Origin of the sequence: Hansschlegelia zhihuaiae, from assembly GCF_004103825.1 — a bacterium.
Taxonomy (GTDB): Bacteria; Pseudomonadota; Alphaproteobacteria; order Rhizobiales; family Methylopilaceae; genus Methylopila; species Methylopila zhihuaiae.
This window is the reverse complement of sequence record NZ_RYFI01000002.1, coordinates 273,515-326,775: the sequence shown is the minus strand read 5'-3', so window position 1 is coordinate 326,775 and position 53,261 is coordinate 273,515. Positions and strand designations below refer to the sequence as shown.

At 68.1% G+C, this 53,261-nt stretch carries 41 protein-coding genes, 1 tRNA gene and 1 pseudogene; 17 read left to right on the top strand and 26 right to left on the bottom strand.

Translation table 11 applies throughout. The features are described from left to right. The 6 genes from EK403_RS03865 to EK403_RS03840 all read right to left on the bottom strand — a co-directional run. On the bottom strand, positions 1 to 169 hold a 169-nt coding region (locus EK403_RS03865; protein ID WP_342633766.1), incomplete at its 3' end, for an ATP-grasp domain-containing protein. 180 nt (positions 170 to 349) lie between these two features. Further along, complete coding sequence (locus EK403_RS03860; protein ID WP_128776177.1) at positions 350 to 2,530, bottom strand: acetate--CoA ligase family protein; 2,181 nt, start codon at positions 2,528 to 2,530, stop codon at positions 350 to 352. Positions 2,531 to 2,830: 300 nt separating this feature from the next. Continuing rightward, the gene (gene oxlT / locus EK403_RS03855) at positions 2,831 to 4,150 is read right to left on the bottom strand and encodes an oxalate/formate MFS antiporter (RefSeq protein ID WP_128776176.1); all 1,320 of its coding nucleotides are present in this window, start codon (positions 4,148 to 4,150) and stop codon (positions 2,831 to 2,833) included. Between the two features lie 84 nt (positions 4,151 to 4,234). Next, positions 4,235 to 4,762: a tripartite tricarboxylate transporter TctB family protein gene (locus EK403_RS03850; RefSeq protein WP_128776175.1), complete on the bottom strand. Its 528-nt coding sequence runs from the start codon at positions 4,760 to 4,762 to the stop codon at positions 4,235 to 4,237. A gap of 53 nt (positions 4,763 to 4,815) precedes the next feature. Beyond that, positions 4,816 to 5,838, bottom strand: coding sequence for a Bug family tripartite tricarboxylate transporter substrate binding protein (locus EK403_RS03845; protein WP_128776174.1), 1,023 nt, complete (start codon positions 5,836 to 5,838; stop codon positions 4,816 to 4,818). Positions 5,839 to 5,916: 78 nt separating this feature from the next. Next, complete coding sequence (locus EK403_RS03840; protein ID WP_128776173.1) at positions 5,917 to 7,431, bottom strand: tripartite tricarboxylate transporter permease; 1,515 nt, start codon at positions 7,429 to 7,431, stop codon at positions 5,917 to 5,919. Positions 7,432 to 7,668: 237 nt separating this feature from the next. On the opposite strand from EK403_RS03840, the gene EK403_RS03835 reads away from it, so the two are divergent. From EK403_RS03835 to EK403_RS03820, 4 genes are all read left to right on the top strand, one after another. Continuing rightward, complete coding sequence (locus EK403_RS03835; protein ID WP_128776172.1) at positions 7,669 to 8,355, top strand: GntR family transcriptional regulator; 687 nt, start codon at positions 7,669 to 7,671, stop codon at positions 8,353 to 8,355. 39 nt (positions 8,356 to 8,394) lie between these two features. Then, positions 8,395 to 10,140, top strand: coding sequence for a thiamine pyrophosphate-binding protein (locus EK403_RS03830; protein ID WP_128776171.1), 1,746 nt, complete (start codon positions 8,395 to 8,397; stop codon positions 10,138 to 10,140). A 108-nt stretch (positions 10,141 to 10,248) separates the two neighbouring features. After that, a complete protein-coding gene (frc, locus tag EK403_RS03825) occupies positions 10,249 to 11,529 on the top strand; it encodes a formyl-CoA transferase (RefSeq protein WP_128776170.1) in 1,281 nt (426 codons plus the stop codon). 91 nt (positions 11,530 to 11,620) lie between these two features. Beyond that, positions 11,621 to 12,550, top strand: coding sequence for a methionyl-tRNA formyltransferase (locus EK403_RS03820; protein ID WP_128776169.1), 930 nt, complete (start codon positions 11,621 to 11,623; stop codon positions 12,548 to 12,550). 32 nt (positions 12,551 to 12,582) lie between these two features. Here the strand turns inward: EK403_RS03820 and EK403_RS03815 are convergent, their stop codons facing one another. The 5 genes from EK403_RS03815 to EK403_RS03795 all read right to left on the bottom strand — a co-directional run bounded on the left by EK403_RS03815 (position 12,583) and on the right by EK403_RS03795 (position 19,703). Next, entirely contained in the window at positions 12,583 to 13,377 is a 795-nt protein-coding gene (locus EK403_RS03815; protein ID WP_428979569.1) for an EAL domain-containing protein, read from the bottom strand. A 117-nt stretch (positions 13,378 to 13,494) separates the two neighbouring features. Continuing rightward, positions 13,495 to 15,531: a putative bifunctional diguanylate cyclase/phosphodiesterase gene (locus tag EK403_RS03810; protein WP_128776168.1), complete on the bottom strand. Its 2,037-nt coding sequence runs from the start codon at positions 15,529 to 15,531 to the stop codon at positions 13,495 to 13,497. A gap of 234 nt (positions 15,532 to 15,765) precedes the next feature. Then, the gene (gene aceK, locus EK403_RS03805; protein ID WP_128776167.1) at positions 15,766 to 17,637 is read right to left on the bottom strand and encodes a bifunctional isocitrate dehydrogenase kinase/phosphatase; all 1,872 of its coding nucleotides are present in this window, start codon (positions 17,635 to 17,637) and stop codon (positions 15,766 to 15,768) included. Positions 17,638 to 17,694: 57 nt separating this feature from the next. Next, positions 17,695 to 18,345, bottom strand: a complete 651-nt coding sequence (locus tag EK403_RS03800; RefSeq protein ID WP_128776166.1) for a hypothetical protein — start codon at positions 18,343 to 18,345, stop codon at positions 17,695 to 17,697. Positions 18,346 to 18,464: 119 nt separating this feature from the next. After that, positions 18,465 to 19,703, bottom strand: coding sequence for a cytochrome P450 (locus tag EK403_RS03795; protein ID WP_128776165.1), 1,239 nt, complete (start codon positions 19,701 to 19,703; stop codon positions 18,465 to 18,467). Between the two features lie 172 nt (positions 19,704 to 19,875). Between EK403_RS03795 and EK403_RS03790 the strand changes: the two genes are divergently transcribed. The 9 genes from EK403_RS03790 to EK403_RS03750 all read left to right on the top strand — a co-directional run bounded on the left by EK403_RS03790 (position 19,876) and on the right by EK403_RS03750 (position 33,093). Then, the gene (locus EK403_RS03790; protein WP_128776164.1) at positions 19,876 to 21,312 is read left to right on the top strand and encodes a sulfotransferase family protein; all 1,437 of its coding nucleotides are present in this window, start codon (positions 19,876 to 19,878) and stop codon (positions 21,310 to 21,312) included. Between the two features lie 223 nt (positions 21,313 to 21,535). Further along, on the top strand, positions 21,536 to 22,660 hold the full coding sequence (locus EK403_RS03785; protein ID WP_128776163.1) for an efflux RND transporter periplasmic adaptor subunit: 1,125 nt from the start codon (positions 21,536 to 21,538) through the stop codon (positions 22,658 to 22,660). Between the two features lie 3 nt (positions 22,661 to 22,663). Further along, on the top strand, positions 22,664 to 25,846 hold the full coding sequence (locus EK403_RS03780; protein WP_128776162.1) for an efflux RND transporter permease subunit: 3,183 nt from the start codon (positions 22,664 to 22,666) through the stop codon (positions 25,844 to 25,846). Positions 25,847 to 26,325: 479 nt separating this feature from the next. Next, positions 26,326 to 27,171 carry a nitrilase family protein gene (locus tag EK403_RS03775; RefSeq protein ID WP_128776161.1) on the top strand — a complete coding sequence of 282 codons (846 nt, stop codon included), beginning with the start codon at positions 26,326 to 26,328 and terminating at the stop codon, positions 27,169 to 27,171. 49 nt (positions 27,172 to 27,220) lie between these two features. Next, positions 27,221 to 28,375: a substrate-binding protein gene (locus tag EK403_RS03770; protein ID WP_128776160.1), complete on the top strand. Its 1,155-nt coding sequence runs from the start codon at positions 27,221 to 27,223 to the stop codon at positions 28,373 to 28,375. Between the two features lie 58 nt (positions 28,376 to 28,433). After that, a complete protein-coding gene (locus EK403_RS03765) occupies positions 28,434 to 29,267 on the top strand; it encodes a branched-chain amino acid ABC transporter permease (protein WP_128776159.1) in 834 nt (277 codons plus the stop codon). Continuing rightward, entirely contained in the window at positions 29,260 to 31,068 is a 1,809-nt protein-coding gene (locus tag EK403_RS03760; protein WP_128776158.1) for a branched-chain amino acid ABC transporter ATP-binding protein/permease, read from the top strand. Before EK403_RS03765 ends, EK403_RS03760 begins: the two co-directional genes overlap by 8 nt. A gap of 7 nt (positions 31,069 to 31,075) precedes the next feature. After that, the gene (locus EK403_RS03755; RefSeq protein WP_128776157.1) at positions 31,076 to 31,810 is read left to right on the top strand and encodes an ABC transporter ATP-binding protein; all 735 of its coding nucleotides are present in this window, start codon (positions 31,076 to 31,078) and stop codon (positions 31,808 to 31,810) included. A 20-nt stretch (positions 31,811 to 31,830) separates the two neighbouring features. Further along, the gene (locus EK403_RS03750; protein ID WP_128776156.1) at positions 31,831 to 33,093 is read left to right on the top strand and encodes an amidase; all 1,263 of its coding nucleotides are present in this window, start codon (positions 31,831 to 31,833) and stop codon (positions 33,091 to 33,093) included. A gap of 13 nt (positions 33,094 to 33,106) precedes the next feature. Here the strand turns inward: EK403_RS03750 and EK403_RS03745 are convergent, their stop codons facing one another. The 6 genes from EK403_RS03745 to EK403_RS03720 are packed head-to-tail and all read right to left on the bottom strand — an operon-like array spanning position 33,107 to position 39,450. Continuing rightward, positions 33,107 to 34,045: an acetamidase/formamidase family protein gene (locus EK403_RS03745; protein WP_128776155.1), complete on the bottom strand. Its 939-nt coding sequence runs from the start codon at positions 34,043 to 34,045 to the stop codon at positions 33,107 to 33,109. Between the two features lie 25 nt (positions 34,046 to 34,070). Next, complete coding sequence (gene urtE / locus EK403_RS03740; protein WP_128776154.1) at positions 34,071 to 34,763, bottom strand: urea ABC transporter ATP-binding subunit UrtE; 693 nt, start codon at positions 34,761 to 34,763, stop codon at positions 34,071 to 34,073. Between the two features lie 4 nt (positions 34,764 to 34,767). After that, positions 34,768 to 35,478: an ABC transporter ATP-binding protein gene (locus EK403_RS03735; protein WP_128776153.1), complete on the bottom strand. Its 711-nt coding sequence runs from the start codon at positions 35,476 to 35,478 to the stop codon at positions 34,768 to 34,770. Continuing rightward, entirely contained in the window at positions 35,475 to 36,578 is a 1,104-nt protein-coding gene (gene urtC / locus EK403_RS03730) for an urea ABC transporter permease subunit UrtC (protein ID WP_128776152.1), read from the bottom strand. The genes EK403_RS03735 and urtC overlap by 4 nt, the downstream gene beginning before the upstream one ends. Next, a complete protein-coding gene (gene urtB / locus EK403_RS03725) occupies positions 36,575 to 38,179 on the bottom strand; it encodes an urea ABC transporter permease subunit UrtB (protein WP_128776151.1) in 1,605 nt (534 codons plus the stop codon). Before urtB ends, urtC begins: the two co-directional genes overlap by 4 nt. Before the next feature lie 20 nt (positions 38,180 to 38,199). Continuing rightward, positions 38,200 to 39,450 carry a transporter substrate-binding protein gene (locus EK403_RS03720; protein WP_128776150.1) on the bottom strand — a complete coding sequence of 417 codons (1,251 nt, stop codon included), beginning with the start codon at positions 39,448 to 39,450 and terminating at the stop codon, positions 38,200 to 38,202. A gap of 332 nt (positions 39,451 to 39,782) precedes the next feature. Between EK403_RS03720 and EK403_RS03715 the strand changes: the two genes are divergently transcribed. After that, on the top strand, positions 39,783 to 40,133 hold the full coding sequence (locus EK403_RS03715) for a transposase (protein ID WP_128776149.1): 351 nt from the start codon (positions 39,783 to 39,785) through the stop codon (positions 40,131 to 40,133). Between the two features lie 21 nt (positions 40,134 to 40,154). On the opposite strand, the pseudogene EK403_RS03710 reads toward EK403_RS03715, so the two are convergent. The 7 genes and pseudogenes from EK403_RS03710 to EK403_RS03680 form a co-directional block, all read right to left on the bottom strand. Beyond that, positions 40,155 to 41,074 (bottom strand): annotated as a pseudogene (locus EK403_RS03710) (response regulator). 257 nt (positions 41,075 to 41,331) lie between these two features. Continuing rightward, positions 41,332 to 41,406: transfer RNA gene (locus tag EK403_RS03705), tRNA-Glu, on the bottom strand. 61 nt (positions 41,407 to 41,467) lie between these two features. Beyond that, a complete protein-coding gene (locus EK403_RS03700; protein WP_128776148.1) occupies positions 41,468 to 42,145 on the bottom strand; it encodes an exopolysaccharide biosynthesis protein in 678 nt (225 codons plus the stop codon). A 122-nt stretch (positions 42,146 to 42,267) separates the two neighbouring features. Beyond that, the gene (gene recJ, locus EK403_RS03695) at positions 42,268 to 44,097 is read right to left on the bottom strand and encodes a single-stranded-DNA-specific exonuclease RecJ (RefSeq protein WP_245479482.1); all 1,830 of its coding nucleotides are present in this window, start codon (positions 44,095 to 44,097) and stop codon (positions 42,268 to 42,270) included. Between the two features lie 112 nt (positions 44,098 to 44,209). Continuing rightward, positions 44,210 to 45,175, bottom strand: coding sequence for a class II fructose-bisphosphatase (glpX, locus tag EK403_RS03690; protein ID WP_245479488.1), 966 nt, complete (start codon positions 45,173 to 45,175; stop codon positions 44,210 to 44,212). Between the two features lie 117 nt (positions 45,176 to 45,292). Next, complete coding sequence (locus EK403_RS03685; RefSeq protein ID WP_128776145.1) at positions 45,293 to 46,603, bottom strand: homoserine dehydrogenase; 1,311 nt, start codon at positions 46,601 to 46,603, stop codon at positions 45,293 to 45,295. A gap of 232 nt (positions 46,604 to 46,835) precedes the next feature. After that, on the bottom strand, positions 46,836 to 48,053 hold the full coding sequence (locus tag EK403_RS03680) for an LL-diaminopimelate aminotransferase (protein ID WP_128776144.1): 1,218 nt from the start codon (positions 48,051 to 48,053) through the stop codon (positions 46,836 to 46,838). 238 nt (positions 48,054 to 48,291) lie between these two features. Between EK403_RS03680 and EK403_RS03675 the strand changes: the two genes are divergently transcribed. Then, positions 48,292 to 49,281: a calcium-binding protein gene (locus EK403_RS03675; RefSeq protein ID WP_164919487.1), complete on the top strand. Its 990-nt coding sequence runs from the start codon at positions 48,292 to 48,294 to the stop codon at positions 49,279 to 49,281. Positions 49,282 to 49,294: 13 nt separating this feature from the next. Here the strand turns inward: EK403_RS03675 and EK403_RS03670 are convergent, their stop codons facing one another. Continuing rightward, positions 49,295 to 49,528 carry a hypothetical protein gene (locus EK403_RS03670; RefSeq protein WP_128776142.1) on the bottom strand — a complete coding sequence of 78 codons (234 nt, stop codon included), beginning with the start codon at positions 49,526 to 49,528 and terminating at the stop codon, positions 49,295 to 49,297. 530 nt (positions 49,529 to 50,058) lie between these two features. Between EK403_RS03670 and phaC the strand changes: the two genes are divergently transcribed. Together phaC and EK403_RS22165 are read left to right on the top strand one after the other, a co-directional pair. Then, positions 50,059 to 51,891: a class I poly(R)-hydroxyalkanoic acid synthase gene (gene phaC, locus EK403_RS03665; protein WP_428979568.1), complete on the top strand. Its 1,833-nt coding sequence runs from the start codon at positions 50,059 to 50,061 to the stop codon at positions 51,889 to 51,891. Beyond that, positions 51,888 to 52,025: a hypothetical protein gene (locus EK403_RS22165; protein WP_164919486.1), complete on the top strand. Its 138-nt coding sequence runs from the start codon at positions 51,888 to 51,890 to the stop codon at positions 52,023 to 52,025. The genes phaC and EK403_RS22165 overlap by 4 nt, the downstream gene beginning before the upstream one ends. Positions 52,026 to 52,157: 132 nt before the next feature. Here EK403_RS22165 and argC read toward each other — a convergent pair whose 3' ends face one another. Beyond that, positions 52,158 to 53,210, bottom strand: a complete 1,053-nt coding sequence (gene argC / locus EK403_RS03660; protein ID WP_128776140.1) for an N-acetyl-gamma-glutamyl-phosphate reductase — start codon at positions 53,208 to 53,210, stop codon at positions 52,158 to 52,160. Between the last annotated feature and the right edge of the window lie 51 nt (positions 53,211 to 53,261).

Sequence of the window (53,261 nt, the reverse complement as noted above, 5' to 3'; positions counted from 1 at the left end):
CCTTGCCGCGGCCCCCCGCATGAATCTGTGACTTCACAACCCACACAGGGCCGCCAAGCGCGTTCGCCGCATTCTCGGCCTCCCCGGCCTCGAAGATCGGAAAACCGTTCGGCACCGGGGCGCCGTAGTCGCGAAGCAATGCCTTCGCCTGATATTCGTGGATGTTCATCGGCGGACGTTCCTCAAGACGTTTCTGTTCTTACAGCGAGCCGAAAAGACCCCTCGTCCGGCGCGGCGGCTGCCGCGCGTCCGCCCGGGAGAGCGGCGGACCCTCGCGGACGCCGCCCGATTGTCGGGAAGGCGGCGTCCGGGATCGGCGGACGAGGGGAAGCTCGGCGTCGGCCGGCGGTCAGCCCTTGATGAGGCCGGCCGCGCGGGCCCACTTGTACTTCGCGCCCAGCACCTCGACCGGCGTCTCGGTCGTGTAGGGGTAGGCCACGACGCCGTGGTCGTAGAGCTTCTCGCAGGCCGCCTCGACCTCGACGTCACCGACCAGCGACGCGACGATCGGCTTGTCGACGCCCTTGGCGCGCGCCTCGGTCACGACCTCGATCATCTTGTCGGCGAACACCAACGGCGGCGTCACGATCGTGTGCCAGTAGCCGAGGATCAGCGCGTGGATGCGGTCGTCCTCGAGCCCGAGCCGGACCGTGTTCTGATAGGTCACGGGCGGCTCGCCGCCGGTGATATCGACCGGATTGCCGGCTGCGCCGAAGGGCGGGATGAATTTGCGGAATGCCGCGTCCAGATCCTCGGGCATCTTCATCAGCGTCAGCCCGTTGTCGAAGCAGGCGTCGGACAGCAGCACGCCCGAACCGCCGGCGCCCGTGATGATCAGCACGTTCTCGCCCTTCGGCGCCGGCAGGACCTGCACGCCGCGGGCCATCTCCAGCATGCCGCGCAGCGACGGCGCGCGGATCACGCCCGAGGCCTTCAGCACGTCGTCATAGATCTTGTCGTTGCCCGCGAGCGCGCCGGTGTGGCTCGCCGCAGCCTTCGCGCCATAGGCCGTGCGGCCGGCCTTCAGCATGATGACGGGCTTTTTCTTCGAGACGCGGCTCGCGACCTCGGCGAAGGAGCGGCCGTCCTTCAGGTCCTCGCAATGCATCGCGATCAGGTCGGTGTTCGGGTCCTGCTCGAAAAAGGTGAGCAGATCGTCCTCGTCGATGTCGGATTTGTTGCCGAGGCCGACGATCGAGGAGACGCCCATCTTGGTCGAGCGGGCGAAGCCGATGATCGACATGCCGACGCCGCCGGACTGCGACGACAGCGCCGCCTTGCCCTTGACGTTGAACGCCGTGCAGAAGGTCGCGCAGAGGTTTTCCGGCGTGTAGTAGAAGCCGTAGATGTTCGGACCCATGATCCGGACGTCGTGCTTGCGGGCGGTCTCGAGCAGCTCGTCCTGCAGCGGCTGGTTGTCGGTCTCGGCGAAGCCCGACGGGATCATCACCGCGCCGGGAATGCCCTTGCGGCCGACCTCGTCCATCGCGCCGACGCAGAACTTCGCCGGCACCGCGAACACCGCGACGTCGACCTCGCCGTCATAGTCGAGCACGGACTTGTAGGCCTTGGTGCCCTCGATCTCTTCTGCCTTGGGGTGCACCGGGACAATGACGCCCTTGTAGCCGCCATTGATCAGGTTCTTCATCACCGAGTTGCCGATCTTGCCGGCCTCGTTGGAGGCGCCGATCACTGCGACCGCCTTCGGGTGGAAGATGCGGTTCATCGCCGTGACGATCGCGCCCTGGTCGGGGCGATAACGCTCCTTGCGCGCCTCGAAATTGCAGACGATCCGGGCGTCGACCGCGGTCGCGAATTTGTCGGTCGCGAACACCGGGTTGAGGTCGAGCTCCTCGATCTCGGGGAAATCCTCGAGCAGCGCCGAGACGTTGACCAGGATGTCGGCGAGCGCCTCGCGATTGACGGCCGCGGAGCCGCGCACGCCGTCCAGCATCTCCTGGGCCTTGATGGAGGAAAGCATGCCGAGCGCCTGTTCGTGGCTGACCGGCGCGAGGCGGAAGGTCAGGTCCTTCAGCACCTCGACCAGCACGCCGCCGAGGCCGAAGGCGATCAGCTTGCCGAAGGAGGGATCGGTGATCGCGCCGACCAGCGTCTCGATCGCGCCGGAGGGCAGCATCTGCTGGATCTGGACGCCCTCGATCTTGGCGTCGGCCTTGTAGCGCCTGGCGTTGGCGAGGATCGTGTCATAGGCCGAACGGGCGTCTCCGTCGGACTTGACGCCCACGATGACGCCGCCGGCGTCGGTCTTATGCAGGATGTCGGCGGAGACGATCTTCATCACCACCGGGTAGCCGATCGACGAGGCGAGGCGCGAGGCCTGCTCGGCCGAGGTCGCGAGGCCCTCCTTGGGCAGCGGAATGCCGTAGGCGTCGCAGACGATCTTGGCTTCGGGCGCGGTCAGCGCCGTGCGGCCGTCGGCGCGGACGCCGTCCAGCACCTTGCGGACGGCTGCGCTTTCATTGTCGGCGCGCCGGGAGGGCGCGGAAGCGGCGAATTGGGTCACGGTCATGGGCGGTCCCTCCTTGCGGGCGCTTTTCGTCGGACCTCCGGCAGGCGCAGCGCATGACGGCGGCGCGCCGGATCGTATCTCGGCCCTTGCATTGGCATTTGGCATACCAGTTCAGGGCGCTGTCAAGGCCGCTCGGCTGTTTCGGCAAGAAATCTTTCCGGATCTCGTCGACGCAGCCGTTGGACGCAGAAATGCTTCGGCCCGACCGGTATCGGCCCGTCGATTACTTGGAATGCGCGCCGGAGCGGATCCGGCGTCGGGAGCAGCGGGCCGGGACGAGGCGTCCCGGCCCGCGCGAGGTCACTCGGCGGGCGCGCCGACGGGCGCGCCGCGGTGTTCGATGCGGGCGTTGGCCACGACGCTGCGGCGCCAGGGCTTCAGCACGAAGATCGCGAGCAGCGAGGCCAGGATGTTGGCGCCGGCGGCGATCAGGAAGACGCCGTCCCAGGAGCCGCTCGACGACTGAAGCATGTTGGCGAACGGCACCAGCAGCGCGGCGGTGCCCTTGGCCGTGTAGAGCAGGCCGGCGTTGGCGCCGGCGAACTTGGCGCCGAAGGTGTCGGTGCAGGTCGAGGGGAACAGCGAGTAGATCTCGCCCCAGGCGAAGAACACGAGGCCCGACAGGATCACGAACCAGATCGGGTCGTGGCCCCAGAGATAGAGCATGTAGATGCCGACGCCCTCGATCCCGAAGGCGATGAACATCGTGTTCTCGCGGCCGATGCGGTCGGAGATCCATCCAAAGAAGGGTCGCGTCAGGCCGTTCAGGATGCGGTCGATCGTGGCCGCGAAGGTCACGGTGGTCATCGTCAGCCCGATCAGCGTGACCGAGACCTTGTCGATGTGGAGGTCGGCGGCGATCGGCTTCAGGTTCGCGGTGACCATCAGGCCGCCGGCGCCGACGATCACGAACATGAAGTACATCAGCCAGAAGATCGGATGCTTGAGCACCGCGCGCGGGCTGTAGTCCCGCCGGGTCTGCACGATTTTGGCCGAGACCGTCGGAGCCGGAGTCTGGCCGGCTTTCGGCGAAACCAGGAACAGCGACATCAGCATGATGATCGCCGCCTGCCCGACGCCGAAATAGATGAACGCCGATTGGTATCCGGCGCTTGCGATCGTGGCTTGGATCGGCGCGACGGTGAGCGCGGAGCCCGCGCCGAAGCCGGCCGCCGTGATGCCGGCCGCGAGGCCGCGCTTGTCAGGAAACCATTTGAGCGCGCTCGCGACGCATGTGCCGTAGACCGCGCCCGCGCCGACGCCGGCGATCACCTGGCCGGTGTAGAGCATCGGCAGCGAGCTTGCGATCCCGTTGATCACCCAGCCGACGCCGCACATCAGCCCGCCGAAGATCACCACGACCCGGGGGCCGTATTCGTCCACGGCCCAGCCCTCGATCGGCACCAGCCAGGTCTCGAACAGCACGAACAGCGTGAACGCCCATTGGATCGACGCGCGATCCCAGCCGAATTTCTCCTGGATGTCGGGGACGAAGAACGTCCAGCCATATTGCAGGTTCGCGATCATCACCATGCAGATCACGCCGATGGCGAGCTGCATCCAGCGATAGGTGTCGCTGACGCGCGCCTCCGGGCGCGCGCCGTCGCTGAGCGTTCCCATGAAACGCCTCCTGGCACTGTTTACGATGTCAGCGGTCGCCGGCTTGTCGTCGACGGCCCGGGGCGGCTCAGAAGAGCCGTCGGATCAGAAGCCGAAAGCGGCCTCGACCGGCCCCTTGGGGAGCGGAACGAGGAACCACACTTCGAACATCATGAAGCTCACGAAGGAGATCGTGAGCGCTACGGCGAGCGCCTTCCAGATGGCGAACTTGCCGAAGAAATACATGAAGGCCGCGATGTAGATCGCGGACGCGACATAGATCCCGATATAGCTTGTCGCGAGGACATAGATCACCGCCGGGACGAAGATCGCCGACATGCGGAACACGCCGGTCCTGGTGGTGAGCGTCTCGTCGGCCTCGGATTTCGAGATCACGGCGCGGGCGAGGTTGATCGCGCTGGCGATCGCCATCGCGACTGCGATGTAGAACGGGAAATAGCCCGGCGCGGGGCCTTCGTTCGGCTTCCAGTGGAAGCCGAGACGGATGCTGTCGGAGATCACGATCGCGGAGGCGACGAGGAACAGGCAGGCGACCACGATGTCGGCCGTCCTCATGCTCACGAGCGCCGGCTCATCACGTTCTTCGGGGGTCGGTTCGGTGATGTCGCTCATGACGTTCTTGTCGCCTCCGCGGATCGCTTGTTCAGCCCAAGGTCAGGCCGGGCTCACTGGCTCGCGGCCAGGAAGCCGGCGCCCTGCATGAGCTCCTTGTGCTTGGCCTCGGCGGCGGTCAGCCACTTCTCGAACTCGGGCCCGGACATCGTGGTCTGGTTGAAGGCGCCCTTCTTCATGAACTCCTTCCAGTCCTCGGTCTCGCGGACTTTCTTGAACAGATCGACATAGAACTGGACCTGCTCGTCGGTCGCGCCCGAGGTCGTGAAGATGCCGCGCAGCATCTGGTACTCGACCGGGAGACCAGACTCCATGCAGGTCGGGATGTCGCTCCACGCCATGTCGTCCGTCACCTTGTCGGTGTAGGTCGAGCGCTTCGAGTCAAAGATGCAGAGCGGCTTCAGTTGCTTGCCGCGCCACTGCGCGACCGCCTCGATCGGGTTGTTGACGCTCGAATCGACGTGGCCGCCGACCAGTTGGACCGCGACCTTGCCGCCGCCGTCATAGGGCACATAGGTGAAGTGCTTGCCGTCGAGCTGCTTCTCGATCGCGGCGGTGATGATCTGGTCTTCCTGCTTGGAGCCGGTGCCGCCCATCTTGAACTGCCGGTCCGGCGCGGCCTTCACCGCGTCGACATAGGCCTTGGCGTCGGGATAGTTCTTCTCGGCGTTGGTCCACAGGACGAATTGGTCGAGCGCGAGCATCGAAACCGGCTTCATGTCCTTCCAGTTGAAGGGCGCGCCAGTGCCGAGCGGGGTCGTGAACAGGTTCGAAAGCGTGATGATGATCTTGTGGGGATCGGCTTTCGACGCCTTCATCTCGATGAAGCCTTCGGCGCCTGCGCCGCCGCCCTTGTTGATGACGACGACGGGCTTGTCCATCAGGTTGTTCTTCTGGATCACGCCCTGGATGAAGCGCGCCATCTGGTCGGCGCCGCCGCCGGTGCCCGCCGGGATGATGAAAGTGACGGCCTTGGTCGGCTCCCAGGCGTTGGCGACGCCGGGAACCAGTCCGGCCATCAGAGCGCAGGCTGCGCCGAGCTTGAGCGCGGTTGACCTCAGTGTCTTAGCAAGCATGCGCAGTCCTCCCAGAATCGCCGCTGTTTTCGCGGCTTGTTGATTTCACCCGGAACGGCATCGGTTGCGATGCAGCACTTAGGCGGTGGTCGTGACCTTGTCGTCGCCTTCTTTCTTGCCCAGCAGCATGGAGACCAGCGGCCACAGGGCGAGGATCACGCCGAGCGTCATGATGCCGCCCGACAGCCAGTTGTGCCAGAACACCGTCACGTCGCCCTGCGACGTGAGCATGGCCTGACGGAACGAGCTTTCAGCCTGATCGCCGAGCACCAGCGCCAGCACCAGAGGCGGCAGCGGATAGCCGAGCTTCGTGAACAGGTAGCCCATCACGCCGAACACCAGCATCATCCACACGTCGAACATCGAGTTGTTCACGGTGTAGGCGCCGATCGCGCAGACCACGACAATGGCGGGCGCGATGATCGAGAACGGCACCCGCAGGATCGCGGCGAACAGCGGCACGCATGTCAGCACGATCACGAGGCCGACCACGTTGCCCATATACATTGAGGCGATCAGACCCCAGACGAACTCCTTCTGCTCGACGAAGAGCAGCGGTCCGGGCTGCAGGCCCCAGATCAGCAGGCCGCCGAGCAGCACCGCCGCGGTCGGCGACCCGGGAATGCCGAGCGTTAGCATCGGAAGCATCGCCGCGGTGCCGGCGGCGTGCGCGGCCGTCTCGGGCGCGACGACGCCCTCGAGCTCGCCCTTGCCGAAGTTCCGGCCGTTCCGCGAGAACCGCTTCGCGAGGCCGTAGCCCATGAACGAGGCCGGGGTGGCGCCGCCGGGCGTGATGCCCATCCAGGAGCCGACGATGCAGCTGCGCAAGAAGGTGACGGCCATCCGCGGCAACTGCCGCCAGGTCCGGATCACGGCGTCCATCTTGAGCTTCGCGGCGGCGCCGCGGAAGGCGAGCCCCTCCTCCATCGACGATAGAATCTCGCCGATGCCGAACAGCCCGATGACCGCGACGAGGAACTTGAAGCCGTTCAGCAGCTCGTCATAGCCGAAGGTCAGGCGCAGCGTCCCGGTGACGCCGTCGAGGCCGACGGAGGCGAGCGCGAAGCCCAGGCACATCGAGGCCAGCGTCTTCATCGCCGAGCCTCGACCCATGCCGAGGAAGCTCGCGAAAGTCAGGAACTGGACCGCGAAGAATTCCGCCGGGCCGAACCTCAGCGCGAATTTCGCGATCACCGGCGCCAGGAAGGTGATCAGGACGACGGCGAAGATCGCGCCGACGAAGGACGAAGTGAAGGCGCCGACCAGGGCCTCGTCGGCCTTGCCTTTCTGCGCCATCGGGTGGCCGTCAAAGGTGGTGGCCACCGACCACGGTTCGCCCGGGATGTTGAACAGGATTGAGGTGATCGCCCCGCCGAACAGCGCGCCCCAGTAGATGCTCGTCAGCATGATGATCGCGGAGGTCGGATCCATGCCGAAGGTGAGCGGGAGAAGAATCGCGACGCCGTTCGCGCCGCCGAGACCTGGCAGCACGCCGATGATGACGCCGAGCAGGATGCCGACGACCATCAGCAGGATGTTGTATCCCGAGATGGCGACGGCGAAGCCGCCCATAAGGGAGCTGAAGTCCTCCACGCGTTCCTCCACCCATTGTGACGGTCTTTCGGCCGGACATTCGAGTCCGATCCTGGCCGCTTTTGCCCGACAGGCTAAGCCGAGCGCAGCTGGTATGCAATATGCCTTTTTTATGTTGCACTGCAGCAACAAAAAGGGCCCAAAATCGCCTGTTGCGTCGGGTTATTGGCTGGATGTATGGTATGCCAAGAACCACGGAGGCCGAAAACGGCCCGCCAGTCTGGCGTAAGGCATATCATGGCGAACGCCGATTTAGACATTAGGCCGATCGACGAGGCGCCGAGCCTGAAGGCGCGCGCCTACGAGGCGCTGAAGAGCGCGATCGCGGGCATGAACATCTATGACGACGAGGCGCAGCTCCGACTTGACGAGCGCGCTTTGTCTCTGCGGTTCGGCGTCAGCCGCACGCCGCTCCGGGAGGCGCTGGCTCAGCTCGAGCAGGAAGGTCTCGTGCGGATCGTGCCGCGTCGGGGAATCTACATCGCCCGCAAGACCAAGGCCGAGATGCTGGAGATGATCGCGGTCTGGGCCGCGCTCGAGAGCATGGCGGCGCGGCTCGCGGTCGAGGTCGCCGCCGACGAGGAGATCGCCGCGCTCCACGAACTCGTCGACGGTTTCAGCGCCGGCGACGTCGGTTCGCACATGTTCGAATATTCCGACGTCAACATCCGTTTCCATCAGGCGATCATCGCGCTGTCGCGCTGCAAGATGATCGCCGACATGGCCAACGGATTGTTCACTCATGTCCGCGCGATCCGGCGGCGCACGATCTTCGAGCGCGACCGCGCCCGCAGGTCGATCGTCGATCACAAGGACATCGTCGAGGCGCTTGAGGCGAGAAACGGCGAAAGAGCCGAGCGTCTTGTGCGCGAACACACGCTCAAGCTTCGCGAGCATGTCGACCGCTTCGTCGCGATCGACTGACCGTAAAAAGCCGAAACGAGAACACTGGAGGAAATCGCCATGAACGTCGCGGTCAAGCCTGCCGTCTCAACTGCCGAAGACACCCTCGCCCGCAAGACCAAGGACGGCAGCGTCATCTCGGGCGGCCATCTGGTCGCCAAGGCGCTCAAGGCCGAGGGCGTCGACACGATCTTCACGCTGTGCGGCGGCCACATCATCGACATCTATGACGGCTGCATCGACGAGGGCATCCGCATCATCGACGTCCGCCACGAGCAGGTCGCGGCCCACGCCGCCGACGGCTACGCCCGCCAGACCGGCAAGCTCGGCTGCGTCGTCACGACCGCCGGTCCCGGCTGCACCAACGCGGTGACCGGCATCGCGACCGCGTTCCGCTCCGAGAGCCCGGTGCTGCACATCGGCGGCCAGTCGGCGCTCGTCCAGTGGAAGCAGCAGGGCCTGCAGGACCTGCCGCATGTCGACATGATGAAGCCGATCACCAAGTTCGCCTCGACCGTCATGTCGACCGAGCGCATCGCCGACATGGTCTCGATGGCGGCCCGCGAATCCTTCGCCGGCGCCTACGGCCCGTCCTATCTCGAGATCCCGCGCGACGTGCTCGACCGCGAGATCGCGCTCGACAAGGCGGTGCTGCCGAAGCCCGGCCACTACCGCGCCTCGGTCAAGTCGATCGGCGATCCGGCCGACATCGAGAAGCTCGCCGACATCCTGGTCAACGCCGAGCGCCCCGCTATCCTGCTCGGCCAGCAGGTCTGGTCGTCGCGCGGCCATGAGGACGCGATCGCCCTGCTCCGCGGCCTCGACGTCCCGGGCTACTTCAACGGCGCCTCGCGCGGCCTGCTGCCGCCCGGCGACCCGCACCACTTCGACCGCACCCGCTCGCTCGCCTTCGCGAAAGCGGATGTGGTGGTCATCGTCGGCACGCCGTTCGACTTCCGCATGGGCTACGGCAAGCGCATCAACGTGCCCTGCCTCGTGCAGATCGATCAGGGCTACAACATGGTCGGCAAGAACCGTGACGTGGATCTCGGCATCGCGGGCGATCCCGGCGCGGTGCTCAAGGCCGTGCTCGAGGCCGCGTCCGGCCGCCTCAAGAACGACAAGCGCCAGAAGCGCCAGGAGTGGATGAAGCAGCTCCAGGAGGCCGAGAAGGTCGCCTATGACAAGGTTCTGCCGCTGCTGAAGTCGGACCAGAGCCCGATCCACCCCTACCGCGTCGCCTACGAGCTCAACGAGTTCCTGGCCGACAACACGGTCTATATCGGCGACGGCGGCGACGTCGTGACGATCTCGGCCCAGGCGGTGCGTCCGCGCAATCCCGGCCAGTGGATGGATCCGGGCGCGCTCGGCTCTCTCGGCGTCGGCACCGGCTTCGCGCTCGCGGCCAAGGTCGCGAACCCGGAGAAGGAAGTGCTCTGCTACTACGGCGACGGCGCGTTCTCGATGACCGCCTTCGACATGGAGACCTGCGACCGGTTCAACGCGCCGTATCTCGCCGTCATCGGCAACAACTCGGCCATGAACCAGATCCGCTACGGCCAGCTCGCCAAGTATGGCGAGGAGCGCGGCGACATCGCCAACAAGCTCGGCGACGTCGAGTTCTCGAAGTTCGCCCACATGCTCGGCAACCATGGCGAGGAGGTGCGCGAGGCCTCCGAGATCCAGCCGGCTCTGCTGCGCGCCCGCGAGGCGATCGCCAAGACCGGCAAGTCGGCCGTGGTCAACATCTGGGTCGACCCGAACGAGTACGCGCCGGGCACCAAGAACCAGACGATGTACAAGTGATTTGAACGCGTCGGCGGCGCGCCCTTGCGGCGCGCCGCCATCGTCTTTTTTATCGGGTCGCGGACAGGAGCGGCGCGCCGCACCCCGACCTCAAGGGAGGAAACCCAAATGGCCGAGAAGGCTCTCGAAGGCGTCCGCATCCTGGACTTCACCCATGTCCAGTCGGGCCCGACCTGCACCCAGCTGCTCGCCTGGTTCGGCGCGGACGTCATCAAGGTCGAGCGCCCCGGCGCCGGCGACGCGACGCGCCAGCAGCTGCAGGACATCCCCGACGTGGACAGCCTCTATTTCACGATGCTGAACCACAACAAGCGCTCGATCACGATCGACACCAAGAACCCGAAGGGCAAGGAAGTGCTCTGGCGGCTGGTCAAGGAGTGCGACGTGCTGGTCGAGAACTTCGCGCCCGGCGCGCTCGCCCGCATGGGCTTCTCCTGGGAGAAGCTGCACGAGGCGAACCCGAAGCTGATCGTGGCCTCGGTGAAGGGCTTCGGCCCCGGCCGCTACCAGGACTGCAAGGTCTATGAGAACGTCGCGCAATGCGCCGGCGGCTCGGCCTCGACCACCGGCTGGCGCGACGATCTGCCGATGGTGACGGGCGCCCAGATCGGCGATTCGGGCACCGGCCTGCATCTCGCGCTCGGCATCGTCACGGCGCTCTACCACCGCACCCATTCGGGCGAAGGCCAGCGGGTCGACTGCGCCATGCAGGACGGCGTGCTGAACCTCTGCCGCGTCAAGCTGCGCGACCAGCAGCGCCTCGCCCACGGCCCGCTCAAGGAGTACAGCCAGTTCGGCGAGGGGATCGCGTTCGGCGACGCCACTCCGCGCGCCGGCAACGACTCGGGCGGCGGCCAGCCCGGCCGCATCCTGAAGTGCAAGGGCTGGGAGCACGATCCCAACGCCTACATCTACTTCATCACCCAGGCCGCGGTCTGGGAGCCGATCTGCGACATCATCGGCGAACCGGGCTGGAAGACCGATCCGGGCTACGCCACGCCGAAGGCGCGGCTGCCGCACCTGAACGAGATCTTCACGCGCATCGAGGCGTGGACCATGAAGCACGACAAGTTCGAGGCCATGGACATCCTCAACGAGTACGACATCCCCTGCGGTCCGATCCTGTCGATGAAAGAGATCGCCGAGGACGAGTCGCTGCGCGCGACCGGCACCGTCGTCGAGGTCGATCATCCGACCCGCGGCAAGTATCTGTCAGTCGGCAACCCGATCAAGCTGTCGAACTCGAAGACCGAGGTCACGCGTTCGCCGCTGCTGGGCGAGCACACGGCTGAGATCCTCAAGGACGTGCTCGGCTACAACGACAACGAAGTCGCCGAGATCGAGAATTCGGGCGCGGTCGGCCAGGTGAGCAAGCTCGCGGCCGAGTGATTCCAGCCTGCGGTTGACGCATCGGCCCCGCCGTCGCAGGACGGCGGGGCCATTTCATTAAAGAAGACTTCTAACGACAGGGAGACGCCTCATGCGCATCGTGGTCCATGGACAGCAGGCCTTCGGCAAGGCGGTGCTCGAGGCGCTGCTCGCCCGCGGCGAAGAAGTCGTCGCCGTCTATGTCGCGCCCGAGAAGGAGGGCCAGAAGGCCGATCCCCTGAAGGAGGCGGCGCTCGCCGCCGGCCTCGAGGTGCGCCAGCCGTCCTCCTACAAGGACGAGGCGGTCCATGAGGAATTCCGGGCGCTGAAGCCGGACCTGCAGGTCATGGCCTTCGTGACGCTGTTCGTGCCCTCGGCCTTCCTCAACATCCCGACCCACGGCTCGATCCAGTATCATCCGTCCCTGCTGCCCGCCTATCGCGGAGCCTCCGCGATCAACTGGCCGATCATCAAGGGCGAGACAGAGACCGGGCTGTCGATCTTCTGGCCCGACGACGGCCTCGACACCGGCGATGTGCTCCTCCAGAAGACCACTGAGATCGGTCCGAAAGACACGCTGGGCTCGGTGTATTTCGACCGGCTGTTTCCGATGGGCGTCGAGGCGATGCTGGAGTCCGTCGACCTCGTGAAGGCCGGCAAGGCTCCCAGGATCAAACAGGACGAGGACAAGGCCACCTATGAGGGCCTCTGCCGCGCTGGAAACGCCAAGATCGACTGGGGCAAGCCTTGGGAGCAGATCGACCGGCTGATCCGCGGCTGCAACCCCGCCCCCGGCGCCTGGACGACGCTGAACGGCCAGACGCTCAAGATCTTCGACGCGACCCCCCTCCCCGCCAAGACCCCGAAGGAGATTGGCGGCAAACTCGGCGAGATCGTCGTCGTCGAGGACGACGGCTTCCAGGTCGTCTGCGCCGACGGGAGGTTCAAGGTCACGCGCGTGCAGGCCGAGGGCGACAAAAAGGCGCCGGCCGGCGAGTACGCCAAGGCCGCGGGGCTGGAGAAGGGCGCGAAGTTCGCCTGAGGCGAAGTTTCAAGAACGGCTCCGGCGACGTCTCAGGCTGCAGCGCGCCGGCGCGTCTTGAGCGCGGCGGCGTCGATGGCGGGCAGGGCCTCGAACGCCGGCTTTGCGAGCAGGTAGCCCTGGATCAGCTTGATCCCGAGCCGGCGGAGGGCGGCGAGCTCGTCGCGGGTCTCCACCCCTTCGGCCACGACCGCGATGTCGAGGGCGTAAGCGAGCCGCGTCACGCAGTTGACGATGGCCTGCCTCGCCCGGCTCGTGTCGATGCCCCGGACGAGGTCCATATCGAGCTTCACGACGTCCGGCTGGAACTCGGCCAGTAGGTTGAGGCCCGAATGGCCGGCGCCGAAATCGTCGATCGCGGTGGTGAATCCCTGCCGCTTGTATTCGTTCAGGATGTTGACGAGGTGCGGCCGGTCCTCGACGCGCTCGCCCTCGGTGACCTCGAACATGATGCGGTCGATCGGGAAGTTCGAGCGGCGGGCGGCCGCAAGCGTCGTGCCGAGGCAGAGCTCCGGCTGATAGACCGCGTTCGGCATGAAGTTGATGCTGACGCGCGTGGTCATGCCCAGACGGGCGGCGAGTTCGACGGCGCGGCGGCGGCAGAGCTGGTCGAAGGCGAAGCGGTTGTCATGCGTGACCTTCGACATCACGGCGCCGGCCCCCGAACCGTCGACGCCCCGCACCAGCGCCTCATAGGCGAAGATCGATCCGTCGGTGACGTCGACGATCGGCTGGAACGCCATGGTGAGTTCGACGCCGAACGGGCCGCGGCACCCCGCGCATCCGGCCGAGGCGAGCAGATCGAGGGATTCGTCGCCGAGCGGCATTGCGGTCTCCCGTCGCGCTGAGAGAAAGCGCTGTCCCAGAGACTGCGGCCGCAAGCCTTGCTATCCGGTTACCCCTACCGGCGGCGATCAGGCCGGGTCGGACCTGCCTGCCGACGGTCAGGCCGCGGCCGCCCGCTTGCGGTTGGCGTCGAAGAAAGGCGCGACTTCGCTTGCGGGCCGTGGCGCGCTGAACAGGAAGCCCTGCACCTGCTGCGCGCCCTGCGCCCGCACGGCCGCGAGTTCGTCCTCGGTCTCGACGCCTTCGACCAGCGTCGTGATGCCGAGCGACGCCCCGAGCCCGACCAAGGCGCGGATGATCGCCGCCCCTTCGGCCGACTCGTCGGAGTTCCGCAGGAACGACTGGTCGATCTTGATCTTGTCGAAGGGGAAGCGGCGCAGATAGCTGAGCGACGAGTAGCCGGTGCCGAAATCGTCCATGGCGATGCGGATGCCCATGCTCCGCAGCAGGTGCAGCGTCTGGAGATTGGCTTCGGTGTCGTCGAGCAGCACGCTCTCGGTGATCTCGAGCTCGAGCCGCTCTGGCTTCAGCCCGCTGCCGGCGAGGGCGAGCAGCACGGTCTGGGCGAAGCCGCGGTGGCGGAGCTGGATGGCCGACACATTGACCGCGATGCTGACGTCGCTCGGCCAGCCGGCGGCCTCACGGCACGCCTGGTTCAGGATCCATTCGCCGAGCTGGATGATGATCCCGGTCTCCTCCGCGAGGGGGATGAACGTCGCCGGGCTGATCAGCCCCCTCTGCGGGTGCCGCCAGCGCACCAGCGCCTCGAATCCCTTCACCTCGTCGCCGTCGAGCTCGATGAGCGGCTGGTAGTGCAACTCGAAGGCGTCGGTCGCGAGCGCCTCGCGAAGATCGCGTTCGAGCGCCATCCTGGCCTGCGCGCTGTCGTCCATCGCCGGATCAAACACGCATGCCGCGCCGCGGCCGAGCGACTTGGCGTGGTAGAGGGCCATGTCGGCGTTCTTGAGCAGCCGTTCGACGTCGCACGCGCCGTCGGCGTCGAGCGCCACCCCGACGCTGGCGCCGATCTGGACCGCGATGCCGCCGAGATCGTAGGGCCCGCTCACGACGCCGATCAGTCGGTTGGCGAGCGCAAGCGCCGCCGCCTCGTCGTGGACGGCGTTGAGAACCGCGAATTCGTCGCCGCCGAGCCGGACCACGAGGTCGACGTCGCGGATGCTCGCCCTCAGGCGGTCGGCGATCGCGCGCAGCAGCTTGTCGCCGACCGAATGGCCGTGCGCGTCGTTCACCGCCTTGAATCGGTCGAGGTCGAGACAGAGCACCGCGAGTCGGCCCGCGCTCCCGGGCTGAGCTTCGCCGCCCGCCTCGCGCAGGGCGACCCGGTTCGGAAGGTCCGTCAGGGCGTCGTGGCGCGCCATATGGGCGATGCGCGCTTCGTTGCGGCGGCGCTCGGTGACGTCCTCGAAGGTCGCGACCCAGCCGCCTCCCTCCATCGGGCGATGGCTGACGGCGATCACGCGGCCGTCCGCGAGCTCGCGATGGACGGGCGTCGCGTGGTCGATCGCAAGCGAGGTGCGGGTTCCCTCGCACAGCTTGTCGACGGTCAGGCCCTGCTTGTAGCGCCCGAGGCTGACCAGTTCCTCGACGATCTCGCGCTGGGTCATGCCGACGCGCAGCACGTTGCGGTTGAGGCCGAACATGTCGCAATAGCGGTTGTTCACGACGACGAGCCGCGAATCCGCGTCGAACATGCACAGCCCCTGGCTCATGTTCTCGAGCGCGGCGTCGAAGCGGCGGAGCTGCTCGGCGAGCTCGGCGCGCGCCTCCTGCTGGGCGGTGACGTCGGAGCCGACGCCGCGATAGCCGACGAAGCCTCCCGCTGCGTCGAATACAGGGGCGCCGCTGAGCTCGAACCAGCGCCGGCGGCCGTCCGGGTGATCATAGGGAAACAGAAAGTCGCGGATCTCGCGCAGTTCGGCGATCGCGGCGTGGTACTCGGTCCAGTCGGCCGCGTCGCCCATCACTGCGGCGCGCTCGCGACCCAGCAAGTCCGAGGTCGTCCGGCCGGAGATCGCTCCGGCGTTTTCCGACAGAAAGACCAGTCTCCGCGCGGCGTCGATCTCCCAGAACCAGTCGGAGGTCAAACCGGCGAAATCCTTCAACCAACGTTCCATGGCGATCACTCTGAAACCCGAGGCGGCAGGTTATGCTGCAGCGCATAAATTCGGAGTAAAAAGTTCTCGCTTTCGCCGATTTATTTCAGGCGTGGAGGCAATCTCGCCTTCGTAGCGCTCAACATATTCGCATCTACTCTAAGAAAAATGCCCACGAAAGCGTCATTTGCCTAGCGTGCGGGCAGTATTCGGCGCGATCACTGAGACGGTTGGCTCCGCCGGAAGACGTTCGCGTCATTCGGCCGCGTCCTTCGTCCCCGCCCCGCCATAGACCTTGAGGACGTGGCGGTGGAGCCGGCGTTCGCTGGGATAGGAGCGCACCATCGGCACCTTGCCCTCGCAGAGCGCCCGCTGCATGCCCTCCCAGTAGTCGACGCTCATCAACTGGGGGTGAGCGGTCTTGAACAGCCGACGAAGCTCCGGATCGTTGATTCTGAGGCCCGTCATCATCTCCTCGGGCAGGAACACCGTGCCGTCCTCGAAGAACCAGTCCGGGACGTCCTCCTCGCCCTCCTCGCGGCCCACATTGGTGCGGATCTTCACCTCGGTCAGCGGTTCGACCGCGTCATAGTCGAACAAATAGACGCGGCCGATCGGCGAGACGCCGTAGTTCCGGCCGTCGAGATCCTTGTTGAAGATGTTCACGGCCGCATTGTTCTTGATGCAGTCGCCGAGGCTGAGCACGGCGCGCCGGCGGTCGTCAGGGCCGGCCTGATCGAGATAGATCGTCAGCGGGATCATCTTCATCTGCACGATGAGGTGTCGGAACAGCACCTCGTCGCCATGCGGGCTCACCGTCTTCGAGGCGTCCGCCAGCAGCTCCTCGAGAAGCGCGTCGGAGAACAGCTCGCGCCTCAGCGTGACGTTCGAATAGAGCACGTTGTCGAGCATCGAGCCGGCGCGGTCGGCGTCATGCACCAGCCGGTACTTGTCGAGCACCGCGTCGACGCCGGCGAAGGAGCCCCATTTGTAGCCCTCGGTCGGCCTGTCGCGGATGACTTTCAGCACATAGGCCGAGGACGGCGCCGAGAAGCCGATCGCGACAGTGCCGCGGAACCCCGCGGCGGTCGTGAAGCGTTCGCCGCTCCTGCCGTGCTCGGAGGCGATCTCATCCATGATCGCGCGCTTGCCGACATGGTTGAAGCCGATCGTCGAATAGTGCGTGCCGAGCGGACGCTTCGGCATCAGCTCGTGCAGGAAGGTCGCGAGCTCGTGGTAGCGCGGATTCGTGACGTGGAAATTCGCGAGCGTCGAGGAGAACACGTATTGGAGCTGGTCTGACTCCATCAGGACGGCGTCGACATAAAGGCCGTGCGGGTTGTTGAGCACGGCGATCAGCAACGGGATCGGCGCCCTGCCCTCGCTCAGTATCCGTCCGAGCAGATAGGCGCCGCGGTTTCGGTAGAAGCCGGCTTCCACCATCTCGACCGTGAGGCGCTCGCCGTCGTCGCAGCCGACGCGCAACAGGGTTCGGTTGATCTCCATGGCCGCGAGTCGCGCGTCCGTCGTCTTGTCGCGCCAGGGGGCGGAGAAGCCCGCGACGTCCAGGACCTCGGCGATCACCGCGCCGCGCATCGGCATCGTGGTCTCGAAGCGACGCAGGACGTTCGCGGGATGGACCAGTCCCTCGGCGGCCGTGGCGGCGTAGACCGCCGGCTTCCAGACGTCCTCGAACAGCTCGCGCCGGATCGAATAAAGGAACGCAAAGGCCAGATCGGCCTCGTAGCGGCCCTCGATCAACTTCAAATATCTGGCCTCGAGCGCCTTCCAGAAAGCTTCGTCGCGCTTCAGCTCCGGCGCGCCGGATTTGAGATCCTCGATGATCCGCTCGACGCCGACCGAATAGCGCGCGAGCCGGTTCTTCGAGAAAGCGACGATGTCGGGCCAGCGTCGCGTTTCGAACGCCGCCTTCACCTCGAGTGGAATGGCGCGGGACTCGCGATAGTATTCGTCGAACGCCGCATGGACGAGCCGCGCCACGACCGAGATGCGTTCCTCGCGATCGATAGCGCCATAGAGGTCGGAGAGATCGACCGTGACCTCCTCCTCCGTCCCGTCGCCACGCCGCGATAAGGCGTCGACCCAACCGTTCCTGGCGTCGCTCATCCTGCGAAGACTGCAGAAAGCGGCCTCGGGACGATAGCCTGACTTCCGTCGCGAGCCTCAGCCGTTGACCACGACGGCGGTCATCGACCCGCCTCTCACGTCGCAGAAGCCGTAGCCGGTCCGGATGTCGGCCGTGAGGTTCAGATGGTAGCTCTCCGAACTGGTCTTCCGCTTCACATAGGCGCGGGTCAGCGAGATAGGATAGTAGCGGAAGACCGAGTAATCCCCGTCGTCGACATCGTCGCGGCTCGGCCGCTCGCGCGAGCCGATGCGCGTCGATCCCTCTTCGCCGACGACGATCGTATTCGAGGTTCCGTCCTGGATGGCGAGATCGACCACGAACTCGATCTTCGACGGGTCGGTTCCCTTGCCTGCGGGCTCGTTCTTCATCTCGCAGTAGACTAGGCCGCTCCAGCTCACAAGCACGTCCGAACTCGTATCCGCCGTCACGCTGAGCGGCGTCCCGCGATAGGCGAGCGAACTCTCCTTCATCGCGCGGAACACCCGCCCGCAATAGAACTCGTCCGCCTTCGAGCCGCACGGCTTCTTTTTGTAGACCGCCACGGCGGGGGTTCCGGCCGGCGCCTGCGGGGAGGTCTGGCGCTCGCCGATGATCTCGATGATCCGGGTCGACGTCTCCCCAGCCAGCGCTGCGCCGCAGGCCAACGCGGCCGCCGCCGCGCCGAGCGCCAATTTTTTCAACGACATGGTCGGCCTCGCCGTGTTTCCGCGCGCGCGGCTTGCGGCGGGAGCCGCGAAAGTGATCGGGACCTGTGACCGTTGCAAGTCGCTCTGATCGCAAAGGCCGCAGTTCCTTCGCGACATCCCTATCCCCAGCGCAGCGGGAACGATTCCGGCACGCCGCCTTCAAAACGCACCGGTCCTTCGGCCCGAAGGTTCGGCAGCAGCAGGCACTGGCGCACGACCTCCGGGATCATCGCCTGGGCGATCACCCGGCCGAGGCATTCGTGCAGGCCCTGCCCGAAGGTGAAGGCGTCGGCCTGCGACCGGGCCTCGTCGAACCGATCCGGCTCCTCGAACGCCGCCTCGTCGAACATCGCGCTATGGGTCACGGCGAGCACGGTCGCGTTCGGCTCCACGGCGCGCGCCTCGGGCGTGCCGGCGCTCATCACCGTCCGGCGATGACAGGTGCGGAAGAAATAGGGGAAGGCCGGGTTGAAACGCAGCGCTTCGAACACGAAGCCGTCGAAGGCCTGCGCGTCCGGCGACGCGGCCGCGGCGCGGGCGCGGTCGAGGACGTCCGGCCGTTTCAGGAGTTCGGCGAGCGCGTTGTTGACGGCGTGCGATGTGGTCTCCACCGCGCCGATCAGCAGGCCGCCGGCGTTGAACAGCACCTTCTTGAGCGGGAAGTTCACGCCGCCGCTGAAGGACAGGTGGATCAGCCGCGAGATCGAGTCGTCGCCGCCGAAGCCGAGCTTCACCGCGACCGACCGTTTCGCCATCACCCGCGCCGTGAACAGCGCGAGCTCGGTGTTGGCGCGCTCGCGCTCGCGCACGATCTTCTGGGGGTCGGGCGTGACGATCGCGTCGAAGAACTGGTTGTGAAAGGCGTCCTGCTGGTTCCAGTAGGACCAGTCGAACAGCTGCTCGTCATCGGCGTCGTCGAAGCCGAAAAAGGTCTTCACCAGCGAGATCGGGACCGCGCGCGTCAGCCGCTTCGGCGCGTCGATCGCGCCGCCGGCCTCCCGTAGAATGTCGCGGGCCGTGTCGCCGACATGCGCGCGCATTCTTGGGACCTGCTCGAAATCGAGGATCGCCCGCATGATGGACTTGTCCCGCCAATGATCGGCGGTGTCGTCCTGCGCCATGAAATAGTCGCCCTGCTTCGGGCGGTAGAGGTCGACGCCGAAATCCTGGTGGCGCCGCAGCGTCAGCGCGCAGTCGGCGAAACGGGTGACGATGGTCAGGTCGGGCAGTTCGAGAACGGGGCGCTCGGCGCGCAGCTCCGCGAAGAAGGGCTGTGGTTCGCCATACATCAGTCCGCGAACCAGCCGCCAGCGCTCGCTCGCCGGCGCGGCGTCGATGCGGTCGAGATACGCGCCCATGCCAGCCCCCTCCCGTGCGCCCTCGGGCGCCCGCGGCCAAGCGCGTCCTCCCGGGACGCCGCGCCGGGATGCTAGAGGAGTTCCACAAGGCCCTCAATTGCGTCGACGGCGCGATCGGCGGAGCCGCTCCGATCCGCTTTACGCCGCATGCGCGAGACGTCTAAGAAAACTCATGCGCAAAGCCTTGCTGGTCCTCGGGATGCACCGCAGCGGAACGTCGGCGATGGCCGGCGCGCTCGACCGGATGGGCGCGACCGTCGGCACACAGCTGGTCGGCCCCGGACGCAACAACGCAGGCGGCTATTACGAATCCCGCCCGATCCTGAACGCCATGGAGGAGCTGCTCCAGGCTTGCGGATCATTCTGGCACGACTGGCGCCCGCTTGACCTTTCGGCCGCGCCGGACGACGAACTCGCCGCCATCCGCGAGAAGCTTCTTAAGCATCTCGATGACGAATTCGGCGCGGCGTCGCTGTTCACCGTCAAGGATCCACGCAATTGCCGCGCCGTGGGGTTCTGGCGCGACCTGCTGCAGTCCTTCGACAGCGAGGTTTTTGCGATTGTCGTGGTGCGTCGTCCGACGGCGGTCTGGCGCTCCCTGGAGATCCGGAACGGCATCGGCTTCGACAAGGCGGCCTTGCTATGGCTGAGGCACATGCTCGACGCCGAGGCGGCGACGCGGGACGTGCCGCGCGTATTCATCGATTACGACGCTCTTCTCACCGATCCCTATGCGACGCTCGTCAGGGTCGGCGAAGTTCTCGGAGAGAGCTGGACAGCCGACGCCGTCTCGGAGCGTCTGGCGGAGCACATCAAGCCCAGCCTCCGGCATCACGCCGGAGACGCAGACCGCAAGAGCGAGCTCGACGCCCTCGCGCCTTGGTTCAACGTCGTGTGGGAGACGCTCGCGCGATATGCGGCCGAGGGCCGGACAGACGGCGACGAAGCGACGCTCGACGCGGTCGCGGCCGACTTCGCGCGGTGCTCGGCGCCCTTCGCGCAGCATTTCGCCGCGATCGAGCAACTTGTCGCCGGGCTTGAACGCGACCTCGGCCGCATTCGCTCGGTCGCCGAGCAGGCGGCCGCGCGTCTCGCGCCCGCGCCGCCCGCAAAGCCCCGCCAGGCCGCGGCGCCCGCGACCGAACCGGCTGCGCCGAAACGCCCCGATCCCGTGGCGCAGGCCGCCTTCGCGCGGAGCCGCGAGGCGCTCGCAGGGGACCGCGCCGAGGAGGCGCTGGCCGCAGCCCGCGAGGCCGCCGAGAAGGCGCCCGACCATGCCGGCTTCGCCACCCATCTCGGCCATCTGCTGCTGCGCGCAGGGCTTCGCGACGAGGCGCGCGCCGCGCTCGTCTCGGCGGTCGAGCGCGCGCCGGACCTGGCGGCCGCGCAATTCCGGCTGGCTCAGCTCGAGCACGCCGACGGACGGCTGACCGAGGCGCTCGACCGCATCGGACGCGCCATGGCGTTGCGGCCGGGCGAGGCCTCCTATGTCGAGTTCGCCAGCCGCCTTTCCCGAAAGGCGCGCGCCGCCACGGCGCGCGCCAAGCCTGTCGAGAGCGCCGCCGCCGAGCCCGCCGAGCCGGCGCCGGAGACCACGCCTCCGGAATGAGGGGTCGTGTCGTCGGGCCGGCTCTCCCAGCATAGTCGCCGGGGGCGCATCCGTCTGCCTTGAGCGGGCGTTCTCCAACAGATCCGCGCCCCGGACAAATCCCGTTCGATCCGAGCGCTGACGCACGGCTTCGCGGTTACTGTTTCGGTTACAGTCTCGTGCGCCCGCGCCGCGGCGCGGCCGCTAGTCTCCCCGGGGACCCTCTTGGCGTAAGACAGGCTCAATGCGCGCGATCGACGCTCTTGCAGGGCTCTTGACGGCCGCGCTCGCTCTGAATGGCGGGATCGGATCAGCCCGAGGTCAAACAAGCGCTCCAGCGACTCCGTCGGTCGGGACCGTCGCGGCGGAGCGCAAGCCGATCAGCAAGTCGCTCGACTTCGTGGGGCGGATAGAGGGCGTCGAGAAGGTCGAGGTCCGGGCACGCGTCGTCGGCTTCCTTGAGGACGTCCTGTTCAAGGAGGGCGACGTCGTGGAGCCCGGCGCGCCGCTCTACAAGATCGAACAGGCCCAGTATCAGGCCGAGGTCCAGAAGGCCGAGGGCGCGATCGACATCAGCCAGGCGGCGAACGCGCTCGCGATCATCCAGCTTCAGCGGGCCGAGGACCTGGTCGCCAAGAACGCGGGAACGGTCGTCGCGCGGGATCAGGCGCGGGCGCAGAAACAGCAGACCGAAGGCTCGATCCTCTCGGACGAGGCGAACCTCAAGACGGCGCAGACCAATCTCGGTTACACGGACATCAAGTCGCCCATCCGCGGACGGATCGGCCGTACGGCGGTGACGAAGGGCAACGTCGTCGGGCCCGACAGCGGCGTCCTGACCACGATCGTCAGCCAGGACCCGATGTATGTGGTCTTTCCGGTCAGCCAGCGGGAGTTCCTGAAGAGCGCCCAGGCCGGCAAGCGGCCGGACCCCAAATCGATCAAGGTGCGGCTGCGGTTCGCCGACGACTCGCTCTATGACCAGCTCGGTCAGATCGACTTCGTCGACGTCAGCGTCGACCGGGGCACGGACACGCTGCTGGTCCGCGCCAGGATCCCGAACCCGGCCGGCGCCCTCACCGACGGGCAGTTCGTCCGCGTCGCGCTCGAGGCCGGGCAGCCGCAGGAAAAGGTGGTGGTCCCCCAGGCGGCGCTGATCGCCGATCAGGCCGGCGTCTACGTCTTCGCGGTCGAGGACGGCAAGGCCGTTACGAAGCGCGTGAAGCTCGGCGGCGACGCGGGCGTCGACGCGATCGTCGAGGAGGGGTTGTCGGGCGGCGAGCAGATCATCGTCGAGGGCCTGCAGACCGTCCGTCAGGGAGCGCCGGTGCGCGCAAGCCCGGCCAGGGCTTCCGCGAAGGGAATGTGAGGCATGCTTTCCTCGGTCTTCGTCGATCGACCGCGCCTCGCCATCGTCATCGCGATCGTCACGACGATCGCCGGGCTCCTGTCTCTGCTCGCGATCCCGGTCGCGCAATATCCCGACATCGTGCCGCCCCAGGTCTCGGTGACGACCCTCTATCCGGGCGCGTCCGCAAGCGTGGTCGACGCGACGGTGGCGCAGCCGATCGAGGCCCAGATCGTGGGCGTCGACAAGATGATCTACATGAAGAGCGTGAGCGGCAATGACGGCAGCTACACCCTCCTCGTTTCCTTCGAGCTCGGCACCGATCCCGACATCAATTCGGTCAACGTCAACAACCGCGTCCAGATCGCACTGTCGAAACTGCCTACGGATGTCCAGCGGCAGGGCGTGACGGTCAAGAAGAAATCGTCGGCGCTGCTCGGCGTGGTGGCGTTGTATTCGCCGAAGGGCACGCACGACCCGCTGTTCCTGTCCAACTACGTCACCATCAATCTGCTCGACCGCATCAAGAGCACTGCGGGCGTCGGCGACGCCACTCTCTGGGGCCCGCAGGACTATTCGATGCGGGTCTGGGTCGAGCTCGACAAGCTGACCGGCCTCAATCTCACGACCGGGGACGTCATCGGGGCTATCCAGGCGCAGAACGTGCAGGCGGCGGTCGGGCGGATCGGCGGGCGGCCGATCGCCGACGACCAGCAGCTCCAGCTCAGCATCCAGACCAAGGGGCGCCTCGCCTCGCCCGAAGAGTTCTCGAAGATCGTGCTGCGCACGAATCCCGACGGCTCGATCCTTCGGCTGGGCGACGTGGCGAGGGTCGAGCTGGGCGCCAGCAACCTCGATCGGGACACGCGGCTCGGCGGCGCGGCGGCCTCGGTGATCGCGCTCTATCAGGCGCCGGGCGCGAACGCGATCGCGACGCTTACCGCTGTCCGCAAGCAGATCGAGCAGCTCGCGCCCAGCTTCCCCGAAGACCTCGAATGGAAAGTGACCTACGACCCGACCGCCTTCATCACCGCGACAATCGACGAGGTCAAGAAGACGCTGATCGAAGCCTTCGTGCTGGTCGTGATCGTGGTCTTCCTGTTCCTCGGGAGCTTCCGCGCGACGCTGATCCCGACGCTTGCGGTGCCCGTCAGCCTGATCGGCGCCTTCATCGTCCTGAACGCGATCGGCTATTCGGCCAACTCCGTCTCCCTCCTCGCCGTGGTGCTGGCTATCGGCATCGTGGTCGACGACGCGATCGTCGTGGTGGAGAACGTCGAGCGGGTGATGGAGGAGCGCCCGGAGCTCACGCCCGCGGAAGCCACCAAGATCGCGATGGCCGAGATAACGGCGCCGATCATCGCGATCACGCTCGTGCTCCTGTCAGTGTTCGTGCCGGTCGCCTTCATCCCGGGCATCGCGGGCGAGCTCTTCCGCCAGTTCGCCGTCACCGTCGTGGTCTCGATGGTGCTGTCGGCGATCAACGCGCTGACGCTCTCGCCGGCGCTCTGCGGCGTGCTCCTCAAGCCGCATCATGGCCCGCGCCGCGGCGTCATGGGCTATGTGATGCGGAGCATCGACCATGTGCGCGACGGCTACGGCTGGGTGGTGGGCAAGATCGTCCGCGTCTCGATCCTCGGCATCGTCCTCGTCGCGGTCTGCGGCTTCGGCGTCGCGGCGCTGTCCAGGATGACGCCGACCGGCTTCCTGCCGGAGGACGACCAGGGCGCCTTCTTCGTCGTGGTCCAGTTGCCGGACGGCGCCGCGGTCGGCCGGACGCTCGACGTCGTTCGGCAGGCCGAGGAGATCTTGAAATCCGAGCACGCCATAGCCGACTACACGTCGGTCGTCGGCCTCAATTTCATCGACAATTATTCCCAGTCGAACTCCGGCTTCATGGTCGTGACGCTCAAGTCCTTCGAGGAGCGCAAGGATCCATCGATGGGCGCCGCCGCGGTGATGCGCGGCCTAGCGGGCAAGTTCGCGCAGATCCATGGCGGCGTGGTCGTGCCGATCGCCCCGCCCCCGATCATCGGCCTCGGCACGGGAGGCGGGTTCTCCTACGTGCTTGAGGATCTGCGCGGCGGCGACCCGAAAGCGCTCGCGCAGGTGGTGCGCGGCCTCGCCATCGCGGCCAATCAGGAGCCGAAGCTGTCGCGCGTCTTCAGCACCTTCTCGGCCACCAACCCCTCGATCTATCTCGAGATCGACCGCGACAAGGTGCAGATCCTCGGCGTCAAGCTGCAGGACGTGTTCCAGGCGCTGCAGGCGGCGCTCGGCGGCTACTACGCCAACGACTTCAACCTGTTCGGCAGGACCTGGCAGGTCCAGCTCCAGGCCGAGGCGGCGGACCGCGCGGCCGTCGACGACATCTACCGCATCAACGTCCGCAGCTCCGAAGGCAAGATGGTGCCATTGAGGAGCCTGCTGGAGATCAAGGTCGAGGTCGGGCCGCCGGCGCTCATCCGCTACAACAATTTGCGCGCCGTCACGCTGCAGGGCGGCCCGGCGCCCGGCGTCTCCTCCGGCGAGGCGCTGGCCGCCATGGAGCAGGTCGCGAAGCGCTCGCTGCCGCAAGGCTACGCCGGCGAATGGACCGACACCGCGTTCCAGGAGAAACGGGCCGAGGGCAAGACGCCCATCATCCTCGCCTTCGCGGTGCTGTTCGCCTTCCTGTTCCTTGTCGCGCTCTACGAGAGCTGGTCGATCCCCGTGCCGGTCCTGCTTTCGGTTACCGTCGGCATCCTGGGCGCCTTCGCGGCGCTCGTGCTCGGCAAGCTGACCCTCGACGTCTACGCGCAGATCGGCATGATCGTGCTGATCGGCCTCGCGGCGAAGAACGGCATCCTGATCGTCGAGTTCGCCAAGGAGCAGCGCGAACGCGGCGTCCCGTTGCTGGAGGCGGCCACGGAGGGAGCGCGGCTCCGCTTCCGGCCGGTGATGATGACGTCCTTCGCGTTCATCCTCGGCCTGCTTCCGCTGGTGATCGCGCACGGAGCGTCACAGCTCGCCCGGCGCGACGTCGGCTCGCCGGTGTTCGGCGGCATGATCGCCGCCTCGCTGTTCGGGATCTTCGTCATCCCGCCGCTCTACGTGTTCTTCCAGGCGATCCGCGAAAGGCTGCGGCCGTCCACCAAGCCAAAACCTCAGGCTGCACCGGGACCCGCTGTCTCAGCCGACGCCACAACAGAGGGGCGAACGGGATGACCGAGGACAACGATCTCAATTCCAGAGACGAGAAGACATGGCCGGCGGCCTCCACCACGATCATAGTGTTGGTCATAGTGTTCGGCGTTGGATATTTGATACACGCTTATTTTTCATAGGCTTATTCTTGAGCCGACCAGCAACCAGCTGACGCTGGCGGCGGGCGCTGCGCTTGGAGATCGGCTTGCTGAGGGACCGGGCGGCCGCGGCGCGTGTGCCGATGACGAGCGTCGCCGAAAGCGTGGTCGCCGCCCACGAGCGATGAGCGGGCTTGGCCTGCACATCTCGTTGGCCGAAAGGCAACGATCAAAGCATCCTTTGCTTTAATTATCGCCTTGCAGCCTGAGCATTCGGGGCTATCGTAACCGCTTCAGACAAGATCGCCTGACAGCAGGATTGTTACGTCTCATCTTGGCTTTGGAGCCTCTGGTCTGCGGATAACTTCCGCGTCCAGAGGATTTTTGTGTTTTGGAACCAGCATGATAGAAGAGATTGCTCCCACTCGCCCGCGGTTACAGGTCTCCTGCATTCAGTTCGAGCCCCGGATCGGGGCGGTTGACGCCAATGTCGCGCGGGCGTCGGAGCTGGTCCGCGCCGCAGCGGCTACCGGCAGCCGGCTGATCGTCCTCCCGGAGCTCGCCAACACCGGTTACGTGTTCGACACGACGGAGGAGGCGCGCTCTCTCGCCGAGCCCGTGCCGGACGGCCCGTCCTGCCGCGCGTGGCTGGCGCTCGCGGCCGAACTCGGCGTCCACATCGTGGCGGGGATCGCGGAGCGGGCCGGCGACGCGCTGTTCAACTCCGCCGTCGTGGCGGGACCGGAGGGCTTCATCGGCGTCTACCGCAAATCGCATCTCTGGCACCGCGAGAACGTGTTCTTCGAGAAGGGCGATCTCGGCTTTCCGGTGTTCGAGACCGCGCTCGGGAAGATCGGCGTCGCGATCTGCTACGACGGCTGGTTTCCGGAGACGTTCCGCCAGCTCGCGCTCGGCGGCGCCGAGATCGTCTGCGTCCCGACCAACTGGGTGCCGATGCCGGACCAGCCGGCCGGCGAGGCCGCCATGGCCAACATCCTGCATCGGGCGGCGGCGCATTCGAACGGGATCTTCATCGCCTGCGCCGACCGCGTGGGGGTGGAGCGCGGCCAGCCCTTCGAGGGCCAGAGCCTGATCATCGACGCCAAAGGCTGGACGCTCGCAGGCCCGGCGAGCAAGGACCGGCCCGAGACCGTCACCGCGGTTATCGACCTCGCCGAGGCGGGCCGCAAGGACCTCAACGAGTTCAACAACGTCCTGCGCGATCGCCGCACCGACGTCTACGGCTGACCCCGTCCCTTTTCCGCCGACCGCCATTTCCGAGGAGCCCGACTCACCCATGTCCAAGCGTCATCTCATCGGCGCCGCAGCGGCGCTTGTCCTCGCCGTTTCGCCGGCGCGCGCCGAGGACCCGATCGTCATCGGCGTTCCGGTCGGCCTGTCGGGCGCGAACAGCGTCGTCGCGCCATCCGTGGTGCAATCGGCCGAACTTGCGGTCGAGGAGATCAATGCGAAGGGCGGCGTGCTCGGTCGGCAGCTCAAGCTCGAGGTCGCGGACGACGCTTCCGGCGCGGCCGGCGCCCAGAAGGCCTTCGACTCGCTGATCTATCAGAAGAAGGTCGACGTGCTGATTTCGATGGAGACCAGCGCGGCCCGCAACGCCGGGCTGCCGGCCGTCACGAAGGGCAGGACGCCGTACATCTACACCTCGTTCTACGAGGGCCGCTCCTGCAACAAGAATCTGTTCGTCAACGCCTGGGTGCCGGAGCAGCAGGTGCCGCCGGTGGTCGACGCCTTCGCCAAGGAGAAGGGCGCCAAGACCTATTTCCTGATCGGCAGCGACTACGCCTTCGGGCGCGGCATGCTGGCCTTCACGCGCCAGTACATCGAAAAGACCGGGGGCAAGATCGTGGGCGAAGAGTACCTGCCGATGGACGGCAGCGACTGGACCGCGATCATCTCCAAGCTGAAGGAGGCCAAGCCCGACGCGCTGATCACCTCGACGGCCGGCGGCGCCCCGAACGTCACGCTCACCAAACAGCTGCGCGGCGCCGGCGTCTCGCTGCCTTACGCCAATCTCGCGGTCGACGAGGGCACGGCCAAGAGCATGGGCGCGGACGCTGAAGGCATCTACCTTTCGGCGTCCTACGTCACCGGCGTCGACAGTGCGGAGAACAAGGCCTTTCTCGCCGCCATGGAGAAAAAGTTCGGCGCCGGCCTCAAGACGCCGAACGACCTGTCGGTGCCGCAATACGAGGCGATCTACCTCTACAAGGCGGCGGTCGAGAAGGCTGGCGGGACCGAGACCGCCAAGGTGCTCGAGGCGCTGCCGACGGTAAGCTTCATCGGCCCGCGCGGGACGATCAGCATGAACAAGCAGCACCATGCCCCGCTGACGATGTATCTCGGCCAGGTGCAGGGCGACGGCTCCGTGAAGGTCATCAGCGCCTTCAAGGACGTCGACCCCGGCGAGCAGTGCCCGAAGCTAAAGTGACCTGACAGGCGCCCCGCTTCCGGGCGGAACGCGGCGTCCTGCGGCCTCGGAGGGCGCGATGCTCCTCATCCTCGACGTGCTGACCACGGCCGCGATCCTCTTCGTGACGTCGATCGGCCTGCTCGCGATCTTCGGCGTGCTGAAGATCATCAACTTCGCGCACGGCGCCTGGATCACCATCGGCGCCTATTGCGCCGTGGTCGCCGCCAAGCTCGGCCTGAATCCCTGGGCGGCGGCGCCGCTCGCCTTCGTCGTGGGCGCGGCCCTCGGAGGGCTCGCGGAGCTCTTCATCATCCGGCCGCTCTATCGCCGGCCGCTCGACGCGATCCTCGCCACTTGGGGGCTCGGCATCGTAATCGGCCAGCTCATCACACTCGGCTTCGGCCGCGACGTCCAGTTCACCCCGAACCTGCTTCCCGGCGCCGTCCAGCTCCTTGGCGTCGACTACTCGGCGTATCGGCTCGTGGCGCTCGGGGCCGCGCTCGTCATCGGGGCGGCGTTCGCGTTCACGATCGAAGGGACGCGTCTCGGCCTTTCGGCGCGCGCCGTCATCATGAACGAGGCGCTGGCCCGCGGCCTCGGCATCGACACCGCGCGCGTGCGGTTCGTCACCTTCATGATCGGCGCCGGCCTCGCTTCGCTTGCGGGCGTGCTGCTCACCCCGCTCGCCAGCGTCGACCCGAATATGGGCGTCGGCTGGCTGATCGGCGCCTTCATGCTGGTGATGGTGTCGAACGCGTCCTTCCTCGCGCTCGCCGCGGCCTGTCTGGTCTTCGGCGCGGCGCAGGTGCTGATCAGCGCCTTCGTCAGCCCGATTTTCGGCAGCATCGCGATCGCCGTGTTGGCGGCGGTCACGCTCCGCATCAGCCCGAAAGGCTTCTCCCGTGCCTGAGGACGCTTCCGCGATCGGGCTCTCCGGATCGGCCGAGCGTGGGCGTCCACGCCTGTCGCGAGCGGCGCCCTTCGTCGTCGCTGCGCTCGCGGCCGCGGCTCTCTGGGCGGCGCCGCTCGTCCTCGACGCCTTCGCGGTCAACGTCCTGACCCGCTCGATGATCTATGCGACTCTCGCCGTCACCGTCGACCTGTTGTGGGGCTTCACCGGGATCCTCACCTTCGGGCAAGCGGCGTTCTTCGGCGTCGGCGCCTACGCGACCGCCATGGCGCTGAGCTATCTCGGCGCGACCCCGGAATGGATGGCGGTGGCGCTCGCACTCGCCGTCGTCGCGCCGGCGGCGCTCGGCCTCGCGGTCGGATGGCTCTCCTTCTACCACCGCTCGACCGCGCTCTACGCCTCGGTCATCTCGCTCGTCCTGCCGATCGTCGTCACGCAGCTGATCTATTCCGGCGGCGAATGGACCGGCTCGAGCAGCGGCCTCGTGGGCTTCGAGGTGCTGCCGCTCGAGCTCGAAGGCTTTTTCCGGCTCTCGGCCTTCGCATTGGTGGCGGCGACGCTCGCCGCCTGGGTCTTCGTGCGTTCCGACGCGGGACGCGCGCTCGTCGCGGTCAGGGACAACGACGCGCGCTGCGCCTATCTCGGCCTGAGCCCCAAGCGGCTGCAGATCGCGCTCACCGCGGCGCTTGCGGGCGTGGCGGGGCTCGCGGGCTTCATCTTCGCCAACGCCTCCTCCGTGGTGGCTCCCGAGAACGCGGGCTTCCTGTTCGGCACCGAACTCGTCATCTGGGTCGCGCTCGGCGGCCGCGGCACGCTGCTCGGGCCGGTCCTCGGCACGGTCGCCATCGACTATCTCGCCGCGAACCTCTCGGGCGATCTGCCGTTCCTGTGGCAGCTCCTGCTTGGCGCGACCTTCGTCGCCGTCATCATTCTGCTGCCCGGCGGCCTCGCGGAGATCGCGCGCCGCGTCTGGAGCGCGCTTCCGATCGGGCGATCGGCCGGCTTCACGCCACGGCTGGTCGCGAGGTCCTCCCGTCCCGCAGCGGACGGGGCCGGCGCGCCGCTTCTGACGATCGAGGGCCTCGCCAAGTCCTATGGCAGCCTGACCGTGCTCGAAAACATCGACCTCGAGGTCCGGGCCGGCGAGCTCGTCAGCCTCGTCGGCCCGAACGGCGCCGGCAAGACCACGCTGATGCGCTGCCTGAGCGACGGAACGGAGCCGTTCAAGGGCGCGGTCTCGATCGGCGGCGTCTCGACCGCCGGCCTGACGCCCAACCGCATCGTCGCGCTCGGCGTCGGCCGCAAATTCCAGGTCGCGAGCGTGTTCGAGAGCCTGACCGTAGCCGACTGCCTGCTGCTCGCCCGCGCCTCGCACGACGGATTGAGCCCGATCGGCCGCGCCGAGACGATCGGGCTGCCGCAGGCCGCCCTGAACGTGCTGCGCATGACCGGGCTCGACCGCATGCTGGCCGAACCGGCCCGCCTGCTCTCCCACGGCCAGAAGCAGGCTCTCGAGCTCGCCATGGTGGTCGCGCTCGAGCCGCGGCTCATTCTCCTCGACGAGCCGACGGCGGGCCTCACCAAGGCCGAGCGCACCACGATCGGCGCGGCGCTGAAGGCCCTGACCGGCGAGCTCGGCGTCGCCGCCGTGCTGGTCGAGCACGACCTCGACTTCGTGCGCGAGATCTCGTCGCGCATCGTGGTGCTGCATCAGGGGCGGCTCGCCCTCGACGGCACAGTCGAGGAGGTGGTCGGCTCCGAGCTGGTCCGGACCATCTATTCGGGCGCCGCCCATGGCTGAGGCTCGGATGGCTGAAGCGGCTCGGCGGGCCGAGGCGCCGGCCGGCGGCGACCTCGCCCTCGATGAGGTCGCCAGCGGCTACGGCGCGGTCTCGATCGTCAAGGGCGTGTCGCTTCGGGTGCGGCCCGGCGAGATCGTCGCGCTGCTCGGCAAGAACGGCATGGGCAAGACCACGCTGCTGAAGACAATCCTCGGCATGGTGGCGCTCCGCGGCGGAGCCATATCGATCGACGGCGCCTCGACCGCGGGCCTCGCTCCCGCGAAACTCGTCGCGCTCGGCGTCGGCTACGCGCCGCAGGAGCAGCCGCTGTTCCAGGATCTGACGGTTCGGGACAATCTGCGGCTCGCGCTGTCGAGCGACCGCCTCTTGCCGGAGGCGCTGGAGCGCGCCTTCGGGCACTTCCCGTTCCTGAAGGACCGGCTCTCTCAGCGCGCCGGCACGCTGTCGGGCGGCGAGCAGAAGATGCTGATCCTCACCCGCGCGCTGATGCTGAAACCCCGCCTGCTGCTGATCGACGAGATTTCCGAGGGCCTGCAGCCTTCTGTGGTGGACCGCATCGCCAATGCGCTGGCCGAGGAGCGCGCGGCGAGCGGCGCCAGCATGCTGATCGTGGAGCAGAACCTTGATTTCGCGCTCCGCGTCTCCGATCGCTGGGCGGTGCTGAAGCTCGGCGAAATCGACGACGAGGGCGTCGCCGAAGCCGAAGCGCGGGACCGCGTGCTCCGCCACCTCAGCGTCTGACCCGACGAGCAAGGACCGCCATGCCCAAAGCTGGAACCATCGCCGAGATTCAGGCCGCGATCGCCGGCGGCGCGGACCCTCAAGGCCTCGTGACCCCGCTCTGGGAGCGCGCCTGCGCGCTCGAGCCCGAACTGTGCGCCTTCGCGCATCTGCCGGAGAGCGCGCCGGCGGCCGGTTCCGGCCCGCTCGCCGGCGTCACGGTCGGCGTGAAGGACCTGATCGACACCGCCGACATGCCGACCGCCTATGGCTCGCCGATCCACGCCGGCCACCGGCCGACTGCGGACGCCGAGATCGTCTCGCGGCTGCGGGCGCTCGGCGCGACCGTGCTCGGCAAGACCGTCACCACCGAATTCGCCTGGCGCCATCCCGGACCGACCCGCAACCCCTGGAACCGCGGCCACACGCCGGGCGGCTCGTCGAGCGGGTCGGCGGCCGCCGTGGCGGCGGGGATCGTGACGCTCGCGCTCGGCACCCAGACCCTCGGCTCTGTGATACGGCCGGCGGCCTTCTGCGGCGTGGTCGGCTTCAAGCCGAGCTTCGGCGCCCTGCCGCGAGGGGGCGTTCATCCCTTGTGCGGCGCGCTCGATCATGTCGGCCTGTTCGCCCGCGCGGTGGGGGACGTCGAGACCGCCTTCGCGTTGCTGACCGAGGCGAAGCCCTCGGCGAGAGCAGGCTCGGAGCCGTTGCGCCTTGCGGCCCTTGCGCCGCCCAACGACGTCGTCAGCCCGGATCAGGCGGCGCTCTTCGACGCCACACGCCGCAGTCTTGCCGATGCCGGCGCGATCATCGAACCGGTCGAGGCGTCCGACATGCTGGAGCGGATCCCGGCGATCGCCGACACCCTCATCGCCTATGAGGCTGCGCAGATCTTCGGCGAGCTTCGGGAGGTGAAGCCGGACATGATGAGCGGCCACCTGACCGCCCTCGTCGACGCCGGCCGCGCGACCTCGGAGGCGGCCTATCGCGACGCGCTCGCGGTCCAGAGCGATCGCCGCCAGGCGTTTTCCGAGCGGATGAAAGGCTATGACGCGCTTCTCGCCGTGCCCGCGATCGGGGAGGCGCCGGCCGGACTCGCCAGCACGGGCGACGCGAGGTTCTGCGCGCCCTGGACCGTGCTCGACGCTCCGGCGGTCTCGCTCCCGGTCGGTCTGTCGCCGTCCGGACTGCCGCTCGGCCTGCAGTTGGTCGGGCGTCCCGGAGCCGACCTGCCGCTGCTCGCGACCGCGAAGGATTTTTGCGCCGTCGTCCCGCTGATCGCCTCCGCGCCGCCTTTGCCCTGATCGCGAGGCCCGCTCAGATCGCGGATTTCGGCAGCATCATGTGGACGCCCTTGTTGCCGTCCACCACCTGGGTGACGCGCAGATTCCCGGCGAGCGAGCACAGCATGTAGGCCTCGTTCCGGGTGAGGTTCGATCGCTGGCAGACGTGGCGCACCATCTCGCGAATGGCCTGCTTTGCGGCGTCGTCCAGGTCCTCGTCGAGGCCGATCGACATGAGATGCGTCTCGCTCTCCGCGAAGGGGAAGTCGATCGCGACATCCTTGCGGACGGTGAGGCGGAACGTGCCCTCGATGCCCATTTCGAGCGCCGTGATGCAGACCTCGCCATCGCCCTGCACGCCATGGCCGTCGCCGGCGAAGAACAGCGCGCCCTTGTTGAAGACCGGCAGGTAGAGCGTCACGCCAGGCTTCAGCTCCTTGTTGTCCATGTTGCCGCCGAAGGCACGCGGCACCGGCGAGCCGCAGCGGCCCCAGGCGGGCGGCGGCGCGACGCCCATGATGCCGAAGAACGGGTCGAGCGGCACTTCGACCCCCCAGGGGAGCGCGCAGACGCCCTTGGCGGCGTCGATCGCCGGATGGATGGTCTCGTAGTCGGTGAACTCGTCCGGCAGCGCGCCGAGCAGCGGCAGGATCGCGACGAAGCCCCAGTCCATGGTGGGCTTCGCCTCGAGGATGTCGACCTGGAGCGTGTCGCCGGGCTCCGCGCCCTCGACATAGACCGGGCCGGTGATGAAGTGCGGGCCGCCGCCCTGGGTCAGCGCATCGAGCGCGGCCATGTAGTCGGCTGGGACCTTTGAGCGGTCGGGCGGCAGGTATTCCTTTCCCCCGGCGGGGAAAGACGTGAGAGTGACAGTGTCGCCCGAGGCGACCCGCGCGACCGGCTCGAGCGCCGAATCGAGATAGCCCCAGACCATGTTCTCCGGCGCGGACGAGATCGTGTGGTGACGGGCCATGACGGGCGCCTCCCTTCCCTGTTGTTCAGACGGACATGAATTTCGAGAGCCGCTCCCGGCTCATCTCCGCGCGCCCGCCTTCGTCGACCACGCGGCCGCGGGAGAGCACGAGAAATCGGTCGGCGACCGCGGTCGCGAAATCGAGATACTGCTCGACCAGTACGATGGAGAGCCTGCCCTTCAGGTCCGCCAGCACGGTCTCGATCAGCTGGACGATCGAGGGCTGGACGCCTTCCGTCGGCTCGTCGAGCGCGAGCAGAGCGGGCCTCGTGACGAGCGCCCGGGCGAGCGCGAGCTGCTGCTGCTGGCCGCCGGAGAGCGCGCCTCCGCGCCGTCCCGCCATCTCGCGCAGGACGGGGAAAAGGCCGTAAACTTCCTCGAAGGTCGCCTCGGTCGCCGCGCCATGAGGGCGGGCGGCGGCGATCAGGTTCTCCTTCACGCTGAGCTCGGCGAAGATCTCGCGGCCCTGCGGCACATAGCCGAAGCCGGCGCGCGAGCGGCGATGGCTCGGCGCGCCGGTCATGTCGACGCCGTCGAACTCGATCGCCCCGCGCGAGGCGGGCAGGGCGCCGGCGAGGCATTTCAACAGCGTCGACTTGCCGGCGCCGTTGCGGCCGAGGATCGCGAGGCACTGTCCCGGAGCCACCTCGAACGAGACCTTCCGCAGCGCCTGGGCGCCGCCATAGTGCTGGTCGAGTTCGCGGACGGCGAGCTTCATCGCGTCACCGCCCGAGATAGACGTCGACGACGCGGGCGTCGGCGCGGGCGCGCGCCATCGAACCCTCGAACAGGGTGCGGCCCTCGTGGAGGACGGTGACGCGGTCGGCGATCGTCTCGACGAAATCCATGTCGTGCTCGACGACCACGATGGCGCGCCCGGGCGTCCTGAGCCGGCGGACGAGCGCCGCGGTCCGCTCGGTCTCCTCGTCGGTGAGGCCCGCCACGGGCTCGTCGAGCATCAGCACCTTCGGCTCCGAGACCACCACCATGGCGATCTCGAGCCACTGCTTCTGTCCGTGGGCGAGTTCGCCGGCGAGCCGGTCGGCCTCGGCCGCGAGCCCGACAGTCTCGAGCGTCGCCGCGATCCGGTCTCTCGCCGCCGCGTCGCGCGCCCCGCCGGCGCCGATCTCGACATTGTCGCGCACGGTGAGCGCCTCAAACACGCTCGGCTTCTGGAACTTCCGGCGCACGCCGGCGCGCGCGATCGCCGCCTCGCTCGTCCGGGTGAGCTCCAAGCGTTCGTCGAACAGGACGCGGCCGGTCCGGGCGCGGCTGACGCCCGAAATGACGTCGAGCAGCGTCGTCTTGCCAGCGCCGTTCGGTCCGATGACGGCGCGGACCTCGCCATAGTCGATCGCGAGCGAGAGGTCGTCGATCGCGCGGAAGCGGCCAAACTCGACGGTCAGCCCCTCGACCAGCACGGCGACCGTCATGGCGTCGCGTCCCTCGGCTGGAGGGCGCCGGCTCGGGACAGCAAGGTCGGCCGCCACCGGCCGATGTCCAACAGGCCGTTGGGGAAGATCAGCGCGACCAGGATGACGAGGCCGGCCAGCACGAAGGGCCAGAGATCCGGCAGCGTCGCCGAAAGCGAGAACTTGAGGGCGTTGACGAGCGCCGCGCCGATCACCGCGCCTGCGAGCCGGCCGCGGCCGCCGATCGCGCACCAGACCGCGATCTCGATCGAGAGGTCGGGGGAGAGGACGCGCGGATTGATGATGCCGACCTGCGGCGCGTAGAGCAGGCCGGCGACGGCGGCGAGGACCGCGGAGACGCACCAGACAGCGAGCTTCAGCCGGAGCGTCTCGTAGCCGAGCGAGCGGAGCCTGACCTCGTCGTCGCGGGTCGCGACCAGCAGGCGGCCGAACCGGCCGATCGTCAGCAGGCGGCATCCGACCAGCGCCGCGACGAGCGAGGCGAGCGAAGCGACGGCGAGCCCACGCGCGACTCCCGGCGATTGGAACGGAACTCCGAAGATCGCCTGGAAGCCGGTCATGCCGTTGTTGCCGCCGAAGCCGGTGTCGTTGCGGAACATCAGCAGCATCGCGACATAGGTGAGCGCCTGCGTGATGATCGCGAAATAGACGCCGCCGACGCGGGACCGAAACGACACCCAGCCGAACAGGAACGCGACCACAAAGGCGACGCCGAGCGCCGCGGCGAGCGCTACGGGGAAGCTTTCGAGCGGTCCCCACCAGCCGGGCAGCGCCTTCCATCCCATGAACTGGACGATGTCCGGGGTGATCCCGGTGACGGCGACGGAATGCTCCAGCAGATGCATGCCGGCGACGTAGCCGCCGATCGCGAAGAACAGTCCGTGGCCGAGGCTCAGGATCCCGGCATAGCCCCAGATCAGGTCGAGCGCGACGGCGAGCAGGGCGAAACAGGCGAGCTGCCCGACGATGTTGGCGCGGTAGTCCGAGAGCCCGGGCCAGGCGGCCGCGGCCAGCAGCACGGTCGCGACCGCCGACGTCACCGCGACGAAGATGCGGTCGTCGAGCGCCCGGGCGAGCAGGCTGCGCTTGGCCGCGCTCATTTGCGCCGGCCTTTCACCGCGTAGAGCCCCTCCGGCCGCCATTGCAGGAAGGCGATGATCATCAGCAGGACGATCACCTTGGCGGCGACAGCGCCGTAGAGCGGCTCGATCAGCACGTTGATCTGGCCGACCCCGAGCGCGGCGATGACCGTGCCGGCGAGCGTGCCGACGCCGCCGAGCACGACCACCATGAAGCTGTCGACGATGAAGTTCGACCCCATCTGCGGATTCACGCTGTAGATCGGGCAGAGCGCGAGGCCGGCGAGGCCTGCGAGCCCGGAGCCGAACCCGAAAGCCATCATGTCGACGCGGCGGGTGGCGATGCCGACGCAGCCGGCCATGGCGCGGTTCTGCGTGACGGCGCGGATGTTCAGCCCGAGCGGCGTCTTCTTCAGCACGAACCAGGTCAGCGCAAGGGTGACGGCCGCGAAGACGATCGCGAACAGCCGGTTCCAGGTGACGATGAAATCGCCCGTCACCAGCCGCCCGCCGGAGATGTAGGACGGCGTCACGAATTGGAGGTTCTGCGTTCCGATCGCGACGCGCACGAGGTTCACGATGAGCAGGCTCACCGCCCAGGTCGCGAGCAGCGTCATCAGTGGCCGGGTGTAGAGCCGGCGCACGATGGTCGCCTCGACGGCGATCCCGACGCCGGCCGTGACCAGGAACACGACGGGGATCGCCGCGATCAGGTACCAGTCGAGCAGGCCGGGCGCGGCCGCCCGCATCGCCTCCTGCACGGCGTAGGCGACATAGGCGCCGATCATGATGAACTCGCCTTGGGCGAGGTTGATCACCCCCATCAGCCCGAAGATGATCGCAAGCCCCGCCGAGGCCATGAACAGGATCGAGGCGAAGGACAGGCCATTGTAGAATACGTTGAGCGCGTTCGAGACGGCGAGCCACCGCTCGATCGAACCTACGGCCGCATCGACCGCGGCCCTGAAGGCCGGGTCCTCGCCATAGGCGGGATCGCCTTTCAGCGCGGCGATCTGAGTGAGCGCGCGGCGGTCGGGCGTCGCCGCGATACGCTGGATCGCGGCGAGGCGTTTGGCCATGTCTGGCGAGTTGAGAAGCGCGGCCTGGCCGACGCCCAGAACACGCTCCTTCAGCGCAGGGTCGGTCTCGGCCTCCGCCGCGCGCTCGAAAAGCTCGGGCGGCAGCGAGCCGGCGCGCCGCTCCAGCGCCGTGAGAGCGCCGGCGCGTTCGGCGGCGGTCGGGCCTGCAAGCAGGGTGGCGGCGGCGCGGACGGTCTCGAACAGCGGGCGGTTCTTCAGGCTCAGCAGCGGCGGCGAGCCGTCCGCCGGCGCGCCCGGCCGGAGGCTCGCCGCGTCGCGTGCGCCCTCCGGCGCGGCGATGGTGGGCGCGCCCGCGCCGCATCGCAGGGTCCGCTCGATCGCGGCGTTCGAGAACGTCGCGACCCATCGGGCGTCCTCGACGGAGGCGTCGGGGAGGCTGGCGACCATCGCATTCGCCGCGTCGGTCATACCGGACGCGCCGCCGCAGGCCCGGGCGGCGACGCTCGCGCGATCGAGCGCGGCCGCGGGCGAGCACGCCGCGACCACCGCGATCAGGCCCGCAAGGACCCCGCGCCACCGCATCGAACGCCCTTCCCTGCGCCTCAGCCGTACTGGCTCATCGGGACGGGCTTCGGTGTGTCTTCGGACTGCCAGAGCACGTCGAAGCCTTGGCTTTCGTTCACCGAGCCGATGAACACGCCGCGGGACACGTAGTTGTTTTCGGCCGTCATGCCGATCTTGTAGCCCGAGGGGCAGTCGAAACTCAGCCCGCCGAACGCCTTGCGCACCTCCGGCGCGTCGAACGAGCCCGCCTTCTTCGCGGCCATCGCCCAGAGATGGACAGCGTCGTAGGTCGACACCATCGGGTCGATCGCGACGTCCGGCCGGAACGGCGCCTTGGTCTTGCCGACATAGCCGGCCCAGCGTTTCAGGAACTGCTGGTTGGCCTCGCCCTTGGCCTGCTGCAGATAGGCCCAGCAGTTGAGGTGGCCGACCAGCTTCTGGGTGTCGAGGCCTTCGAGGTCGGCCTCCACCATGTCGAGGCCGAGCACCGGCACGTCGGAGGACGAGATGCCCTGGTTCGCGAATTCGCGCATGAAGTCCGGGATCGAGGAGCCGACCACGGTGAGCACCACGACCAGCTTGCCGCCCGGAGCGTCGGCGAAGGCGCGGATCTGGTTCACCAGAGTCTGGAAGTTCGAGAAGGAGAAGGGAACGTACTCCTCCTTCCAGGCGCTCTCGTCGATGCCCTTGGTCTTCCAGTAGCCCTTGAGCTGCTTGTTGATCTTGCGCGGCCAGACATAGTCGGAGCCGAGCATGAAGAAGCGCTTCGCCTCGACGCCGTCCGGGCTCATCAGATAGTCGACCGCGGGCAGCACGGAGCTCGCGGGCGGCGAGTTCACGTAGACGACGTTCTTGGAGTTCTCGTCGCCCTCGAAGTGGAGCGGGTAGAACAGCAGTCCGTCATTCTGCTCTACGACCGGCAGCACCGACTTGCGCGACACCGAGGTCCAACAGCCGAACAGCGCCGCGACCTTGGTCTCCGCCAGCATCTGGCGGCCGACCTGGGCGTAGAGCGGCCAGTCCGAGGCGGGGTCGGAGGTCACGACCTCGATCGTGGAGCCGTTGACGCCGCCCGCGGCGTTGATCTCCTCGGCGGCCATCCCGGCCACGAAATTGAGCCGTCCCTCCAGATTGGCCATCGTGCCCGAGGAGGAGAACAGGCAGCCGAGCTTGACCGTCCCGGCAGCGCGGGCGGAGCGGATCAGCGGCGGCGCCGCGAGCGGCAGGATCGCTCCGGCGGCCGCGCCGGCCGTGGTCTTGAGGAAGGTTCTGCGATCGAACGCGCTCATCGCCCCTCGCCTTCTGAGGATTTCGTCCCTTGAAGCTGACGGCCCCGCCGGAGGGGCGGCAAGGCCAAATAAGCGCGCGCCGAGCGCAGCGATTGGGCGCCCGGCCGACGAGGCGGGACCTTTGTCAAAATTGACATCCGCGTCCTGGCGCCCAGCCGTTCGCGTGGACGCGCGACCGCATGGTCATCGGGTTGAATCTCTTCCGGCGCGGCGATCGGCGAGGATGAGATGACGGACCGCCAAGGCCGGTTGTCAGCGCCGCCCTATCGGCTCATTCTGCCGACAGATTGTGCACGCCCAGTCATTGGGCGAAATGACGCGAGGTATGCGACATGGCCGCGTCACGTTTGACGGACGAGGAGATCGCGCTGCTGCTGGACGAGGCGTCACGAGGCGTGTCGATCGACACGATCTGCGCCGACGCCCACGTTTCGGTGCGGACCTTCTATCGATGGAAGCGCAAGTTCGGCGGCTTGACGCCCTCAGGCGTCCGGCAGCTGAAGGCGCTCCGGCAGGAGAACAACGAGCTGCGGCGATTGCTCGCCGGGCTGTCCGCGCGCTCAGCCGACTGTCTGCCGCCCTCCGCGGACGAGAGCGGCCGCGGCGCCAGCGGCGCGCGCCTCAGGGAGATGCACGGGCTCAGCGTCGGTCGCTTCGCCGCCGTCCGACTCGCCGGCGGTTGAACCGCGGCTCCCACGGATCCGTCATTGCAGCGCCCGGACGGCCGCGGCGGTCGCGGCGGCGCGGTTCTCGACGCCGAGCTTCACATAGATCTGCTCAAGGTGCTTGTTCACCGTGCGCGGGCTCATGCCGAGGATCTCTCCGACGTCGCGGTTGGACTTTCCGCGGGCGATCCATAGCAGGACCTCGGCTTCGCGCGCCGTCACGCCGAACCTCTCGCGGAACAACGCCGCGTGGTCGGCCGCGCCGTCTTCGGTGATCCGCAGCAGCAGCTCGTCCCGGTCCGCCCGTCCGACATAGGCGATTGTGAGCGAGCGTCCGCCGGCGCCGATCTGGAGGCTCGCCGGCGCATGCTCGCCGCGGCCGTCGCCCCAAGCGGCGAGCCACCTCGCGACGGCGGCCGGCAGCACCGGGTCGTCGCCCGCAGCCCCCGGGTCAGCCATGGCGGGCAGGCGGTTCGCTTGCGGCGTCGACCACAGCAGACGTCCGGCAGGATCAGCCGCGAGCAAAAAGCGTCCGGTAGTGTCGAGCGCCGCGCGCGCGCGCTGCGCGACAGGCGGGCGTTTCCGACATGCACGCGGATGCGAGCGAGCAGTTCGTCGATCACGATCGCCTTGGTGACGTAGTCGACGCCGCCCGCCTCGAGCCCCTCGACGATCCGGTCGGTCTCCTTCAGGCCCGTCATGAAGATCACGGGGACGTCGGCGAGCGCGGGCAGCTTCTTCAGACGCCGGCATGTCTCGAACCCGTCCATGCCGGGCATGACGGCGTCGAGCAGAATGAGGTCGGGAACGACCTGCTCGAGGGACGCGAGCGCCCGTTGTCCGTCGGTCGCGACCAGCACGACGGCGCCGATCCGCTCCAGCGCAGCATTCAGCATCGCGAGCGTGTCGGGGCTGTCGTCGACGACGAGGACGACTGTGCGAGGATCAGTCTCAGTCATTGGCCGGCTGGCGGGCGCTTTCCCGCTCGAGCAGAGCCATGTAGCCGCGCAGGTCGAAGGCGCGAATCCGCTCGCGGGCGGCCCAAACGAACGGGCGTCCCCTATGGCGACATTATGGACTGGCGGAAGGCTTTCTTGGCGCAGGAAAATCGGGAGCGGTCGCGCCGAAGGGCTACGCATCGCCCTAGCTGCGCGGGACGAACGGCGCACACGATGCTTCTTCGTGTTCGGAGCTTTGTTCGACGTGGCCTGAAGTCTGGCGCGCCCTACGGGAGTCGAACCCGTCTCTCCAGCGTGAAAGGCTGACGTCCTAACCGATAGACGAAGGGCGCGTGCGCGAGGCACGTCATAAGGGGGTTCGGGGACCCCCGCAAGCCGTCGCGCGGCGCCCGATCACGCGCCGAAAAGGCGCAGCAGCGGCCCGGCGAAATATTGGAAGCCGGTCGTGACCACCGCCCAGAAGCCGGCGAGAATTATGAAGCTCGCAATGGCGCCGAGCCAACCGGCGCCGATCGCTACCCCGTCGCTCTCGATCATGCCGAGCGCGAAGGCCGTTATGGCGATCGCCGGCGGCATGTTGCCGAGGGGAATCGGCAGCGCGAGCACGATAGAGAGCGCGAAACAGGCCGCGCCGGTGAGCCGGTCGGCGAAGGGCGTGGTCAGGAGCTGCGCCCTGGGCTTCAGCAGCCGCTCGAGCTTCCGGACCCACGGATCGATCTTGGCCGCGAGCGTCGCGAAATCCTCCCGGCGCATCGAGCGCTCGGTGATGAAGCGCGGCAGCCAGAGCACCGGCCTCCCGATCATCAGCTGGAAGGCGATGAAGACGATCGGCGCGCCGAGCACGGCGGAGGTGCCGGGCGGCATCGGCAGAGCGTTGGGCAGCGCGAAGACCAGCAGCAACGCGCCGAAGGCGCGGTCGCCGAAGGCCTGCAGGATCGAACCCACGCTCACCCGCTCCCGATCGGAGTTGGCGAGCTCGTGCAGCACGTCGGAGAACCCGCGCCGCGGCGGCGGGCTCTCGCCTTGGGCGTCGTTCGGGGCGGACGGCGAGGAAGGGGCGAGATCTGTCACGGGACTCCAGGCGCCAGCCGCTGGCGGTCCGGCCGCAGCGACTCGCGACAGACCAACATCACAAACATGAAGAACACGTGGCGTCCCGCTGCGCCGAAACAAGCGCGCATCGGACGGCGCCGCTATCCGTCCGAGGCGGCGGCGTCGATCACGCGCAGGCAGGCGCGCTCCGCGCCGCCCCAGCGGTCGACGCCGAGCGCGCCGGCCGCGTGGATCCGCGCCCCGCGCCGCGAGATCAGCGCGCGGCCGAGCTCCGTCTCCGCCGCCCGGAACGCGATCGCCCCGACGCTCGCGCCGTCGCCGGCCCTCAGCCTCATCCGCACATGGCCCTGGCCCACCACGTCGGCGGAGGCGACCGTGTGTCCGGCAAGCGCGAGCACCGGCTCCGGCGCGCCGGCGCCGAAGGGGCCGGCCCGTTCGAGCTCTCGGACGAGCGCGGGCGTGGCGGCCGCCGCGGTCAGCGCCGCGTCGACCTTCAGCGAACGGTCGCCGCGCGCGACGGCGACCGAGGCGGCGAGCCGCTCCTCGAGGAAGCCGCGGAACGCGCCGAGCCGGCTGCCGTCGATGGTGACGCCGGCCGCCATCGCGTGGCCGCCGCCCTTCACCAGAAGCCCCTGCTCGACCGCGGCGCGGACCGCCGCGCCGAGGTCGACGCCGGGGATCGACCGTCCCGAGCCGGTCCCGGTCCCGTCGGGCGCGACCGCGATGGCGAAGGCCGGCCGGTGGAACCTCTCCTTCAGCCGCGAGGCCACCAGCCCGACAACGCCTGGGTGCCAACCGGCGCCCGAGACGACCGCGACCGAGGAGCCCTCCCCGTCAGGCCCCAACGCGGCGTTCGCCTCCGCCTCGGCCTCGGCGAGAGTCGCGCGCTCGATCGCTTGGCGCTCGCCGTTCAACCGGTCGAGTTCGGCGGCGATCGCGCAGGCCTCGGTCTCGTCGTCGGTCAGCATCAGGCGGCAGCCGAGCCCGGCGTCGCCGACCCGGCCGCCTGCGTTGATGCGGGGCCCGAGCAGGAAGCCGAGATGATAGGGCGTCGCCGGCCCGTCGAGCCGGCTCGCATCCATCAGCGCCGCGAGGCCGAGCCTGCGTCGCGCCCTGAGCGCGATCAGGCCCTTGGCCACGAAGGCGCGGTTCAGGCCCTTGAGCGGCACGACGTCCGCGACGGTGCCGAGCGCAACCAGGTCGAGGCCCGCGAGCAGATCCGGCTCGCCGCCGCGCGCGGCCCAGAAGCCGCGGCGCCTGAGCTCGCGGGTCGTCGCCACCAGCGTCATGAACACCACGCCGCAGGCCGCGAGATGTCCGAGGCCCGACAGATCGTCCTGCCGGTTGGGGTTCACCACGGCCACGGCGTCCGGCAGGCTGGCGCCGACCTGATGATGATCGATGACGATGACGTCGAGCCCGCGCGCGCGGGCGTGCGCCAGCGCGTCGAGGCTGGTCGAGCCGCAGTCCACGGTCACGAGCAGCGTCGCCCCGGCGTCGGCCAGACCGTCGATCGCGGCGACGTTGGGGCCGTAACCCTCGAAGATCCTGTCGGGGATGTGCGTCACGACCCGCGCGCCCGCCTCGCGGAGGAAGCCCGCGGCGAGCGCCGTCGAGGTCGCGCCGTCGACGTCATAGTCGCCAAAAATCGCGACGTCCTCGCCGCGTTGGGCGGCGTCGGCGATACGGACGGCGGCGGCGGTCATGCCAGTCAGCATGTCCGGATCCGGCATCAGGGCGCGGATGGAGGGGCTGAGGTGGGCCTCGGCTTCCGCGCTTGCGACGCCGCGCCCGGCCATGACGCGCGCCAGCAGATCGGACAGGCCGTGGTCGCGTCCGATCTCGGCCGCGGAGGCGCGGCCTCGAAGGTCAAGCCGGTCGCGCCAGACGCGGCCGGTCAGCGAGCGCTCCACGCCGAGAAAGGCGGCCTCGCCGTCGACGCGCAGCGTGAAGGCGAGTGCGGCCGTCACGGCGTCGCGCCACGTCGCCGGTCGATTCGGTCGCGCGGGTTCATGCGTCGGTCGTAGCCGGAGAGACGCCCCGCGCCAATCCGATCCTGCGCCGTCCACAGGGAACCGCGCCTTACTCGAGGTGAAACTTCTCCGTCATGCGGTGCTCGGCGCTGATGCGCCGGGTCGTGCGCGTCGACGACCGCATCACCAGCGTCTCGGTGAACACCGAGCTTCCGGAGAAGCGGACGCCGGAGAGCAGCCCGCCATCCGTGACGCCGGTCGCGGAGAACAGCACGTCGCCGCGCGCCATCTCCCCGATGCCGTAGATGCGGTCGGGATCCTTGATCCCAAGCTCCGCCGCGCGGCGGCGGCTGTCGGCGTCGTCCAGCACGAGGCGGCCCTGCATGAAGCCGCCCATGCATTTCAGCGCCGCGGCGGCGAGCACGCCCTCGGGGGCGCCGCCGAGCCCGAGATAGATGTCGACGCCGGTCTCGTCCGGCCGAGTCGCGTCGATCACGCCGGAGATGTCGCCGTCGGTGATCAGCCGGATGGCGGCGCCGGCGTCGCGCACCGCGTCGATCAGGCGGGCGTGGCGCGGCCGGTCGAGGATGCAGGCGGTGATATCCGACACCGGAACGCCCTTGGCGTTCGCGAGCCGGCGGATGTTGAGGCCGGGCTCATTGTCGAGGTGGACCGTGTCCGCGGGATAGTCCGGGCCGATCGCGATCTTGTTCATGTACACGTCGGGAGCCTGCAGCAGCGTGCCGGGCTCCGCGACGGCGATCACGGCGATGGCGTTGGCCTGCGCCTTGGCGCAGAGCGTGACGCCTTCGAGCGGGTCGAGCGCGATGTCGACCCGCGGCCCCGACTGGTCGCCGACCTCCTCGCCGATGAACAGCATCGGGGCGTGGTCGCGCTCGCCCTCGCCGATCACCACGGTGCCGTGGATCGCGAGCCGGTTGAGCTCCCGACGCATGGCGTCGACCGCGGCCTGGTCGGCGGCGCGCTCGTCGCCGCGTCCGCGATGCCGCGCGGCCGCCACCGCGGCGCGCTCCGTGACCCTGACGATCTCGATGGTCAGCGACCGATCGATCATCTCCCCCGGCGTGACGGGAGACCGGCGAACGCCCTTGATGGGCGCCACCGACGACTTCGCCGCGTTCGACTTCGGCATTGGCGTGTCCTCTTGCGCGTCGTTGCGCGCAGCTCGCCGTCAGCGCTTTTCGATTCGGATCACCTGAGGCGCGCCATCGATATGCCCGTCCGCTTCGATCGCGTCCAGCGCTCGGCGAAGCGCCGCTTCGTTCGTCGCATAGGTAATCAACACCACTGCGACAGGTTCGGAACTCGGCCGATCGAAATCAGGTTCGCGTCCGCGCTGCACGATAGAGCGAAGCGAGATGCTCTGCTCTGCCATCCGCGTGGCGATCGCGGCCGCCGCGCCCGGCCGGTCGATCACCGACAGACGGATGTAGTACCCCCCTTGATGGGTCTGCATCGGCGCGCGCTTCGGCGCAGCGAGCTGCTCCGCCGGAATGCCGAAGACCGGCCTACGAACGCCGCGCGCAATGTCGACGATGTCGGCGATCACCGCTGAGGCCGTGGCGTCGCCGCCCGCGCCGGGACCGGCCAGCACCAAGGCGCCCACCACGTCGCCGTCGATCTCAACCGCGTTGGTGACGCCGTCGACCCTCGCGATGGCGCTGTCCTTCGGCAGCATCGACGGGTGGACCCGCTGCTCGATGCCGCCCTCGCCCCTGGTCGTCACGCCGAGCAGCTTCACGCGGTAGCCTAGCTCCTCGGCCATCTGCAGGTCGAAGGGCGTGATCGAGGTGATGCCCTCGACATAGATGCCGTCGGCGTCGGTCTCGACCCCGAAGGCGAGCGTGGTGAGCAGCGCAAGCTTGTGCGCGGCGTCGAAACCGCCGACGTCGAAGGTCGGATCGGCCTCCGCATAGCCGAGGCGCTGGGCTTCCGCCAGGCACTCGGCGAAGCCGATCCGGTCGCGCTCCATGCGCGTCAGTATGTAATTGCACGTGCCGTTCAGGATGCCGAAGACCCGGCTGACGTCGTTGCCCGCGAGTGCTTCGCGCAGCGTCTTCACGACAGGCACGCCGCCCGCGACGGCCGCCTCGAAGCCGACGGCTACGCCCGCCTTCTCGGCCGCTTTCGCGATCGCCACGCCGTGCTTGGCCAGAAGCGCCTTGTTGGCGGTGACGACGGGGCGTCCGCGCTCGATCGCGGTCTCGACGCAGGCGCGCGCGGCGCCGTTCGCGCCGCCGATCAGTTCGACAACGAGATCGACGTCGTTGGAGCGCGCGAGCTGGCTCGGATCCATGTGCCAGGCGACGCCGTCGAGCTTAAGGCCGCGGTCACGGCCCTTGTCTCGCGCCGAGACGGCGGTGACCATGACGGGGCGCCCCGCCCTCGCCGCGATGGCGTCGGCCTTTTCCGAGAGCACGCGCACCACCGAGGCGCCGACAGTGCCGAGGCCGGCGACGCCGACCCTCAAGGATTCCGCCATCAGGCTGTTCCGTCCGACCGCGTTGAAGAAAGAGAATGGGAGGTCCCGCCTGCGTGCTTCAGAACGCCAGCCTGCGGCCGGCTCCTCGGCATGAGGACTGTTGAGGATGCCAAGACGAAAGCTCCTCATGCTGAGGTGCCTTGGGCGCCTGCGCCCAAGGCGTCTCGAAGCACGCAGCTACGTCGATGCAGCAGTGGCTTCTTGGATCGAGAAGCCGTGGCCGGAAGGACGCCTACCGGGCCGCGGCGAGCGGGACGACGTTGTGCAACGTCTCGTCCGCGGTTTCAAGGAAGCGGCGGATGGAGCGCGCGGCCTGCCGGATGCGGTGCTCGTTCTCGACCAGCGCGATCCGCACGAACTCGTCGCCATGCTCGCCGAAGCCGATGCCGGGCGCGACCGCGACCGACGCCTTCTCGACCAGGAGCTTCGAGAATTCGAGGCTCCCCAGCGGCCGGAACTTCTCCGGGATCGGCGCCCAGGCGAACATCGAGGCCCGTGGCGACGGCACCGGGAAACCGGCGCGGCCGAACGAGTCCACCATTACGTCGCGGCGCCTCTTGTAGATCTCGCGCGCCTCGGCGATGCAGTCGTCCGGACCGTTCAGCGCGGCCGAGGCCGCCACTTGGATCGGCGTGTAGGCTCCATAGTCGAGATAGGACTTCACGCGCGCCAGCGCCGCGATCAACCGCTCGTTGCCGACCGCGAAGCCGACGCGCCAGCCGGGCATCGAATAGGTCTTGGAGAGCGAGGTGAACTCGACTGCGACGTCGAAGGCGCCGGGCGCCTGCAGGATCGAGGGCGGCGGGTTGTCGTCGAAATAGATCTCCGAATAGGCGAGATCCGAAAGCACGAAGAGGTCGTGCTGCTTCGCGAAGCGCACCACGTCCTTGTAGAAGTCGAGATCCGCGACCTCGGCCGTCGGGTTCGATGGATAGCAGGTGATGATCGCGATCGGCTTCGGGATCGAGTGCATCACCGCGCGCTCGAGCGCGCGGAAATAGTCCGGCCCCGGCGTCGCCGGCACGTTGCGGATCACGCCGCCTGCCATCAGGAAGCCGAAGGCGTGGATCGGATAGCTCGGATTGGGCGCGAGAACGACGTCGCCCGGCGCCGTGATGGCTTGCGCCATATTGGCGAAGCCCTCCTTCGAGCCGAGCGTCGCGACGACCTGCGTGTCGGGATCGAGCTTCACGCCGAAACGGCGGGCGTAATAGGCCGCCTGCGCCTTCCGAAGACCAGGGATGCCCTTCGAGGTCGAGTAGCGGTTGGTCCGCGGCTTCGTCACCGCCTCGATCAGCTTGGCGTTGATGTGCTCTGGCGTCGGCAGGTCGGGGTTTCCCATGCCGAGGTCGATGATGTCGGCCCCGGCCTTGCGGGCGGCGGCCTTCACGCGGTTCACCTGCTCGAAAACGTAAGGCGGAAGCCGGCGGACGGAATGGAACTCGGTCATGGTCGTGATCGGTGTTTCGGGCGGCCGACATGGCGGCCCGTGATTCGGCGGAGGCCGTATCCTACGGCCCCATCATGGGCGGATTCGGGCGGTTGCGCACGCCGAATGGCGGCCGCTCGCCCGTTTACGTTACCCGGCGAAAGCTTTTGACCCTGTCCGGAGGTCCCGTCAAAGGTCTCGGAGAGACTTTTCATAAAACCTTCGTCGTCGGTTAGGCGGCGCGTCTGGGAGACGGATGATGGCGCATGTCCTTTTCGACTCAGTGCGACACGATCCCCTCGCCGGCCTCGCCTCCGACGAACCGGGTTCGGGCGACGACGAAATCGCCGGCACGGACAAGGGCGAGAAGCTCCGCGGCCTCGCCGGCGACGACCTGCTGGAAGGGAAAGGCGGAGCGGACACGCTGATCGGCGGCGACGGCGACGACACGCTCGACGGTGGCGACGGGATCGACGTCGCCGACTTCGGCGACCACGCCGCGGGCGGCGTGATCAATCTTTCGACGCTAAGCGCGGTCTTCGGCGACGAGGCCGACGTCCTGCTGTCGATCGAGGGCGTCTTCGGCTCGCGCGGCGCGGACCAGATCGTCGGCAGCATCGGGGGCGACGGGCTGTCGGGCGGCAAGGGCGAGGATTCGATCTATGGCGGCCGCGGCGACGACGCGATCTTCGGCGACGCGGGCGACGACGCTCTCTACGGCGGGATCGGCGACGACCGGGTCCAGGGCGGGGCCGGAAAGGATTTCATCACCGGCGCCGCCGGCGATGACGTCCTCGCCGGCGGCGCAGGCGCCGACGCGATCTATGGCAGAGACGGCGTCGACCGCCTGAACGGCGGTAAGGGCGACGACGTGCTGTTCGGCGGCGGGGGCGACGACACGCTTGCCGGCGGCGCCGGCAAGAACGGCCTCGACGGCGGAGCGGGTGACGACGTCTTCCTGTTCGACGGCGGCGTCGACTATGTGACGACCGGCAAGGGTCACGATACGCTCGTGCTGACGCGCGGGCCCGTGCAGGCGCAGGTCGGGGATTTCAAGGTGGGGGCCGACAGCATCGAACTCGACGTCGCCCGGCCCGGACAGACCTCGGTCGAAGACCTGCTCGAGAATGGAAGCCTCAAGATCGAAGGCACGGACGGCTACACCGTGCTGACCTTCGGCTCGGCCGAGATCATGCTCCAGAATGTCAGTGTCGACGACTTCCAGATCGGCGACGTCTCGCTGATCTGACGGCCGGGCAGCTCTAGCGCGGCGCGCGCTTGCGGGCGAGGAGATCCGCCTTCAGGCGCTCCTGTTCGGTCGCGCTCTTCAGCTGACGGCCGCGATCGGCCGGAATCTCGTTGAGGTTCGGATAGGCGACCGTGGCGGGAGGCGGCGGCAGGCCGCGGTCGCCCTTCAGGCCGTAGGGGCCGCAGCCCGAAAGCAGCGCGGCGGCGGTCGCCGTCAGGCAGACGATCATGCGAAAGCTGGTCTTCACCGGAAGGGTCCCGCACGGAAAGATGAGGCGCCCGATTCGCCGAGACGAGTTTTGGCGGCTCGACCATGGCGCGTCGCGGCGCGACAGCCTATTGTCACGTCACGACGCTACGAAGCAACCCGCGGACCGACCTGGGACCGCCCATCGCAACCGCGGGCGCCTTTTTGGGAGAACCGCGCCTTATGGGTCGAAGCGCCCTCAGACGAACGCCTGAGCCGGCCGACGCCGAGACGCCGCCTACGGAGTCTGAGACATCGAGATCGACGCGCGCCAAGGGCGGCCGAGGCAAGGGCCGCGCTTCGCTGAAGAAGGCCGCTGTCGAGACGCCGAAGAAGGCCGCCGTCGCGACCAGTAAGGCGGGCGCGACTCGCAAGCCGGCCGCCAAGCCCGCGACGGGCGCCGCGAAGATCAGTGGCGCGGCGTCGCCCGCCCCCCGGCGTCGTCAAGCGTCTGCGAAACCAAAGGTCGAAGAGCCAGTCGCCGCCAAGCCTGCCCCGCAGCCCGAGCCCGCCGCGCAGCCCAAGCCTGAAGTGTCGGCCCCGCCCGGAGATGCGCCCGGCTCGGCGCCTGGGGCCGAGGCCGCCCACCCGTTCCTGACGCCCGAGGTCGAGCAGTTCGCCTCCAACATGGCGCGCCTCTGGGAGGAGAGCGGCAAGGCGGTGACCGCCTATCTGCGCCCGCGCGAGGAAGGCGCCCGCAAGCCGACTGACGGCGCGCAGGTCGCCGACATCGCCCGCACGCTCGGCCAGGTGGCGGAACGCTGGCTGGCGGACCCCGGGCGGGTCGCCGAGGCGCAGCGCGCCTTCACGGGCGACTTCCTATCGCTCTGGGCCGGCACGATGAAGCGGCTCTCGGGCGAGGAGGTCGAGCCGACCATCAAGCCCGACCCAAAGGACCCTCGCTTCAAGGATCCGGAATGGACCGAGCACCCGGTCTTCGACTTCCTGCGGCAGGCCTATCTTCACGCCTCGCGCTGGGCCGACCGGATGGTCGAGGAGGCCGAGGACCTCGATCCGCACACGCGTCACAAGGCGGCGTTCTATGTGAAGCTGCTGTCAAACGCGGCCTCGCCCTCGAACTTCCTGCCGACCAATCCCGAGCTCATCCGCGAGACCCTCGCCTCGAAGGGCGAGAACCTCGTGCGCGGCATGCAGATGCTGGCGGAGGACATCGACGCCGGCAAAGGCGACCTGCGCATCCGTCAGACCGACCGGACGGGCTTCGAGGTCGGCCGCAACCTCGCGGTCACGCCCGGCAAGGTCGTGTTCCGCAACGATCTGTTCGAGCTGATCCAGTACGCGCCAGCGACCGAGATGGTCCGCACGCGGCCCGTCCTGATCGTGCCGCCCTGGATCAACAAGTTCTACGTGCTCGACCTCACGCCCGAGAAGAGCATGATCCGCTGGGCGGTCGAGCAGGGTCTTACGGTGTTCTGCGTCTCGTGGGTCAACCCGGACGCCCGCCACGCCGGCCTGAGCTTTGACCATTACATGCGCGACGGCATCCTAAAGGCCGTCGATGTCGCGCGCGAGATCTGCGGGACCGACCAGGTCGACGCGGTCGGCTACTGCGTCGGCGGCACCCTGCTCGCCGTGACGCTCGCCTATATGGCGGCCGCCGGCGACAGTCGGGTCGCCAGCGCCACGCTGCTGACCACCCAGGTCGACTTCACCCACGCCGGCGACCTCAAGGTGTTCGTCGACGAGGCGCAGGTCGCCGCCGTCGAGGCCAAGATGGCCGAGGCCGGCTATCTCGAGGGCGCCAGCATGGCGAACGCCTTCAACATGATCCGCTCGAACGACATGATCTTCCCCTACCTCGTGAATAATTACCTCAAGGGGAAGGCGCCGTTCCCGTTCGACCTGCTCTACTGGAACTCCGACGCGACGCGGATGCCGGCCGCAAACCATTCCTTCTATCTGCGCGGCTGCTACCTCAACAACGACCTCGCGCGCGGCCGCATGGAGATCCTCGGCGAACTGCTGGATCTCAAGAAGGTGACGGTCCCGGTCTACGAACTCGCCACCAAGGAGGACCACATCGCGCCGGCGAGGTCGGTGTTCCTGGGCGCGCAGCTGTTCGGGGGCCCGGTGCGCTTCGTGCTCGCGGGCTCCGGCCACATCGCCGGCGTCGTGAACCCGCCGGCCAAGATGAAGTACCAGCACTGGGTCGGCGAAGAGCCCAAGGGCGAGCTCGAGCATTGGCTCGACCACGCCGAGGAGAAGCCGGGCTCCTGGTGGCCGGACTGGCGCGCTTGGCTCGCCGCGATGGACGCCACGATGGTCGCGGCGCGCGTTCCGGGCGACGGCCCCTACCCGGGGATCGAGGACGCGCCGGGGAGTTATGTGAAGGTCAAGGCGTGAGCCGCGCCCGCGGGCGCGGCTTGGCTGAGCGGCTCATGCTGTATGCGAGCGTCGCCGCGAAAATGGTGAACGCGGAAAGTATCCCGCAGATGATGAAGACCGATTCGACCGGCATTGGAGTGGTTCCCGTTTGAACAGGATCCACGATGCCGGGCGGGGGCCGCGTTGCGCCTTGATCCGCGTCAAACCCATGGCCTGTATGGCGTCAAGCCCTCGCCAGCCCTTCGGCGAAGTGACGAGCGCGTGACGTTGAGGCGCGCTGGCCGCTACGGAAACAGTCCGAGCTGCGCGAGCCCATCGGTTTCTTCGAAACCCGCGACCAGGTTCATATTCTGGACCGCCTGCCCCGATGCGCCCTTCACGAGGTTGTCGAGGGTGGAGATCACGATCGCCCGATCCGGCCCGCGGTCGGCCATGACGCCGAGCTGAACGCTGTTGGAGCCCCGCACATGGCGGGACTGCGGGACCTTGCCGAAGGGCAGCACCGTCACGAAGGGCTCGCCCCAATAGGCGGTCTGCAGCGCGGCGTGGAGCGCCTCGGCGGTCGCGCCGCCCGAAAGCGTCACGGTGATGGTGGCGTAGATGCCGCGGTTCATCGGGATTAGCAGCGGCGTGAAGGTCGCGCGCGAGGGCCGTCCGGCGGCCTTGTCGAACTCCTGGTCGAGCTCGGAAGTGTGCCGGTGCTTGCCCACCCCATAGGCATGGACGCCCTCCGACACCTCGGAGAACAGCATCTCCTCCTTGGCCGCCCTGCCCGCCCCCGACATGCCAGTCGCGGACACAATCGAGATCGCGTCCGCGTCGATGAGCTGCTCCCGCAGCAGCGGGACGATCGGCAGGATCGAGGTCGTCGAATGGCAGCCGGGATTGGCGACGAGCCGCGCGCCCTTGATCTCGTCGCGATAGAGCTCGCTCACGCCGAACACGGCCTCGCTTTGCAGCTCGAGCGCATGGTGCGGATGGCCGTACCAGGTCTCGTAAGCGTCCGGATCGGCCAGACGGAAATCGGCTGAGAGATCGACGACCTTGAGCGACGGCTTCGTCTCGAAGAGCTCCGCGATGACCTGCTGGGTCGTTCCATGCGGCAGCGCGCAGAAGACGAGGTCGACCGCATCGACGTCGACCTCGTCGATGGTGGTGAGCTTCGGGAGCTCGAGCGCGGCGAATTGCGGAAAGACGTCGGCCATCGCGTGGCCGGCCTTCCGGTCGGCCGTCAGCGCCGTGATCGCCACGCGGGGGTGGCGCGACAGCAGGCGCACGAGCTCCGCGCCGGTGTAGCCGGAAGCCCCGAGGATCGCGACGTTGAGAAGATCGGTCATGGTCGTCGTCCGGTGCGTGTGCGCCGCTTGATGGTCTGGCGATACGTCGAA

Bases quoted from the DNA above. Each gene is read 5' to 3' on its own strand.
- EK403_RS03745 (WP_128776155.1), bottom strand. From the start codon at position 34,045: ATGGCCCGTCACCACACGATCTCGTCCGCGCCGGAGAACATGGTCTGG.
- EK403_RS03720 (WP_128776150.1), bottom strand. From the start codon at position 39,450: ATGAGCGCGTTCGATCGCAGAACCTTCCTCAAGACCACGGCCGGCGCG.
- EK403_RS03685 (WP_128776145.1), bottom strand. From the start codon at position 46,603: ATGGCGGAATCCTTGAGGGTCGGCGTCGCCGGCCTCGGCACTGTCGGC.
- EK403_RS03785 (WP_128776163.1), top strand. From the start codon at position 21,536: ATGCGCGCGATCGACGCTCTTGCAGGGCTCTTGACGGCCGCGCTCGCT.
- EK403_RS03770 (WP_128776160.1), top strand. From the start codon at position 27,221: ATGTCCAAGCGTCATCTCATCGGCGCCGCAGCGGCGCTTGTCCTCGCC.
- EK403_RS03815 (WP_428979569.1), bottom strand. From the start codon at position 13,377: ATGCCGCTCGGCGACGAATCCCTCGATCTGCTCGCCTCGGCCGGATGC.
- EK403_RS03810 (WP_128776168.1), bottom strand. From the start codon at position 15,531: ATGGAACGTTGGTTGAAGGATTTCGCCGGTTTGACCTCCGACTGGTTC.
- EK403_RS03675 (WP_164919487.1), top strand. From the start codon at position 48,292: ATGGCGCATGTCCTTTTCGACTCAGTGCGACACGATCCCCTCGCCGGC.
- EK403_RS03755 (WP_128776157.1), top strand. From the start codon at position 31,076: ATGGCTGAAGCGGCTCGGCGGGCCGAGGCGCCGGCCGGCGGCGACCTC.
- EK403_RS03735 (WP_128776153.1), bottom strand. From the start codon at position 35,478: ATGACGGTCGCCGTGCTGGTCGAGGGGCTGACCGTCGAGTTTGGCCGC.
- argC (WP_128776140.1), bottom strand. From the start codon at position 53,210: ATGACCGATCTTCTCAACGTCGCGATCCTCGGGGCTTCCGGCTACACC.
- EK403_RS03830 (WP_128776171.1), top strand. From the start codon at position 8,395: ATGAACGTCGCGGTCAAGCCTGCCGTCTCAACTGCCGAAGACACCCTC.
- EK403_RS03680 (WP_128776144.1), bottom strand. From the start codon at position 48,053: ATGACCGAGTTCCATTCCGTCCGCCGGCTTCCGCCTTACGTTTTCGAG.
- EK403_RS03765 (WP_128776159.1), top strand. From the start codon at position 28,434: ATGCTCCTCATCCTCGACGTGCTGACCACGGCCGCGATCCTCTTCGTG.
- EK403_RS03845 (WP_128776174.1), bottom strand. From the start codon at position 5,838: ATGCTTGCTAAGACACTGAGGTCAACCGCGCTCAAGCTCGGCGCAGCC.
- EK403_RS03750 (WP_128776156.1), top strand. From the start codon at position 31,831: ATGCCCAAAGCTGGAACCATCGCCGAGATTCAGGCCGCGATCGCCGGC.
- aceK (WP_128776167.1), bottom strand. From the start codon at position 17,637: ATGAGCGACGCCAGGAACGGTTGGGTCGACGCCTTATCGCGGCGTGGC.
- glpX (WP_245479488.1), bottom strand. From the start codon at position 45,175: ATGATCGATCGGTCGCTGACCATCGAGATCGTCAGGGTCACGGAGCGC.
- EK403_RS03775 (WP_128776161.1), top strand. From the start codon at position 26,326: ATGATAGAAGAGATTGCTCCCACTCGCCCGCGGTTACAGGTCTCCTGC.
- EK403_RS03835 (WP_128776172.1), top strand. From the start codon at position 7,669: ATGGCGAACGCCGATTTAGACATTAGGCCGATCGACGAGGCGCCGAGC.
- EK403_RS03850 (WP_128776175.1), bottom strand. From the start codon at position 4,762: ATGAGCGACATCACCGAACCGACCCCCGAAGAACGTGATGAGCCGGCG.
- EK403_RS03715 (WP_128776149.1), top strand. From the start codon at position 39,783: ATGGCCGCGTCACGTTTGACGGACGAGGAGATCGCGCTGCTGCTGGAC.
- frc (WP_128776170.1), top strand. From the start codon at position 10,249: ATGGCCGAGAAGGCTCTCGAAGGCGTCCGCATCCTGGACTTCACCCAT.
- EK403_RS03790 (WP_128776164.1), top strand. From the start codon at position 19,876: ATGCGCAAAGCCTTGCTGGTCCTCGGGATGCACCGCAGCGGAACGTCG.
- EK403_RS03795 (WP_128776165.1), bottom strand. From the start codon at position 19,703: ATGGGCGCGTATCTCGACCGCATCGACGCCGCGCCGGCGAGCGAGCGC.
- EK403_RS03820 (WP_128776169.1), top strand. From the start codon at position 11,621: ATGCGCATCGTGGTCCATGGACAGCAGGCCTTCGGCAAGGCGGTGCTC.
- oxlT (WP_128776176.1), bottom strand. From the start codon at position 4,150: ATGGGAACGCTCAGCGACGGCGCGCGCCCGGAGGCGCGCGTCAGCGAC.
- EK403_RS03800 (WP_128776166.1), bottom strand. From the start codon at position 18,345: ATGTCGTTGAAAAAATTGGCGCTCGGCGCGGCGGCGGCCGCGTTGGCC.
- urtE (WP_128776154.1), bottom strand. From the start codon at position 34,763: ATGAAGCTCGCCGTCCGCGAACTCGACCAGCACTATGGCGGCGCCCAG.
- urtC (WP_128776152.1), bottom strand. From the start codon at position 36,578: ATGAGCGCGGCCAAGCGCAGCCTGCTCGCCCGGGCGCTCGACGACCGC.
- urtB (WP_128776151.1), bottom strand. From the start codon at position 38,179: ATGCGGTGGCGCGGGGTCCTTGCGGGCCTGATCGCGGTGGTCGCGGCG.
- EK403_RS03780 (WP_128776162.1), top strand. From the start codon at position 22,664: ATGCTTTCCTCGGTCTTCGTCGATCGACCGCGCCTCGCCATCGTCATC.
- EK403_RS03860 (WP_128776177.1), bottom strand. From the start codon at position 2,530: ATGACCGTGACCCAATTCGCCGCTTCCGCGCCCTCCCGGCGCGCCGAC.